45 protein-coding genes and 1 pseudogene (2 of these 46 running past the window's edge) are annotated in these 57,671 nt (G+C 51.6%); 8 read left to right on the forward strand and 38 right to left on the reverse strand.

Going from position 1 to position 57,671, the window contains the following annotated elements; translation table 11 throughout:
• The 3 genes from K7G70_RS10405 to K7G70_RS10415 all read left to right on the forward strand — a co-directional run.
• On the forward strand, window positions 1-982 hold the 3' portion of the coding sequence (locus tag K7G70_RS10405; protein ID WP_223788577.1) for an aminotransferase class III-fold pyridoxal phosphate-dependent enzyme. Its footprint begins 518 nt before the window's first position; only the last 982 of its 1,500 coding nucleotides appear in the window; its start codon lies off the left edge, out of view; it ends in the stop codon at window positions 980-982.
• A 62-nt stretch (window positions 983-1,044) separates the two neighbouring features.
• Window positions 1,045-2,454, forward strand: a complete 1,410-nt coding sequence (gene asnS, locus K7G70_RS10410) for an asparagine--tRNA ligase (RefSeq protein WP_223788578.1) — start codon at window positions 1,045-1,047, stop codon at window positions 2,452-2,454.
• A gap of 116 nt (window positions 2,455-2,570) precedes the next feature.
• Entirely contained in the window at window positions 2,571-3,371 is an 801-nt protein-coding gene (locus K7G70_RS10415) for a DUF1338 domain-containing protein (RefSeq protein WP_223788579.1), read from the forward strand.
• An 81-nt stretch (window positions 3,372-3,452) separates the two neighbouring features.
• Here the strand turns inward: K7G70_RS10415 and K7G70_RS10420 are convergent, their stop codons facing one another.
• Window positions 3,453-5,123 carry a glutamine--tRNA ligase/YqeY domain fusion protein gene (locus K7G70_RS10420; RefSeq protein WP_223788580.1) on the reverse strand — a complete coding sequence of 557 codons (1,671 nt, stop codon included), beginning with the start codon at window positions 5,121-5,123 and terminating at the stop codon, window positions 3,453-3,455.
• A gap of 153 nt (window positions 5,124-5,276) precedes the next feature.
• Here K7G70_RS10420 and K7G70_RS10425 point away from each other — a divergent pair, with 153 nt between their 5' ends.
• The gene (locus K7G70_RS10425; RefSeq protein WP_223788581.1) at window positions 5,277-8,048 is read left to right on the forward strand and encodes a proprotein convertase P-domain-containing protein; all 2,772 of its coding nucleotides are present in this window, start codon (window positions 5,277-5,279) and stop codon (window positions 8,046-8,048) included.
• A gap of 98 nt (window positions 8,049-8,146) precedes the next feature.
• Here the strand turns inward: K7G70_RS10425 and K7G70_RS10430 are convergent, their stop codons facing one another.
• Window positions 8,147-8,932, reverse strand: a complete 786-nt coding sequence (locus K7G70_RS10430) for a symmetrical bis(5'-nucleosyl)-tetraphosphatase (protein ID WP_223788582.1) — start codon at window positions 8,930-8,932, stop codon at window positions 8,147-8,149.
• A 6-nt stretch (window positions 8,933-8,938) separates the two neighbouring features.
• Entirely contained in the window at window positions 8,939-9,568 is a 630-nt protein-coding gene (gene pyrE, locus K7G70_RS10435) for an orotate phosphoribosyltransferase (protein ID WP_223788583.1), read from the reverse strand.
• A gap of 99 nt (window positions 9,569-9,667) precedes the next feature.
• Here pyrE and K7G70_RS10440 point away from each other — a divergent pair, with 99 nt between their 5' ends.
• Entirely contained in the window at window positions 9,668-10,435 is a 768-nt protein-coding gene (locus K7G70_RS10440) for an exodeoxyribonuclease III (protein WP_223788584.1), read from the forward strand.
• 44 nt (window positions 10,436-10,479) lie between these two features.
• Here the strand turns inward: K7G70_RS10440 and K7G70_RS10445 are convergent, their stop codons facing one another.
• Window positions 10,480-10,857 carry a hypothetical protein gene (locus K7G70_RS10445; RefSeq protein WP_223788585.1) on the reverse strand — a complete coding sequence of 126 codons (378 nt, stop codon included), beginning with the start codon at window positions 10,855-10,857 and terminating at the stop codon, window positions 10,480-10,482.
• 101 nt (window positions 10,858-10,958) lie between these two features.
• Between K7G70_RS10445 and K7G70_RS10450 the strand changes: the two genes are divergently transcribed.
• Window positions 10,959-11,828: an AraC family transcriptional regulator gene (locus K7G70_RS10450; RefSeq protein WP_223788586.1), complete on the forward strand. Its 870-nt coding sequence runs from the start codon at window positions 10,959-10,961 to the stop codon at window positions 11,826-11,828.
• A gap of 7 nt (window positions 11,829-11,835) precedes the next feature.
• Here the strand turns inward: K7G70_RS10450 and K7G70_RS10455 are convergent, their stop codons facing one another.
• From K7G70_RS10455 to K7G70_RS10510, 12 genes are all read right to left on the reverse strand, one after another.
• Window positions 11,836-13,755: a cation:proton antiporter domain-containing protein gene (locus K7G70_RS10455; protein ID WP_223788587.1), complete on the reverse strand. Its 1,920-nt coding sequence runs from the start codon at window positions 13,753-13,755 to the stop codon at window positions 11,836-11,838.
• Window positions 13,752-14,366, reverse strand: coding sequence for an NAD(P)H-dependent oxidoreductase (locus K7G70_RS10460; RefSeq protein ID WP_223788588.1), 615 nt, complete (start codon window positions 14,364-14,366; stop codon window positions 13,752-13,754). The genes K7G70_RS10455 and K7G70_RS10460 overlap by 4 nt, the downstream gene beginning before the upstream one ends.
• A 42-nt stretch (window positions 14,367-14,408) precedes the next feature.
• Window positions 14,409-15,584, reverse strand: coding sequence for a toxic anion resistance protein (locus tag K7G70_RS10465; protein ID WP_223788589.1), 1,176 nt, complete (start codon window positions 15,582-15,584; stop codon window positions 14,409-14,411).
• 9 nt (window positions 15,585-15,593) lie between these two features.
• On the reverse strand, window positions 15,594-16,427 hold the full coding sequence (locus K7G70_RS10470; protein WP_223788590.1) for a 5-bromo-4-chloroindolyl phosphate hydrolysis family protein: 834 nt from the start codon (window positions 16,425-16,427) through the stop codon (window positions 15,594-15,596).
• A gap of 82 nt (window positions 16,428-16,509) precedes the next feature.
• Entirely contained in the window at window positions 16,510-17,397 is an 888-nt protein-coding gene (locus K7G70_RS10475; RefSeq protein WP_223788591.1) for an adenylate/guanylate cyclase domain-containing protein, read from the reverse strand.
• Window positions 17,390-19,633, reverse strand: a complete 2,244-nt coding sequence (locus K7G70_RS10480; RefSeq protein WP_223788592.1) for a thiamine pyrophosphate-dependent enzyme — start codon at window positions 19,631-19,633, stop codon at window positions 17,390-17,392. The genes K7G70_RS10475 and K7G70_RS10480 overlap by 8 nt, the downstream gene beginning before the upstream one ends.
• Window positions 19,634-19,635: 2 nt before the next feature.
• Complete coding sequence (locus K7G70_RS10485; RefSeq protein WP_223788593.1) at window positions 19,636-20,802, reverse strand: acyl-CoA dehydrogenase family protein; 1,167 nt, start codon at window positions 20,800-20,802, stop codon at window positions 19,636-19,638.
• 157 nt (window positions 20,803-20,959) lie between these two features.
• On the reverse strand, window positions 20,960-21,586 hold the full coding sequence (locus tag K7G70_RS10490; RefSeq protein WP_223788594.1) for a DUF4124 domain-containing protein: 627 nt from the start codon (window positions 21,584-21,586) through the stop codon (window positions 20,960-20,962).
• A 5-nt stretch (window positions 21,587-21,591) separates the two neighbouring features.
• Window positions 21,592-22,383, reverse strand: coding sequence for a hypothetical protein (locus tag K7G70_RS10495; protein ID WP_223788595.1), 792 nt, complete (start codon window positions 22,381-22,383; stop codon window positions 21,592-21,594).
• A gap of 46 nt (window positions 22,384-22,429) precedes the next feature.
• The gene (rlmD, locus tag K7G70_RS10500) at window positions 22,430-23,758 is read right to left on the reverse strand and encodes a 23S rRNA (uracil(1939)-C(5))-methyltransferase RlmD (RefSeq protein ID WP_223788596.1); all 1,329 of its coding nucleotides are present in this window, start codon (window positions 23,756-23,758) and stop codon (window positions 22,430-22,432) included.
• A gap of 29 nt (window positions 23,759-23,787) precedes the next feature.
• Window positions 23,788-24,393, reverse strand: coding sequence for a YdbL family probable chaperone protein (locus K7G70_RS10505; RefSeq protein ID WP_223788597.1), 606 nt, complete (start codon window positions 24,391-24,393; stop codon window positions 23,788-23,790).
• 91 nt (window positions 24,394-24,484) lie between these two features.
• Entirely contained in the window at window positions 24,485-26,392 is a 1,908-nt protein-coding gene (locus K7G70_RS10510; RefSeq protein WP_223788598.1) for a hypothetical protein, read from the reverse strand.
• A gap of 69 nt (window positions 26,393-26,461) precedes the next feature.
• Here K7G70_RS10510 and K7G70_RS10515 point away from each other — a divergent pair, with 69 nt between their 5' ends.
• Complete coding sequence (locus K7G70_RS10515) at window positions 26,462-27,130, forward strand: response regulator (protein ID WP_223788599.1); 669 nt, start codon at window positions 26,462-26,464, stop codon at window positions 27,128-27,130.
• Here the strand turns inward: K7G70_RS10515 and K7G70_RS10520 are convergent.
• The 5 genes and pseudogenes from K7G70_RS10520 to hisC form a co-directional block, all read right to left on the reverse strand.
• Window positions 27,127-27,423, reverse strand: coding sequence for an integration host factor subunit beta (locus K7G70_RS10520; RefSeq protein ID WP_223788682.1), 297 nt, complete (start codon window positions 27,421-27,423; stop codon window positions 27,127-27,129). The two genes, K7G70_RS10515 and K7G70_RS10520, sit on opposite strands and share 4 nt — an antisense overlap.
• A 125-nt stretch (window positions 27,424-27,548) precedes the next feature.
• The gene (rpsA, locus tag K7G70_RS10525) at window positions 27,549-29,087 is read right to left on the reverse strand and encodes a 30S ribosomal protein S1 (protein WP_223788600.1); all 1,539 of its coding nucleotides are present in this window, start codon (window positions 29,085-29,087) and stop codon (window positions 27,549-27,551) included.
• Window positions 29,088-29,159: 72 nt separating this feature from the next.
• Window positions 29,160-29,879 (reverse strand): (d)CMP kinase, encoded by a 720-nt coding sequence (cmk, locus tag K7G70_RS18140; RefSeq protein WP_305067293.1) that lies wholly within the window; start codon window positions 29,877-29,879, stop codon window positions 29,160-29,162.
• Window positions 29,868-31,169 (reverse strand): annotated as a pseudogene (aroA, locus tag K7G70_RS18145) (3-phosphoshikimate 1-carboxyvinyltransferase); the annotation flags it as partial. The gene cmk and the pseudogene aroA, both read right to left, overlap by 12 nt.
• 24 nt (window positions 31,170-31,193) lie before the next feature.
• Window positions 31,194-32,309, reverse strand: a complete 1,116-nt coding sequence (gene hisC / locus K7G70_RS10540; RefSeq protein WP_223788601.1) for a histidinol-phosphate transaminase — start codon at window positions 32,307-32,309, stop codon at window positions 31,194-31,196.
• Window positions 32,310-32,528: 219 nt separating this feature from the next.
• Between hisC and hemN the strand changes: the two genes are divergently transcribed.
• Entirely contained in the window at window positions 32,529-33,917 is a 1,389-nt protein-coding gene (gene hemN, locus K7G70_RS10545) for an oxygen-independent coproporphyrinogen III oxidase (RefSeq protein WP_223788602.1), read from the forward strand.
• Between the two features lie 17 nt (window positions 33,918-33,934).
• On the opposite strand, the gene K7G70_RS10550 is transcribed toward hemN, so the two are convergent.
• From K7G70_RS10550 to nuoF, 17 genes are all read right to left on the reverse strand, one after another.
• On the reverse strand, window positions 33,935-35,395 hold the full coding sequence (locus K7G70_RS10550) for a glutamate synthase subunit beta (RefSeq protein WP_223788603.1): 1,461 nt from the start codon (window positions 35,393-35,395) through the stop codon (window positions 33,935-33,937).
• A complete protein-coding gene (gene gltB, locus K7G70_RS10555) occupies window positions 35,395-39,966 on the reverse strand; it encodes a glutamate synthase large subunit (protein ID WP_223788604.1) in 4,572 nt (1,523 codons plus the stop codon). Before gltB ends, K7G70_RS10550 begins: the two co-directional genes overlap by 1 nt.
• A gap of 234 nt (window positions 39,967-40,200) precedes the next feature.
• Window positions 40,201-41,628: a DUF4407 domain-containing protein gene (locus K7G70_RS10560; RefSeq protein WP_223788605.1), complete on the reverse strand. Its 1,428-nt coding sequence runs from the start codon at window positions 41,626-41,628 to the stop codon at window positions 40,201-40,203.
• 216 nt (window positions 41,629-41,844) lie between these two features.
• Complete coding sequence (locus K7G70_RS10565) at window positions 41,845-43,308, reverse strand: tetratricopeptide repeat protein (protein WP_223788606.1); 1,464 nt, start codon at window positions 43,306-43,308, stop codon at window positions 41,845-41,847.
• A 6-nt stretch (window positions 43,309-43,314) separates the two neighbouring features.
• The gene (gene prfA, locus K7G70_RS10570; RefSeq protein WP_255589971.1) at window positions 43,315-44,394 is read right to left on the reverse strand and encodes a peptide chain release factor 1; all 1,080 of its coding nucleotides are present in this window, start codon (window positions 44,392-44,394) and stop codon (window positions 43,315-43,317) included.
• Window positions 44,384-45,631, reverse strand: coding sequence for a glutamyl-tRNA reductase (gene hemA, locus K7G70_RS10575; protein ID WP_223788608.1), 1,248 nt, complete (start codon window positions 45,629-45,631; stop codon window positions 44,384-44,386). Before hemA ends, prfA begins: the two co-directional genes overlap by 11 nt.
• 48 nt (window positions 45,632-45,679) lie before the next feature.
• On the reverse strand, window positions 45,680-46,777 hold the full coding sequence (locus tag K7G70_RS10580) for a 5-(carboxyamino)imidazole ribonucleotide synthase (RefSeq protein ID WP_223788609.1): 1,098 nt from the start codon (window positions 46,775-46,777) through the stop codon (window positions 45,680-45,682).
• Window positions 46,774-47,280 (reverse strand): 5-(carboxyamino)imidazole ribonucleotide mutase, encoded by a 507-nt coding sequence (purE, locus tag K7G70_RS10585; protein WP_223788610.1) that lies wholly within the window; start codon window positions 47,278-47,280, stop codon window positions 46,774-46,776. Before purE ends, K7G70_RS10580 begins: the two co-directional genes overlap by 4 nt.
• Before the next feature lie 39 nt (window positions 47,281-47,319).
• Complete coding sequence (gene nuoN, locus K7G70_RS10590) at window positions 47,320-48,765, reverse strand: NADH-quinone oxidoreductase subunit NuoN (RefSeq protein WP_223788611.1); 1,446 nt, start codon at window positions 48,763-48,765, stop codon at window positions 47,320-47,322.
• Complete coding sequence (locus K7G70_RS10595; RefSeq protein ID WP_223788612.1) at window positions 48,766-50,271, reverse strand: NADH-quinone oxidoreductase subunit M; 1,506 nt, start codon at window positions 50,269-50,271, stop codon at window positions 48,766-48,768.
• Window positions 50,272-50,281: 10 nt separating this feature from the next.
• Window positions 50,282-52,240 carry an NADH-quinone oxidoreductase subunit L gene (nuoL, locus tag K7G70_RS10600; protein ID WP_488801379.1) on the reverse strand — a complete coding sequence of 653 codons (1,959 nt, stop codon included), beginning with the start codon at window positions 52,238-52,240 and terminating at the stop codon, window positions 50,282-50,284.
• 3 nt (window positions 52,241-52,243) lie between these two features.
• Window positions 52,244-52,546 (reverse strand): NADH-quinone oxidoreductase subunit NuoK, encoded by a 303-nt coding sequence (gene nuoK / locus K7G70_RS10605; protein WP_223788614.1) that lies wholly within the window; start codon window positions 52,544-52,546, stop codon window positions 52,244-52,246.
• Window positions 52,543-53,187 (reverse strand): NADH-quinone oxidoreductase subunit J, encoded by a 645-nt coding sequence (locus K7G70_RS10610; protein ID WP_223788615.1) that lies wholly within the window; start codon window positions 53,185-53,187, stop codon window positions 52,543-52,545. Before K7G70_RS10610 ends, nuoK begins: the two co-directional genes overlap by 4 nt.
• Window positions 53,184-53,672, reverse strand: a complete 489-nt coding sequence (gene nuoI, locus K7G70_RS10615) for an NADH-quinone oxidoreductase subunit NuoI (protein WP_223788616.1) — start codon at window positions 53,670-53,672, stop codon at window positions 53,184-53,186. Before nuoI ends, K7G70_RS10610 begins: the two co-directional genes overlap by 4 nt.
• 19 nt (window positions 53,673-53,691) lie before the next feature.
• Complete coding sequence (gene nuoH / locus K7G70_RS10620) at window positions 53,692-54,705, reverse strand: NADH-quinone oxidoreductase subunit NuoH (protein ID WP_223788617.1); 1,014 nt, start codon at window positions 54,703-54,705, stop codon at window positions 53,692-53,694.
• Window positions 54,702-57,035, reverse strand: a complete 2,334-nt coding sequence (nuoG, locus tag K7G70_RS10625) for an NADH-quinone oxidoreductase subunit NuoG (RefSeq protein WP_223788618.1) — start codon at window positions 57,033-57,035, stop codon at window positions 54,702-54,704. The genes nuoH and nuoG overlap by 4 nt, the downstream gene beginning before the upstream one ends.
• Window positions 57,032-57,671, reverse strand: partial view of an NADH-quinone oxidoreductase subunit NuoF gene (gene nuoF / locus K7G70_RS10630; protein WP_223788619.1) — the 3' portion only. The gene runs 638 nt beyond the window's last position; the window shows 640 of its 1,278 coding nt (coding positions 639-1,278); its start codon lies beyond the right edge, outside the window — the gene reads right to left on this strand; the stop codon is at window positions 57,032-57,034. Before nuoF ends, nuoG begins: the two co-directional genes overlap by 4 nt.

Consider the following 57,671-nt stretch of genomic DNA (forward strand, 5'->3'; position numbering starts at 1 on the left):
AGCCGTCACTGTGGCCTCCAGAATTTCTGATGTGAATGCCAAGAAACAAACCGGCATGAACGGCGACAACTATGGCAAAACCATCAAGATCATGGCCTTGGAAGGCGCCTTCCATGGTCGCACCGATCGCCCGGCTCAATATTCAGATTCTTCATTGAAGTCGTACAAAAAAAACCTGGCTTCATTCCAAGGACGCAACAACCTGATCACCGTCCCCATCAACGACATCGAAGCCCTGCAACAAGCCTTCGATGATGCCGCCAACAACAACGAGTTCATCGAATCATTCTTCATGGAACCGGTGATGGGCGAAGGCAATCCGGGTATGGCCATCACCCCTGAATTTTATGCCACGGCCCGGTCACTGACTGAAGCCCACGGCACCTTGTTCTTGGTGGATTCCATCCAAGCCGGTTTGCGGGCTCAGGGCTGCTTGTCCATTTGTGATTATCCCGGTTTTGAAAACCTGACAGCACCAGACATGGAAACCTATTCCAAAGCATTGAATGCTGGACACTACCCACTGTCGGTCTTGGCTTTGAACGAAAAAGCCGCCAACCTGTATGTCGTGGGCATTTACGGCAACACCATGACGGCCAACCCCAAAGCCCTGGATGTGGCGCACACGGTGTTGACCAACTTATCGGCTGAAACCCGCCAAAACATCCGCGACAAAGGCCAGCTGTTTGTGGACAAACTGAATGGTTTGAAAGAACGCATGAATGGCGAAATCACCAATGTACAAGGCACCGGCCTGTTGTTTTCTTGTGAGCTGGATCCCCAATACAAAGCCTATGGCAAAAACAGCATCGAGGAATACATGCGATACCATGGCCTGGGCGTGATTCATGGGGGTGAAAACTCCCTGCGATTCACCCCGCACTTCAACATCACAGCAGCCGAAGTGGATTTGATCGTGGATGGCGTGGAACAAGCCTTGTTGCATGGACCCAAAGCCAATTCATTGGACAAAGCCAGTTAACCCCCAATCCTTAAACACACAAGATAAAGCCACATTTTGTGGCTTTTTTCAGGAGTCTATTGATGCCAACGCATGCAATCAAAACTTTGCTCAACGCCAAAGATCATGGCCTCGAATTGGGCGCCCCAGTCACCATCAAGGGCTGGATCAGAACCACCCGTGATTCCAAAGGTGGCTTTTCGTTTCTGGTGGTCCACGATGGTTCATGTTTCGACGGCATACAGGTGGTGGCTGGCAATGAGCTGTCCAATTATGAAGCCGAAATTCTGAAATTGTTCACCGGCTGCTCAGTCATCGTCGAGGGCGTATTGGTTGAGTCTGGTGGCAAAGGCCAATCGGTGGAGATCAAAGCCACCGAGGTGACGGTGGTTGGCTGGGTAGAAAACCCCGACACTTACCCGGTGCAACCCAAACGCCACACCATGGAGTTTTTGCGGGATGTGGCCCATTTACGGCCCCGCACCAACACCTTCAGTGCCATGCTGCGGGTGCGCAACACCATGGCCCAGGCCGTCCATCAATACTTCAGTCAAAACGGATATTTTTGGCTGCACACCCCAATCATCACTGCCAGTGACTGTGAGGGCGCCGGCGACCTGTTTCGGGTGTCCACCCTGGACCTGATGAACCTGCCCAAGAATGATCAAGGCCAAGTGGATTTCAGCCAGGACTTCTTCGGCAAAGAAGCCTATCTGACCGTTTCTGGACAGCTCAATGCCGAGACCTATGCCTGCGCTTTGAGCAAGGTATACACCTTCGGCCCCACCTTTCGGGCAGAAAATTCTCACACCCAACGGCACTTGGCTGAATTTTGGATGATTGAGCCCGAAGTGGCCTTCGCCGACTTGAATGATGCGGCACAGCTGGCCGAAGATTTCCTCAAGTTTGTGGTCAAGCAGGTGCTGGATAACAACCGCGATGACATGCAGTTTTTCAACAGTTTTGTCGACAAGACAGCCATCCATAGGCTGGAAAACCTGTTGGATGACCGCTTCGAACGGGTCAACTATGCCGAGGCCTTGGACATCCTCAAGAACTCAGGTCAAACCTTTGAGTACCCGGTTGAATGGGGCCTGGATTTGCAAACCGAGCACGAACGCTATTTGACGGAACAACACTTCAAAAAGCCCATAGTGGTGATGAACTACCCCGAAGAAATCAAACCGTTTTACATGCGACTGAATGACGACGGCAAAACCGTCGCAGCGATGGACGTGTTGGTACCAGGGGTCGGTGAAATCATGGGGGGATCACAACGTGAGGAACGCTTGGATTACCTGCTCAATCGCATGAAACACCATGACTTGGATGAAGCTGAGTACAAATGGTACACCGATCTGCGTCGCTATGGCACGGTGCCCCATGCCGGTTTCGGTGCGGGCTTTGAGCGGTTGGTCAGTTACGTGACTGGCTTGTCCAATGTGCGGGATGTGATTCCTTTCCCCAGAACCCCAGGTTCAGCGAAATTCTGATGCCAATCAGTGACTCAGGGATGGCGCTGGCCATCCTTGGGTTTTTTCTGCAATCATAGGTTAATTACTCTAGGCAATCGGCCTATAATACAACGCTTTCAAGTCAGCCTGGTCACATGTCTACCGTCGAAAATTTCTTTGCCAACTTGTGGCAACAATACACCGCCATCAACCCCCAAGCCGAAGCGATTCACGAGCTGTTGGCAGCCCGCGGCGAATCGGTGGTCAATGACCACGTGGCCCTGCGCACTTTCAACACCGATAAACTGGGCATTGATCGTCTGGGTTACCTGTTTGAAACGATGGGCTATGAAAATCGGGGTCAGTATGATTTCACCGCCAAACAACTCAACGCCTACCATTTTGAACACCGGGAAAACCCCCATCACCCCAAAATTTTCATCAGTGAATTAATCACTGAATCCTTTTCAGATGAACTCCAAGCCCTGGTGCATCGCATGGATGGGCAAGTGATGTCGAAGGCAACCCAAGACCCGGCATTCTTGTATTCCGGTCGACCCTGGGACCTGACCTTTCAAGAATACATCCGCTTGTTACAGGAAAGTGAATATGCGGCCTGGACCGCCGCCTTTGGCTACCGGGCCAATCATTTCACCGTGTCGATCAACCATTTGACCACCTTTTTTGAGATTGAAGACTTGAACCAATTCATCATGGATCATGGTTTTGCCATGAATGAATCAGGCGGCTTGATCAAAGGCACGCCTGCACAACGGTTGGAACAATCATCCACCATGGCGCCATTGGTCAACCTGGAATTCAGTGACGTCAGCCATTTGGTGCCCAGTTGTTTTTATGAATTCGCCAAGCGCTACCCGCAGGCAGACGGACGTTTGTACCAAGGCTTCATCGCCGCTTCAGCCGACAAAATTTTTGAAAGCACCAACCGGCAATGACGCCATTTTCCTCTGGCACCAACAAAAAAGCCGACCCCAAGGTCGGCTTTTTTTTACCAATTTTCCTGATGCCTTAATTCATCACCCGGACTCTTGTTCGATTTTTGCCCAGGAATCGCGCATGGTCACCACCTGGTTGTAAATCGGTTTGTCGGTCTCGTGGGTTTTGTCTCGCTTGAAATAGGCGTTGCGCTCAAATTGGTAAACAACTTCATCGTCTTGGCCGGCGATGCCTGGTTCCAGCATGGCGTTGGGCAAGATTTCCAGCGAATCGGGGTTGATGGCATCCATGAAGTTTTCCAGTGAAGCCGGTTTGGGGTGGTTGAACAAGCGGTCGTACAAGCGCACTTCAATGGGTGCAGCATGGGCAGCAGAAATCCAATGGATGGTGCCTTTCACTTTGCGGCCATCGGCGGTGCCCCCACGGCTTTCAGGATCATAGGTACAACGCAATTCAACCACTTCACCCGCTTCGTTCTTGATCGCTTCTCGACAGGTGATGTAATAGGCATGACGCAACCGCACTTCCCGTCCTTCGGTCAGGCGGAAAAACTTGCGGTTGGCATTTTCCTGATAATCACTTTGTTCCACATAAAGTTCGCGGCTGAAGGGAATTTCACGGCTGCCAAAGGATTCATCTTGTGGGTGGTTGGCGCCGCTGAGCATTTCCACCTGACCTTCAGGGTAATTCTCGATCACCACTTTCAAGGGTCTGAGCACACCCATGACCCGTGGCGCGGTTTTGTTCAAATGGTTGCGGATGGCATCTTCCAACACCGTCATGGAAATCACCGATTCTTTTTTGCTGACCCCCACACTTTTGATGAACGATCGAATTGCTGCTGGTGGGTAGCCACGTCTGCGCAAGCCGGATAAGGTCGACATCCTGGGGTCATTCCAGCCATCCACTGTGCCCTGCTCCACCAATTGACTCAAACGCCTTTTGGAGGTCACAGTGAAGGACACGTTGAGTCGGGAGAATTCGATTTGTTGTGGGTGGCAATCAATGTCAATGTGTTCCAACACCCAATCGTACAAGGGGCGGTGGTCTTCAAATTCCAGGGTACACAGGGAATGGGTGATGCCTTCGATCGCATCCGAAATGCAATGGGTGAAGTCATACATGGGATAAATACACCACGCATCGCCGGTGTTGATGTGATGCATCCGTTTGATCCGGTAGATCACGGGATCACGCATGTTGATGTTGCCAGATTGCATGTCAATCTTGGCCCTGAGCACTTTGCTGCCATCGGCATATTCGCCGGCTTTCATGGCCCGGAACAACTGCAGATTTTCAGCCACGGTTCGATCCCGAAAGGGGCTGTCTGTGCCCGGCCGGTTGAAATCACCGCGATTTTCCCGCATCTCTTCAGGGCTTTGGTCATCCACATAGGCCAGCCCTTTTTCAATCAACTCTTCGGCAAAGGCATACAAGCGATCAAAATAATCCGAAGCATGGAATTGATTCTCATGCCAATCAAAGCCAAACCATTGGATGTCTTGTTTGATGGCTTCGGCATACTCACGACTTTCTTTTTCGGGATTGGTGTCATCAAACCTCAAATGGCAGGTACCCTGATAATCGGCCGCCACCCCAAAATTCAAACAAATGGATTTGGCATGGCCAATGTGCAAATAGCCATTGGGCTCGGGTGGGAAACGGGTCACCACGTGATTGTGCTTGTGATTGGCCAAATCTTCATCAATGATGTGCGTGATGAAGTTCTCGACCACATTTTTTTCAGTCATAAGTTGCCGATTTGTTAATTTGTTGTTGAAAGCCGTGTATTTTGACAGCAAAGACCCAAAAAATCGACCCTGAAATTCACCAATAAGCGATGATTTAATTCGCACCCTGAGGTAGAATGATTCGGCAGATTTTATTTTAAAAAGAGGAAACCAATGAAATTGAAAACCATGATCTGCATTGGTACCTGTCTGTCCTTCAGTTTGGCCACAGCCCAACAGAAGCCAGGGGACACCGATGCGCCTTATGTACCATTGACCCCGCAAACCAAGCAAGCTGTTAAGTTTGATGTGTCATTGCCGTTGTCCATGTACGCTCCCAAGCCCATCACCAATGTGAAAAACCGGGGTGGCCTCACCATTGACCCAGGTCCAGCCAACGACTCGGATGCTCCATTCCCCGGAGACCCGGTGTTGCAAAGCATGCTGGGCGGTTTACCTGGCCCCACCAAACAAACCGACTTTTTGGCCCTGGACAACATTTCTGGGGTGTCACCACCCGATCCGGCTGGTGACGTTGGCCCCAACCACTATGTGGCCATGACCAACTTGTCATTTGCCGTATTGGACAAGTCTGGCAACACCTTGTTTGGCCCGGCTGCCAACAACACCTTGTGGTCAGGCTTTGGTGGTGACTGTGAAAGCGACAACGCCGGTGACCCCATTGTGCTGTATGACCAAATCTCTGATCGTTGGTTGTTGTCTCAATTCACTTCATCGGCCGGTCCGCAGTTCTACAATTGTATTGCGATTTCACAAACCAGTGATCCCACTGGGGCTTATTACCGTTGGGCGATCTTGAACAACAACGGCAGCGCCGACTTGTTCCCTGACTACCCCAAATACGGTGTGTGGTCTGACGGCTTTTACATCTCGACCCGTGACTTCAACGGCGGCTCATACGCCGGTGTGGGTGTTTATGCTTTGAATCGCGATGATTTGATAGCCGGTGTGCCCAATCCGCGCATTGTGTATTTCTTCATTGATCGTTCAGTGGATCCATGGCAAGTGGGTGACGGCTTGTTACCCGCCGACATCGATGGCGACACCTTACCACCACCAGGCTCACCGCAATATTTTGTGGGCTCGATGGACAATGGTGGACCCTATAGTGCCGCTGCAGATGCCTTGTCATTCTGGGAGTTCGTCGCCGATTATGACACCCCAGCCAACTCCACCTTCACCCGCACGGCCCTGATTCCGATTGCTGAATACGACACCCAGTTCTCACTCTGTTCTGGCCGCAACTGTATTCCACAAGCCGGCACCAGCAACGGGGTGGACATCCAGTCATACCGCCAACGTCCTTTGCATCGTTTGGCTTACCGTAATTTCGGTACCCATGAATCACTGGTGACCAACCAATCGGTGGAAGCGTCAGCTGGCATCGGTGGCATCCGTTGGTGGGAAATCCGCGACCCCGACACCGGTCCAACCTTGTTCCAAGAAGGTACATACGGTCCAGGTACAACGGACAACATTCACCGTTGGATGGGGTCAATCGCCATGGACCGCGATGGCAACATGGGTCTGGCATACAGTGCTTCAGGCACCGCCATCAACCCCGCGATTCGCTTCACCGGTCGTTTACAAGGTGACGCTTTGGGCGCCATGGACCGCACCGAGGGTTCCATCATCGAGGGCACCGGCAGTCAAACCAGTGGTCAACGTTGGGGGGATTACACCTCAACCAACATCGACCCAGTTGATGACTGTACCTTCTGGCACGTCAATGAATACTACGACACCAATGGTGGCGATTGGCAAATCCGGGTCGGCTCCTTCAAGTTTGATGTGTGTGGTGATCCAGGCTTCTTCCTGGCTGCAACCGACCCATCGGTGGCCATCTGTCAAGGCGATGACGCCACCTACGACCTGACTGTGGGTTCTGTGGGTGGTTATGATGGTGTGGTCACCTTGTCGCAAACCGGCGAACCAGCCGGCTCGACAGTTGGCTACAGTGTCAACCCCGTGCCTTCATTACCGGGTGCCTCCACCGTGACCGTGTCCAACACCGGTGCCGTAGCAGCTGGCAACTACATGATCGATGTTTTGGGTACCTCACCCACGGTGTCTGACCAAAACGTGATGCTGAGCCTGGATGTGGCCGATGCCGTACCCACAGCCAACACCTTGATTGCACCGGCTGATGGCGCGGTTGATGTGGACAACCAACCCAGCTTGAGTTGGGATGACACTGGCGCGGTGGATTACTTGGTTGAAATCGCCACCGATGCCGGTTTCACCAACATCGTCTTCAGTGACACCACCGCCGGCACCACCTTGGTGCCCAGTGTGACTTTGGGTGCTCAAACCGAGTATTTTTGGCGTGTGACCGGCAACAACAGTTGTGGCGCCAGCACCCCATCAGCAACCTTCTCTTTCACCACCGTGAATCAACTGTGTTTTGCCATTGGTTTGCCAATCACCGACAACAACCCCCCTGGGGATGATTTTGTTGGCAGTGTCGTGGATACCGGCACCTTGGACAGCTTGACCGTGTCAGTTGACACCGCCCACACTTGGGTGGGTGACTTGATCCTAACCTTGTCCAAAGATGGCACCAGCGTGGTGTTGATGGATCGTCCAGGCTTCACGGGCACTGGCTTCGGCTGTGGTAACGACGACATTGACGCCTTGTTCGATGATGGCAGCGGCACCCCAGTTGAATCTGAATGTGAAGCCACCCCACCAGCCATTGGTGGTACGGTTCAACCTGAAGAGGCTTTGGCGGCCTTCAATGGAGTTGACTTGGCCGGTGATTGGACTTTGAACATCAGTGACAACGCCGGCTTTGATACCGGTACACTGAACGAGTTCTGTTTGTTGCCAGTCTTGGAGCAAGTCCTCTGTGATCCTGCGCCTCCAGTGGGCGATCCAGATGTGATTTGGTTCAACGGCTTCCAATGTGTGGAACCCGCACCCTAAAGGGACACAAAAAAAGCAAGTCATCAAACGGTGACTTGCTTTGATCCCAAATTGATAAGCCCCTGCCTGTCAGGGGCTTTTTCTTGTCAGCAACTGAGTCAGCAACTGAAAATCTGGCGGTCTGACAGTCGCATGGCGGTTAATTGACCACCCCACACTTTGCCACTGTCCAAACAGGTGACCTGCGCATCTTGATACAAACCCAAGGCCGACCAATGGCCAAAGACCAAATGCTGATTCAGGTTTTGAATGCCCTCATATTGGAACCAAGGTTGCAGTTTTTTGAGGGTGGTGACCCGTCCGTTTTGTGAAAAATTCAAGGCACCATCGGTTTTGACAAAGCGCATGCGGGTGCTGGCATTGATCACAAACCGGGTTTGTTCCACCAACGGCAAATCAAGAGACCATTTTTTCGGCGTGTTGCCATACATGGTCTGAAAGAAAGCCGCAGGATCTTGCTGCATGATGGCGGCGGTGCGATCTGCCAAGGTTTTGAAGTCTTCAATGCGCCACCAGGGATACAGGCCAGCATGGATGATCAAGTGATCACCGCAATCCAGGTACAGCGGTCGGCTGAGCAGCCAATCCAGCAGCAAACGGGCATCCGGGGCATTGAACAAAACTTTGAATTCTTTGTTGCTGATGCGTTTGTGGGGCTTGTGGTATTTACTGAGCATGCTCAGATCGTGGTTGCCCAAGACGGTGTCACAACAATGCTGGTGGGCATACACCCAACGCAGCACATCCAGGGACCGACCACCGCGGTTAACCAAATCGCCACAAAACAACAAACGATCAACCTGCGGATCAAATGCGATTCGATCCAGCAGTTGCATCAATGGCTCAAAACAACCTTGCACATCACCCACGGCATAGGTGGCCATGCTCAATCACACCCCATAAGATTGTCGATAAGCCGTGACTTTGGCCAAATTTTCCGCATCACCTTGAAGAAACTCAAACAAGGCTTGTAAGTTGGCGATGCTGATTTGCGCCAGGCCGAATTCTTGTTGCAACTCTTGCATGGCGGACAGGTCGCCTTGCCCCTTCTCTTGGCGATCCAAAGCCACCGCAATACCCACGGCTTCGGCCCCTTGTTGCTTGATCAGGGCGATGGATTCACGCACCGATGTGCCGGCCGAGACCACATCGTCCACAATCAACACCCGGCCTTGGACTGGAGCGCCAATCAGTTGTCCCCCTTCGCCATGGGCTTTGGCCTCTTTGCGGTTGAAAGCCACTGGCAGGTTTTCTTGGTACAGCTGATACCAGGCCACCGCTATGCATGTGGCCAAGGGGATGCCTTTGTAAGCCGGGCCGTAAAGCATGTCGAAGGCCAAACCCGATTGTTTGATGGTTTGGGCGTAATAAGTGCCCAACAGCGACAGAGAATGGCCATCATCGAACAAACCGGCATTAAAAAAATACGGGCTGATGCGCCCTGATTTCAAGGTGAAATCGCCAAATTTAAGGACGTTTTTGTCCACGGCCAAAGCCAAAAAGTCTTGTGCAGTGCTCATGCGGTCAGCGTTGTCAATTGGCTGTTATCTTGCGAGAACCGCGGTCAATTTTCAACCCCATCGGTGTTATAATTTGGGCTTTTTCAGGAAACCCACACCATGAAAATCATCTCCTTGAATGCCAATGGCATCCGCGCCGCCGAACGCAAAGGCCTGTTTGACTGGTTTGCCCAACAAAATGCCGACATCATGTGCATCCAGGAAACCAAAGCCCAGCTGCACCAACTGCCACCGGAAAAATTTATGCCAGATGGTTATCACCACTTTCAATCCGACGCCTGCAAGAAAGGTTATTCAGGGGTGTCCATTTACAGCAAGCACCAACCGGTGGACGTGGCCTATGGCATTGATTGGCCGGCATTTGATGACGAAGGCCGCTGGGTACAAATCGATTTGGGGCATTTGATTGTGGCTTCCTTGTACATGCCCTCAGGTTCATCCAAAGAGGAGCGGCAAGATTTCAAATACGTGTGTATGGAGCGCATGGAGCCGGTGCTGCAGAGCCTGATCGACGGCGACAAACCGTTCATCATTTGCGGTGACTGGAACATCGCCCACAAAAAAATCGACATCAAGAACTGGCGCGGCAACCAGAAGAATTCAGGCTTCCTGCCAGAAGAACGGCAGTGGATGACCAAATTGTTTGACGAGATGGGTCTGGTGGACGCCTTTCGGGTGGTGGAACCGGGTGAGCACCAATACACCTGGTGGTCAAACCGCGGTCAAGCCTGGGCCAACAACACCGGCTGGCGCATTGATTACCACATCACCTCAAAATGCCTGCAAGAAAAAATCAAAAGGGCTGAAATTTACAAGGATGAACGGTTCTCGGACCACGCCCCATTGATCCTAGAATACGATTTGTGAACAAAAGGGCTCGATTGAGCCCTTTTGTGGTTGCTGCGCGTTGCTTATTTGATGGTATCAATTTCATACCAAGGGGTTGGGTTGATGGGACAGCGAAATCGAAACCCATCGGTGGTGATTTCAACCCGAGATGTTTTCGATTGGTTGGGCTCCAATGGAAACATGTCCAATTGTGCCCTGGTTTTGTTGTTCTGTATCTGAAAACCCACCAACTTGTTGGTTTTATTGGTCACCACAAATTCATAAGTCCCTGGTTTCAAGCTGGCCAAAGTTTCTTTCGCTTCGAAATAGCCACCATATTGGTCCAGGTGGATGGTGGTCACCCCATCCACTTGTTTGGCCAGTTCTGCCTGACTGGGGTTGAAAGCGGTCAATGCGACCATCAGTGACAAAGCGGTGATCATCATATTGAGTTGTTTCATGTGTGTACTCCTGGTTGATTAATTTACATTGTGGGTGTATTTTATGGCCTGAAATGATACGATACATGTCAATTAATCCTACTTTATAGCTCATTCGTCCAATGAACGTCATTGATGAGATTTTTAAGTCAATTTCCTTTGATGCCTGCATATACCTGCATTCAGCATTTTGTTCCCCATGGGGCGTCACTTCCTCAAATCCAGGAAAAAGCAGTTTCCATGTCATTGCTTATGGCAATTGCCAATTGGAAATGGCTGGCCAGGATCCCCTGTTTCTCAGCGCCGGTGATCTGATCTTTTTTTCCCGCGATACCCCGCACAAAATCCTCAATCCAGATGAGCGCAATAACCTGTCGACCACTTTGATTTGTGGCCAACTGAGTTTTCAACAAGACAACAACCCCATTTTGCAAGCCTTACCCAGGGTGTTGCACATCACTGCCAACGAAATGGATCAAGCCATGTGGTTCAAATCGTTGTTTCAGCAAATCGTGGCCGAAGCCGAAAGTGACAATGCAGGCAGGCAATTGGTATTGGATAAATTGGCCGAAATTTTGTTCATTTATGTGGTTCGCTATTATGCTCAATCCACCCAATTGCGCGATTCTGAACAGGCCGGCTTGTTCATGGGCTTGGCTGACCCCAATATTGCCAAAGCATTGATCGCTTTTCACCGCCACATGGATCAACCATGGAACTTGCAATCATTGGCTGCCCAAGCAGCCATGTCTCGATCCAAGTTGGCCAGCCGCTTCAGTGAACTGTTGGGCGTGACCCCATTGAAATACATGACCCATTGGCGCATGCAACTGGCCGCTCAATTACTGAAAAACAGTCATCAATCAATTTATCAGATCGCCTTGTCATGTGGTTACCAATCAGAAGCGGCATTCATCAAAGTGTTCAAAAAACAATTCGGGATGACCCCAGGACAAAGCCGCAAAATGGCCCACTCAAACCAATTTGATTGAATGCGATTCAGTACTCGTTCTTATTACCCAAGTCTTGGACCAGCGATTGGTCGTCCCACCCTGAATCATTGTTGAACTGGTATTGTTTGATGTGCTGGTCATTCGCCAGCACTTTGGCCAGGTTATCCAGTTGTTGCTGTACCCTGAGTACATGGCCTTTTTCGTCGCTGTCAAAGTATGACGCCGCCAGTTCGCGCACCAAGGCTTCGTCTTCTTTTTGATAAATGAGTTTGGCCCGCTTGGCCTGATAGGCCCGCATGCCCAAGTGCTTCAGCACATCTTCACCCATGGTGGCCGAGGTCTCGAAGGTTTCTCGGTAAATGTGCTTGACCCCGATGTGGTGCAGTTCGTAGGCCATGGTGCGGTCTCTGGCCCGCACGAACAGCGTCAAATTGGGGTGGTTTTTTAACAAGTACTTCGACAACTCGATGACCTTGTCAGGGTCGTCCATGGCAATCACCATGGTGGTCGCCTCATCGATACCGGCGGCCTGCAACAAATCCATGCGGGTGGCATCGCCAAAAAAAACCTTCCAACCATATTTGCGCAAGGTGTCGATCATGTTGGGGTCATTGTCCAATGCGGTGATGCCGAAATTGTTGTATTGCAGCAAGCGGCCCACAATTTGACCAAAGCGCCCCACCCCAGCAATGATCACCTGATTGGCTTCATCGATGTCATCGGCAGCCCGCTCAGGGACATCATCGGCCAACATTTTTTTCAAGATGACTTTTTCATAAAACAAAAACAACAATGGCGTGATGGCCATCGACAAGGCCACCACAATGCGCAATGTGTCGGCAATTTCAGCCGGTACCACCTGTTGTCCCACCGCCAATGTCAGCAGCACAAAGGCAAATTCACCGCCTTGGGCCAAGGCCAAGAAAAACAAGGCGTGTTCAATTTTCTGCAGGCGAAGGATCTTGCCCACCACAAACAGCACCCCGGCTTTGAGCAAAATCAAGCCCACAGTCAGCCCCAGGATCACCCCATATTGAGCGGCAAACAGGGCAAAATTGAAGGCCGCACCCACGGTCATGAAAAACACGCCCAGCAACAACCCTTTGAACGGTTCGATGTCGGCTTCCAACTCATGGCGGTATTCACTCTCACTGAGAATCACCCCAGCAATGAACACCCCCAAAGCGGGTGACAAACCAATCAACGACATCAAGGCCGCAATCAAGGTCACCAGGCCCAGGGCTGCGGTGGTAAAAATTTCTTTTTGTCGGGCCCGGGCAATGTAGTCAAACAAGGGGTTGATCAAATGTCTGGACAAAACATAGATCAAGACAATGGCCCCGACCACCACCAAGGGTTTTAACCACCCGGGCAAGTGGGTGGTCAAATCAATGCCATGGGCGGCGTGACCAGCTCCATCAGGTGCTCCAACTGCCAACAGTGGGATCACCGCAATGATCGGGATGACGGCGATGTCCTGGAACAGCAAGGCCGAAAACGACGCTTTGCCGCCAATGGTGTTCTGCCAGCCCTTTTCCTTCAGGGTTGACATGATGATGGCGGTGGAAGACAAAGCGAGGGTCAAACCGATTGCCAAACCCACTTGCCAGCTCAAACCAAAGCCCCAAATGGCCACTGCCATGATCAACACCGCAGTCAAACTGACTTGCAAACCACCGGCTCCCAGGATGGCGGATTTCATGCGCCACAGGTGGCTGGGTTGGATTTCCAAGCCAATCACAAACAGCATCAACACCACCCCAAACTCGGTGGCATGGTTCAATTGTTCCAGCAGTTGACCTGAATCCATGTGCAACAAGGGAGCCAACACCGTCAAAATACCACCGACGATGCCACCTGCGATCAAATAACCCAACACCGAACCCAAATTCAGGCGATTGGCCAAGGGCACCAACAACACCGCCAAGCCCAAAAACAAACTGGCGATGATGAATGCTTCCGTCATGCCAAGGCTCCGGGGAAATGTTCATTGAGGGTGCGGTAGCTGGCACACGCTTGGGCCGACAGCCGTTGCTGCACCAAGTCATCCATCAATTGTTGGTAAATGGCGGCTTGTTCTGATAAATAGTTGGCGGATATGTGGTCGTTGTAATTCTGTGCCTTGATCTTCAAGGCGCCATAAACGATGAACGGTGGCAAATAGTCCATGTGACACAGCTTGGCGGTGTATTCAAACGGCTGCAACAAGTCACGGATGTTGCGCTCACCTTGGTAGTTACACAAATCACCACCGGAGGTGACCACCGATAAAAACTGTTTGCCGGCCAAGGCCGTGCCCTCAGTGCCGTAAGCAAAGCCGTGTTCCAACACCAAGTCCATCCATTCTTTCAAGATGGCCGGTGCCGAATACCAATACAGCGGGTGTTGAAACACGATCACGTCATGGGCTTGCAACAAGGCCTGCTCATGGGCCACATCAATCATGAAATTGGGGTAGTGCTCATACAAATCATGCACCGTGATCTCGGCCCGATCGGGCAATGCCTGGAGCAAAGCTTGGTTGAGCTGTGAAGTCTGAAACACTGGATGGGCAAACAGCACCAGAACTTTGTTCATGCCTGGCTCGCTGTTTGACTCATGCAGCGGTGTGCGCGCCGATCAATCGGTGTCACGGTCGATGTCTTTGTACTTGGCTTTGGCCGACAACAAAGCCTCGCGCAATTGGGCTTCGGTTTTTTGCAGTTCAACCACCGCCCCTTCGCGTTTGGCCTTGCCTTCTTCGGCAATGCGCAGGCTGTCATCAATGGTTTCGATCAATTTCTGGTTGGCCAGTTTCACCACTTCGATGTCAAACACCCCGCGTTCCATTTGTTCCCGCACTTTGCGGTTGGCAATTTGCAGGTTTTCGGCATTGGCGGCCAACATTTCATTGGTCAGGTCGGTGGCATCCTTGATGGTGTCAGCGGCTTGTTCAGAGCGCCAAATGGTCACCGTTTGGGCCAATTGTTGGCGCCACAGCGGCACCGTGTTGGCAATGGTGGAATTGATCTTGTTGATCAAACCTTTGTCATTTTCCTGCACCAGGCGAATGCTCGGCAGGCTTTGCAGGGTGACTTGGCGGGTCAAGCGCAAATCGTGTACCCGGCGTTCCAGATCAGCGGTTGACGAACGGATGTCACGCAGCTTTTGCGCCAACAACATGTCTTCACTGCCTTCGGCTTCTTTTTCCATGGCTGGGATGACCTGCTCATGCAATTGTTTGATTTTTTCTTCGCCGGCTTTGATGTAGTCTTCCAAGGTATGAAAATACTCCAAATTGGCCACGTATAAACGATCCAGACTGGTGATGTCTTTCAGCAACTGGGTTTTGTGCGACTCCAGTTTGTTGGTGATTTTGTCGATTTGTTTGCGCACTTCTTCATAGCGTTGCAAAAATTTCACCAACGGTTTGGCCTTGCCAAACAAACGGGCGAAAAAGCCGGGTTTCTTGTTGGGGTCCAGTTCGTCCACATCAAAACCACGGATGGTGGCCACCATCTCGTTCAAGGCTTCGCCTGATCGGCCGAGGTCTTTGTTTTTCACCCCTTCCAACATTTTGTCAGAAATTTCGGTCACTTTCTCTTGCGCCTTGGTGCCAAAGAAAATCACTGAATTGGCATCGGCCATGTCGATTTCTTCAATCAAGGCATCGATGCGTTGACGCTCCTCATCATCCACGTCCTTGTAGGCCACCATTTCATTCATCACACCCGGCACAATTTCTCCTTCGATGGTGCCTTTGATGGTGCCTGTTTCTGTGGCTGTGGTGGTTTTGTTTTGGTCTTCTTCAGTCATGATCTTCTCTCAATTAATGCCTTGTTTTTCTAAAAGCGTGTTCAACACCTCGATGTCCACATCCAGGTCAAACACTTTGTTTTCCAACAGTTTCTGATTTTGTTCGTTGAACACTTGATCGATGTTGTGCAGCACCTGCTTGAAATTGTGTTCCAAGTCGTTGTTGTCCACCAGTTGGTGGGTTTCTGCATAGCGTTTGATCACGTCTTCGGTGGCCCCTAGGTAGGAATGCAAGAAGCGCCTGGCTTGGGGAATTTTTTCCGGGTGATTGACCAGGGTGTTGATCACTTCCCGACTGGTTTTGACGATGCGGGTCAGATAATTCGACAGCTCCTGATTGGCAATGTGCTGATTGGACTGTTCAATGTTGACGATGGACTGCTCGCTCATAGCCAGAATTTGTTTTGAGTCTTCATCTTGCACCCCGGAAAATGTGGGGGTGTTCACTTCATCCAAGCCATACCACAAGATGGAGCCCACAGTCGCCCCAATGCCATAGGCCACCGATTCCAGCAAACCCATGCCTGCCACCATCCAAGAGCCCACAAAAGAACAGGCGCCCAAGGTCAGGGAAGCCAACATCATCAATGGAAAAGGTCTGCGGGTGATGAATTTGCGTTGTTTGAAGTGGAACTTATTGCGCAGCCCTTTGCTCATCCAGGCGGCCGACAACAGGCTGCCGAAAAAGACCCCGCCTGAGAGCAAAAAACCGAATAAGTTGCCTTGGGCCAACTGCGAAAACGTGGCTCCCAAATAAAACATTGAATAGACATACAACAACCACGCTGTGGATTGAATCTTAATGATTTTTAGCTGCGCCTTTTCACGGTATTTGACTGGCATCAAAACATCCTCACAGCGACATAGACCATGGACAGGGTTAACAATCCATAGCCGGCCAATTTTCTGATGAAATCCAACATGTCTATTTGATGATTTTGTACTGTAATAATTGATCTAAATTGGTGAAGTCAGGCTCTCCAAAGGTGATCTGACCTTCGCCTTGCAACACCATCGAATCACGGTGAATTCGGATCGGGTCGTTGTTGTTTTGTTTGACCCAGGAGCCGTTGGTACTTTCATCGGTGTATTTGAAATTGCCACTACCAAACTGGATGTCGCCATGCAAACGTGAGGCCATCAGCATGCTCACCTGGATGTCACAATCATCGCCCCGCCCGATGGTTTTGGTGGGAGACTGATCGGTCATGATTTGCTTTTTGCCGTTCAATTCCAGTTGCAGTTGAGATTTGCTGGTGGGCACCTTGATGTCCAGTGCCGAAGTCACCCGGGTCACCTGGCTGGTGTCCTGTTGCCACAACACTTCGATGATTTCCACCGGCATCAACTTGCCTTTGACTTTGGCTTTGCCCAGTGAGCGATGACTCAAAAACGGTGGCAACAAGCAGGTTTTGAAGGTGATGGAGTTGGTGATGATTTGGCCCTTCTTGGCATAGCCAGTCATCCTGGCTGCGACGTTAACGGCATCGCCAAACACATCGCCATCTTCTTCGATCACCACACCAAAATGAAAACCCACGCGGATTGATATGGGGTGGTTACCCAACACAAAATTACCACTGACGGCATTTTGCATGTCAACCGCGGCCAACAAGGCGTGGTTGGCTTTGGGAAACACACACATGATTTCGTCACCGATGGTTTTGACCAATTCACCTTGGTGCTTTTCGGCTTCCTTAAGCAGCACATCCAACACCGAGGCAATGGCGGTGCGGGCTTCTTCATCACCGTGTTTCTCAAACAACGTGGTGCTTTCGGCGATGTCGGCAAATAATATACAAAGTTCAGTCAACGAAACCCTCAGAATCAATCAATTGTTTTAATATCCTTGTTTCACTTGGCAACACCAAATTGGCGGCATCGGCCAACGGCGTGAAGGTGTCGGCTCCGGTGACCAATCTGACATAAGGACATTGAATGCCCTGTTCTGCCAAGATCGAGATGATGCCCTCGCCCACACATGCAGAACGTCGGCCTTCATCCACAATGATTATTCTAGCAAACTTTTCGCATTGTTTCTTGATTGCTTTTGCATTCAATGGCTGCAACCAGCGCAAATCCATCAAACGCACTTTGCTCGGGTGCTGTTGCTCAAAGCGTCGGATGGCCCGCAAACTCATCAACACCCCGTTGCCATAGGTGATGATCAGGATGTCTTCGGCCTTGGGTTGATAGATTCTGGGCGCGCCCAAAGCCGTGTATTCACCGGGTTTGGGGTATGGGAAGTTCCAAATACCATCACCTTCTTTGAACAGGTCTTTCTGCATGTACAAGGCAATGGGTTCAATGAACAGCGACACCCGTTGATTGACCTTTGACAGGGCCACCAAAGTGCGCATCATGTTCACCGCATCATCGCCGCGTGATGGACAGGCCACGATCACCCCGGGGATGTCGCGCAAGGCCGCAATGGAATTGTCGTTGTGGAAATGGCCACCAAAGCCTTTCTGGTAGCCCAGTCCGGCAATGCGCACCACCATGGGGTTGCTGAACTGGCCATCGGAAAAGAATTGCAAACTGGCGGCTTCACCGCGGATCTGATCGCAGGCGTTGTGAAAATAGGCCAAATATTGAATTTCTGGGATCGGTAACAAGCCCAAAGTGGCATAACCCTGGGCCAAACCCAAAATGGTTTGTTCATCGAGCAAGGTGTTGAATATGCGCTTGGGACCGAATTTCTGTAACAATTGTTTGGTCACCGTGTACACCCCACCCTTTTGTGCCACATCCTCACCGAACAGCAAAGTTTGCGGGTATTTGTGCAGCAAATCCTGCAAGCCTCGGTTGATCAAGATGGCCATGTGTTTGGGCGGTTGGTTTTCTGGCAGGGCTTGCTCACTGCCAAAAAATGCCTGACGGGCGGCTGGATCTGCGACCCGAGCCGCTTCTTGGTGAACCGCGTCTTGGTCACAGGGTGCCAGTGGCGCCATGACCTGTTGTAAGGTGGTTATTTTCTGCTCATGGTGCGCCCGATTGGCTTTTTCCATGCATTCGTCATAAATGGACCGGTACTGGGTCAGGATGTCAGCAGCTGACATCAAGTCATGGTCCATCACCAGCGCCGCTGTGCGCCACAATGGGTCCTGGGCTTCACAGGCTTCCAGTTCTTCCAGACGCCGGTAATCCACCTCAAAATCAGTACCGGCATGGCCCATCAAGCGGGTGGTTTTCAGGTGCAGAAACACCGGTTTGCGTTCCCGCCGACAATAATCCACCGCGGCTTTGACCTGGTGATAACCTTGTGCCAAATCCAGACCGTCGGCATAAAAATACCGCAAGCCGGGACGGTTTTTGAAATTTTCACTGATCCAGTTTTCTGGGGTTTTGACCGAAATGCCAATACCGTTGTCCTCACAAACGAACAAGATGGGGGTTTTTAAGCCCTGGAATGCCGACCAGCTGGCTGCATTGAATGCGCCTTGGGCGGTTGAGTGGTTGGTACTGGCATCGCCAAAATTACACAGCACAATGGCGTCGTTCGGGATGGCCATGTCGATGGCGCTGCGTTGGGCCAATTCAATGCCCAAAGCACAACCCACCGCTTTGGGTAAGTGGCTGGCAATGGTGCTGGTTTGTGGGATCACCCACAACGGCTTGGAACCCCACACTTTGTGGCGGCCACCAGATGCAGGATCGCTTTGGCTGGCCGCAAAGGACAAACAGGTGTCCCAGATCGGGTCAATCCCAGCCACTTGCCGAGACCGCTGCATCATCAAACCGCCACTGCGGTAGTGCAAAAAGGCCGGATCGGTGTGCCGCACCAAATCTCCCAGCATCACATTGCCCTCATGCCCAGAAGAACCAATGGTGTAAAACACCTTGTTTTCCAGTTTCAACTGCCGGGCCATCATGTCCAGTTGTCTGGACCTGATCTGTGATTCAAACAATTCCAGCAACTTCTCCGCGGTCAAACCGGCTGCGGCTAAATTCTGGGCCCTTGGTTTTGTGACGTGTTGTTGAACAAAAGCCACAAAGTTTTCATCAACCACGGCTGCGCGGTTGATGACTTTGCTTGCCGGTGCACCCATGATCAGAACGCGTTCTTGCCAGTCAGCTCACGACCCACCACCAGTTGGTGGATGGTTTCGGTGCCTTCATAGGTGATCACACTCTCTAAATTCAACATGTGTCTGATGGCCACGTGTTCGGTGGTGATGCCGGCACCGCCTAACATGTCGCGACATTCGCGGGCGATGTCCAGAGCCATGCGCACGTTGTTCCATTTGGCCAGCGAAATCTGCGTGGGTTGTAATTGGTCGGCGTCTTTCAGCTGCCCCAGTCTCACCGCCACCAATTGCGCGGTGGTGATGCGGCGTGACATGTCGGCCAGTTTTTGCTGGATGATTTGGTTGCTGTCCAAAGTGCGATCAAACAACACCCGCTCTGCGGTGTAATCCAAAGCTTCCTGCAAACAGGCTTGGGCAGAACCAATGGGGCCCCAAGAAATGCCGTAGCGGGCATTCGATAAACAACTCAAAGGCCCTTTCAAGCCTTTGACCTTGGGCAAACGATTGGCATCAGGCACCCGCACATCATCAAAAAACAACGCCGAAGTCACCGAGGCACGCAACGACATTTTGCGGTGGATGGTTTCGGTGGCAAAACCAGGCATGTCTTTTTCCACGATGAAACCTTGGATGCCGTCTTCGGTTTGTGCCCAGACAATGGCGATGTCGGCAATCGAACCGTTGGTGATCCACATTTTTGAGCCATTGATGATCCAATCATCACCGTCTTTCTTGGCCACGGTTTTCATCGAGGCCGGATCAGAACCGGCGTGTGACTCGGTCAAACCAAAACAGCCGATGATGTCACCTTGGGCCATGCCCGGCAACCACCGCTCTTTTTGTGCCTCACTGCCAAAGGCATCGATGGGAAACATGCACAATGAACTTTGCACCGAAGCAAAACTGCGCAAGCCGCTGTCTCCCCGCTCCAATTCTTGACAAATCAGACCGTAGGCCGTGTAATTCAAACCCGCACAGCCGTAGCCTTGGATGGTGCTGCCAAATAATCCCAGTTCAGCCATTTCCGGTATCAGATCCATCGGAAATTCATGGCGATCGAAGGCCGGACCGATGATCGGAATGACGCGCTCATCAACCCAACGGCCGATGGAATCCTGCACCATCAACTCTTCCTCAGACAACAGTGCTTTGACATCAAAAATATCTAATTTGTCGATTTGTGACGACATGTGTATCCCCATTTAAAAACATGAGGCAATATTCTACTCGACTGCTGACGGCAGGGGTAGGCCCGCGGATCAAATATTCACCACAGAATGGACTGGTTCAGTACGGTGAGGACGACGCGGTTGCCAAGGGACAACCGCGCCAGGTTGGGGACAGGATTCAGCTTTCGCTTTGGCCGGTGAACATCAAATATTTGGTCAATTCGCCATCGTACTTTTCAGCGGTGGCGGTGATTTCATTGGTTTTATCAATGATGTATTGTTTTTGGTACTCAATTTGGTTCTTGACCTGCTTGATCTGTTCCAAGAACACGTCTGACACCACTTCACCGCTGCGCTCTTTATCGGCTGCCCGACTCAGTAAGTCATTGTGGTTCTTTTCTTGAATCACCAGATTTTCTTTGGCCGTGGCGATGTTGCGCTCCAGAGCTGAAATGCGCTCCTGTTTCAAGCGCTTGATTTGGTCGGCACTGGAATAAGACATCAAAATCTTGTTCTTTTCAGCCGCCAAAGCAGCGGCTTCACGCTGTTGCTGTGCTTCCAATTCACGCTGTTTCTTGAATTCTTCCATGCGCGCTACTTTTTGTTCATCGGTCAGGTCTTTCTCAACGGTTTCCTTGACGACCCCGTGTTCACTGAGTTCTTTGTGCTCATTCCTGATTTGATCGGGTGGCACTTTGTCGCTGTAATGGACTTTCCCATCTTCATCAACCCATTTATACAGTTTGGCTGCACTGGCTGGCATGGTTACCAGCATCGTCATGGCCACAATCACAATAATTTTCATAATCATTAACCTTTGGTAAATAAAACCAACAAAGCCACCATCACCAACCACACCACCAGCATGCGTTTGAGTACCGCAAAGGTGGTGTGTTCAATGATGTGGTCTTTGTTTTCATCTTCAGTTTCAATTTCGCACTTTGCAACGGCGAAATCCATGGATTTATACAAGAATTGACAGTTCATTGTCTGCAATGTTTCACGAGTTAAATATTGTTTACAATGTCGCCAAATCCGATCAAAGTCACTGGCCAGCGCCAATGACGCGGTCATCAACACAGTGACCGGGAATTCCAACACCCGCAGGGCATGCGCCGCAAAAGGGCTGGCTGGTTTTATGTGGTGTACCAGATAACAGGCCACGCGGTAAGAAATGGCCCCGTAGATGCCCAGGACCACATACCAAAAGAACACCCCAAACCAGCGTTGCAAGGCGGCATCCGTCATGGCCGTGACCACCGCACTGGTAGGGGCATCGGTCGCGACATTCAACCGCTGTTTGATCTTTCGACTGGCCAGATCGCCGGCAATGGTGTCAGGACCCAGGCAGTAGTACAACACCGCCACGCTGGCCAACAACAGACCGATGCCATCATGATACAAGTCCAGCACGCCAGCAAACACAATCCACAACACCAGATTGGGGATCAGCATCAACCAGACCCATTGCAGCTGTGCCGATGCAGTCCAGCCGGATATTTCACGGTGCAGTGATTTGATCCAGGCAAACGACTTCAGCCAACCAGGCTTGTCTACGGAGTGGTACAAGGCAAAGGCAATGATGATGGCCAATAATTTCATGCAAACGTTGTCATTCTATATCATAAAGATTTTAACACACCACACATCATTCACGGGTAAAGATGGCCATGGACTCCACATGCGAGGTGTGGGGAAACATGTCCATCACCCCGGCGGTTTGCAAGGTGAACCCCAATTCATTGACCAAACGATCGGTGTCCCGTGCCAGACTGGCCGGGTGACAAGACACATAGACCAAAGTCTTGGCACTGGTTTGGGCAATCAGTGGCAAGATTTCCCAGGCCCCGCTGCGGGGAGGGTCAATCAACACCTTGGTGTAAGGCTGTTGCAGCCAGGCACTGTTGCTGTGATCTTGGGTCAAATCCGCTTGAAAGAACTCCACGTGATCCAATTGATTGAGTTGGGCGTTGTGGCGGGCCCGTTCAACGAGTTGGGCATCCCCTTCAACCCCCACCACAGTGGCAGCGGTTTGCCCCATGGGCAAAGTGAAATTACCCAGGCCACAAAACAAATCAAGCACTTGATCTTGTGGCTGCAAGTCCATGGCCTGCAAGGCTTGGTCAATCATTTTGGCATTCATGTGGCGATTGACCTGAATGAAGTCATTGGGTAAAAATTCATAGCGCAGGCCATAGTCGGTCAAAGCAAAGCCCAGTGGTTGCTCATAGGCCGCCAGTGGCATGACGGTGTCTGGACCTTTTGATTGCAAGAATATTTGTAAGTCATGTTGTTCACTGAAGCGTTTGAACAACATCAAATCGTCCGAGTTCAAGGGCTTCATGTGGCGGATGATGATGGACATAACGCCATCACCCAAAGAGCATTCCACTTGCGGGATGAAGGTTTTGATTGAAGTTTGGGCAAACATCTCGGCCAGCGGTTGGATCAACCGGGCCAGGGGTTTTTCCAACACCTGACAATCGGTCATCTCGGCCACAAAGCGGCCATTTTTTTCCCGAAAACCCACCAACATTTTGTCTTTGGCTGTGACCCATTTGACGCTCAAACGGGCCCGCCGGCGGTAATGCCAATGGGTGTCGGTCAAGGGTGGCAGCCATTGCTGCGGTTCCAGATGAGAAATCTTCTTAAAATTATTCCTTAAGGTATTGAATTTAAATTCAATTTGTTTCTCTTCTTTCAGGTGCATCATGGAACAGCCATTGCACACTGTATAAAACTCACAAGCCGGCTCGACCCGATCCGGCGAGGCACTGAGCACTTCGGTCGCAAGGGCTTCATTGTAGTTGCGGGTTTTGCGGTTCAGCTTGGCCATCACCACTTCACCTGGCAAGGCGTTTTGCACAAACACCACTTTGTCATTCCATTTGGCCACACCCCGGCCGTCGTGACTGAGGTCTTCTATCCGCATCTCGATGGGCTCTTGGGGCAATTTATGCCGTGATCTTCTGCTCATGTTTTACTGCTTTGATTCCCTTTTATGTGTTACTTCTTGACCCACTGACCATCGGCCGCTTGGTACAACCACCCGCTTTTGGCTTGATCAATCCATTGCTTCACAAACGCATCGCGAATTTGTGCTTCCCACTCAGGGTGGTTGTTGGCCACCGCCATTTCACGGTACAAGGCATCGCGATCCCGGTTTTCATCGGCCACCAGCTTTTTGATTGACTGGCGCTCTTTGAGACCCAATTGACTGACGTCCACGGCTTCCACCAATCCGTCGCGGGTAAAACCCACCACGCCACTGTCCAAATAGCCCCGCAAGCCAGCGTTCATGCGCTCGATCATTTTGTTTTTCAAGGCGGTGATGGCTGGCGAGGACAAATCGATGTTGGCTTGGTTCTGAGCTTGGGCCGTGCCGATGAACCAATTGATGGGGTTCATGTTGACGGCCAGTTGGCGCATGAAGGTTTCATCCAACAGGTTGGATTGATCGTCATCATTGGTCGGCTGTTCCTGCAACACGTCTTCGACGAATTCTTTGGCGGCATTTTCCACCTCAGCAGCGGGAAAATACACATTGATGGTGACACAGGCTGCCACCCAGACAAAAGAAAACAACAACATTGATTTGGACCATTTGTTCATAATTGGCTTCCACAATAAAATTGGCCTCATTATACATCTTTCGGATTAATGTAATCTGAATGTTTATGCTGCTGGAAGCGGTTGTTGGGTATCAGTTGTAATTGGCATTCAGTAGGCGACTGATGAACTCTTCCCAATTGATGGCGCGCACAAATCCGACGATGTTGATCTTGGGGATGCCACCGCCCTCCACGATGACAAATTGGTTGCCCTGGTTTTTCAACCCACCGATCAAACAAACCGAATTGTGTAAGCGACAGCTGAGTTTGATTTTGCGGTATCTGAAATCATCAAAAAAGCGCAGAAAAGTATTGGAAATGGCCCCTTTGATGCCGCCCAGCGAGGAGATGTTTTCAATCGCCCTTTGGCTGATGATTTGTTTCACCCCTTTGGTCTTTACGGTATAGACTTGCGCGTCCAAGCGATCGGTTTTCCAGTTAGTGACCCGCAAGCCCATCACCGACCCATGCAAGCGCCCGGTGATCAAACCAAAGCCAAAAGTTTCGGTCAATACCGACAAATCAAAACCGGCAAAGGTCACGTCGCCCGCAATCACCGGAGCCACCCCAAACAAGCGTTCCATGGCCAGATTGGCCACTTCCATCTCGCCACCAAAGACTTGCAACTGCAAAGCCCCCAAGAACTCGATCACGCTGTCCCGCTTGACCATACCCGGTATGTCGCCGCTGATGCTGCCAGACATCACCGGCCAACCCATTTTTTCGGTGATCAAACGCAATGAAATCGGCAACACTTTGGCTTGGATGTCCATGTCGATGAATTCGGAAAACAGCTTTTCTGCCCGCAGTTCCTGCAATTCAATGGCCCCATCAAACACCGGAAAGGCATGTGGGCCCAACAAGTGGATGCGGTCCGCTGAGAAGTTGAAGGTGGCCGCTGCCTCACCAATCGGTAAACCAGTCAACAACAACTCCTGCCATTGCAAGGTTGAATCGGCGGCCGTTCCTTGGGCCCGCCATTGGACTTCACCGGTCAAGGCATTGGCTGCCATTTTGCGCCGTTCATTGAGGAAATAATAGTCATCAAATACCATTTGCCAATGATCAAACTCGCCCTGCTCTGAGGTGGCGCTGATGTTGAATTGTCCAGACATCTCACTGCCACCAAAGCCATAAATGCCCAAAATGCTGCCGGTGATTTGTTGGTTGAAATGATGGCTGTCAAACACCTGCAGCTGCAGCTCGGGCTGTCGCCATGCCAAGGCTTGATTGAGCTCCACGGCCAGTGACAGGTGCATGGATTGTGGGTTTTCCAGGCTCAAATTCACAGCATACCAGCCCCGTGATACTGGTTTGATTTGGCCTTCGATGGTCACCGGAAAAGCATTGAAATCCACATACAGCTGATCAAACAGCATTTCACCGCCATCAAGCTGGATGGTAAAATTCAGATCGGATGTTGGCCAGTCCAAAGCCGCCGACAATTGGCCAGACAATTCGGCCAAAACCACGTCATCAGAATGCTCATAACTCAACCCCTGGAATACTACTGGACTGGCAGTGGTCACGTGTTGTTGCTGCCAATCCAACAGCAACCCACCGGTCAATTGGGCGTCTGGCTGTGGCCCCGCCGCCGGCAACACCGCCGCCATTTCCAGTAAGGTCGACAAGGGCAGCTGTTGCAAAACCACCTGTGCCTGGGTTGATCCTGAATCCAATGATATGGTGACGGTTTTGGCGAAGTCTGACAGCGCCACTGACCAGGTGTTGCGCAACCAATCGGCCATGGCGTCGAGCTTGAAGTGGTGGGTGTTGGCGCCAAAGACAAACGCCACCTCGCCCCCTGCACATTCATGACTGGGATACAGCCCCAGCGGTTGTGGGCAGTGGAAAGTCACCTCGCTGAGCTGCCATTGTTGCCGCCAACTGAGTCGCTCCAGTTGCCAGCTGGTACCCGTTTCGGTGCTGGTCATTGACAGCCCAGTTAACTCCCACGCATCGGCTGACTCATTGGCATGGACGGCACAACTGGCACTCAAGCAACAAAGCGCTTGCAAAAAGGCAGCAATGTATTTATTCTTATTAGCGAAGGACACAGAGCGTGGTTAATGGACAAAAATTTCATTTTAGTGGTTGACGACAACCACATCAATCGACTTTTTTTCGAATCTTCTTTTAAAAAGTATGGCCATGCTGTGGCCTTGGCAGAAAGTGGCTATCAGGCCGTCGAAATGTGTCATCACCAAACCCCCAAGCTGATCTTGATGGACATTCGCATGGATGGCATGGACGGCATTGAAACAGCCCAGTCCATCAAACGCTTGGCCAACCATTCGAACACACCGATCATTGCGGTGTCTGCAGAACGCTTTGACTGGCAACAACATCCGGCATTTTGTGACAGCTTGTTGAAACCCGTGAGCCAGGAAAACATCCAAAAACTGATCCATGAACACCTCCTTCAGGAACCGGTGTTTGACCAACAACAGGCCTTGAACATTTCTCACCAGGACCCTGACATTGTGCACAAGCTGCGCCACATGCTGGTGCAACAGTTGCCACAAGATCAAGCAGAGATCAACCGCTTATTCAAAGCCCAACAATGGTCTGAATTGGATGCTTTGTTACATAAAATGGCGGGATCCGCACGGGTGTGTGCGGCCAGTTTGTTGCTGCAGTCGATAGATGCCTTGAAACAGGGATTGTCAGATCAGACAACCAGAACCGATTTGCTCGAGCAGCTGAATGATGCCATTCAGCAGACCATCAGTCATTAAGAACCGACTTTGTCTTTGACCTGTTCTTTGAGGTCTTTACCGGGTTTGAAGTGTGGTGCGTATTTGGCGCCCAATGGCACGGGTTCACCAGTCTTGGGGTTGCGTCCCATGCGCGGATTGCGTTGTCTCAGGGTGAAGCTGCCAAAGCCTCTGATTTCAATGCGATCACCATTGGCTATGGTGGTGCTCATGTGGTTGATGATTTCGCGGACAGACAAGCTGATGTCAGATTTTGATAATTCACTGCCTTCGAATTGTTCAGCGAGTAAATTAATGAGTTCTGAGCGTGTGATTGAATCTTTCATTGTGCTTAATTATAACTAAACCATTGAAAATGAAAAGATAATTATGCCATAAAAATGAAAAAAGGAATCGAGCATGAACTGCCCGATTCCTTTTGATCTGAAGTTAAAATGGATCAGTCGTCCATTTGTTCTTTCAGGATGTCGCCCAAACTGGTGGTACCTGAACTGCCTTTTTTGTACTCATTCAAGACATCATTCAGTTCATCAGTCTCTTTGGCCACATCAAACGCTTTGATCAAGCCATGTACACCTTCGTCCAATTCCACAATGGCTTCTTTCTCGTTGACTTCAATCACTTTACCAGTCACCAAAGAACCTTTGGGGTTGTTCGCCACGTATGAACCAAATGGGTCTTGGGCCAATTGCTTGATGCCCAGAGAAACCCGCTCGCGTTCGGCGTCAATGATCAACACCACAGCTTTCACCAAGTCGCCTTTTTTGTAGTTGCGAATGGCGGTTTCACCCGGCTCATTCCAAGAAATGTCAGACAAGTGAACCAAACCGTCGATGCCACCTTCCAAACCAATGAAGATACCAAAGTCGGTGATGGACTTGATCTTGCCTTCAATGACATCGCCTTTCTGCGCGTTATCAGAGAAGATCACCCACGGATTCGGCTTACATTGTTTCATGCCCAAAGAAATGCGTCGTTTGTTCTCTTCGATTTCCAAGATACACACTTCAACTTCATCGCCAGGTTGGACCACTTTGGCTGGGTTGATGTTTTTATTGGTCCAATCGATTTCTGACACGTGCACCAAACCTTCGATGCCGTCTTCGATTTCCACAAAGCAACCATAATCAGTGATGTTGGTGACATTACCGAAGTGACGTGAACCCACTGGGTGACGACGCGACAAGTCTTTCCAAGGATCTTCGCCCAATTGTTTCAGACCCAGAGAAACGCGTTGTTGCTCTTTGTCGAATTTCAACACACGAACTTCCAGTTCCTGGCCGATTTCAACCACTTCAGATGGGTGGTTAACGCGTTTCCAAGACATGTCGGTGATGTGCAACAAGCCGTCGATGCCACCCAAATCCAGGAACGCACCGTAATCGGTCAAGTTCTTCACAATGCCTTTGACAATGGCGCCATCTTCCAATGAATCCAACAATTTTTCGCGGTCCTCTGAGTAATCAGATTCAACCACGGCACGGCGAGAAACCACCACGTTGTTGCGTTTTTGGTCCAATTTAATGACTTTGAATTCCAAGTCTTTGCCTTCCAAGTAACCGGGGTCACGGACGGGTCTGACGTCAACCAAAGAACCTGGCAAGAACGCTCGAATGTCTTTCAATTCAACGGTGAAACCACCGCGTACTTTGGAGGTGATCTGTCCAATCACAATTTGATCGGTGTCCATGGCGATTTGCAGTTGATCCCAAACCAGCATGCGCTTGGCTTTCTCACGAGACAACACGGTTTCGCCGAAACCATTTTCATATTTTTCCAGAGCCACTTCGACTTCATCGCCGATTTCGACTTCGCCACCAAATTCTTGGATGTCAATCACACCCTCAGATTTCAGACCGGCATCAACGACCACGTAGTTGTTTTCAATATCAACCACGGTGCCTTTAACGATGGTGCCTGGGATGATGTTTTTACTGGACAGCTCGGTTTCGAGCATTGTTTCAAAATTTTCACTCATTATGTTTTCCGGTAAACCAAAGGTCGGTTTACCCAAGTCTTCTGCACCAGCTTGCCTGATGCTCGTTAAAATTCAGCAGTCCAAACCACTGGGGTTTGCTTGCCAACGTTCGAGGTGTGGGGTCAGGTGCTGCATGACCTGGGCCAAAACCTCATCAATGCTCAAATCACTGGTATCAATCACCCAAGCATCTTCGGCCGGCACCAATGGTGCCACTTTGCGGGTCGAATCCCGATGGTCTCGGGCTTCGATGTCCACTAAAAGGTCGCGGATTTTAACATCAACCCCTTGTTCTTGCAATTGTTTGTGGCGCCTTTTTGCCCGTTCTGCGGCATCGGCGGTTAAAAACAGTTTAACCGGCGCCGATTTGAACACCACCGTGCCCATGTCCCGGCCATCGGCGACCAAGCCAGGCGCTCGACGAAAGGCCTTCTGACGCCGCAACAAAGCGGCCCTGACTGCGGCGATGGGCGCCACCTTCGAAGCCATCAACCCACAGGCTTCTGAGCGCAATTGATCATTGACCACCACCCCATTCAAGCAGGCTTGGGTGCCCATTTCATCGCTGACCTCGAAGGTCAGTTCCAGGGACTCGGCCAACTGCACCAAAGCCGCTTCGTCGGTGGCCGCAATGGCTTGTTGCATGGCTGCCAGGGCCAAGGATCGGTATATGGCCCCTGAATCGAGCAAATGCCAACCCAACTCCTCAGCCAGCAAAGCACTGATGGTGCCTTTACCCACCCCAGACGGTCCATCCACAGTGATCACCGGTACGGGTTGCTCAACCACCATGCCCATGGACTCGAGTAAACCGAAAAACTCAGGGAATGAAGTGCCGATATTGTGACAGCCCTTGACCGCGATCTCCAACCCTGGGTGCAAAGCACCGGCCAACAAAAAACTCATGGCACAGCGGTGATCACCGTGCCCATCAACCAAACCACTGCTCAACTGACCGCCATGGATCACCGCCCCATCTGGCAATTCTTGACAGTCAATGCCCAACAGCTTCAAACCATCCAGCATCACTTGGATGCGGTCACTTTCCTTATGACGCAATTCTTCGGCACCGGTTAATGTGGTTTGGCCGCTGGCCATGGCCGCGGCAATGAAGACAATGGGAAACTCGTCTATGGCACTGGGGATCCAGGCATGGGGGATGTCTATACCACGCAATTGCGATGAGCGCACCTGGATGTCAGCCACGGGTTCACCGGCTTGTTCTCGCACATCGTGCAATTCCAGGTTGCCACCCATGGCCTGTAAAATTTTGATGACCCCATCACGGGTTGGATTGATGCTGACATTTTGAATGGTGAAATCGGCATCGGGATGGCACAAGCCCAACACCATCAGAAAGGCCGCCGATGAGATGTCGGCCGGCACCTGGATGTTTTGGGCCAGAAGTATAGGCCGCCCGGTGACGCCCACGGTCAAGCCATCCACCTGCACCTCACAACCCATGCCACGCAGCATGGTTTCGGTGTGGTCGCGGGATTTTTGGGGTTCAGTCACGGTGGTTTTGCCATCGGCATACAAGCCGGCAATCAACACCGCTGACTTGACTTGGGCACTGGCCACTGGGCTGGTGTAATCAATGGCTTGGATACCGGCGGTTGGGGGGCGAAAGCGCAATGGCGCGGTGCCCGCATCGGCATCTATATTGGCACCCATTGCCGTCAATGGTTTGATCACCCGATTCATTGGCCTATTGGATAAGGATTCATCACCAACCAAAGTACTGTCGAATGTTTGGGCCGACAACAACCCGGCCAACAGCCGCATGGCGGTGCCGGCATTGCCACAATCCAAGTCCTGTTTGGGCTTTTGTAAGCCATCCAAGCCCACCCCATCAATCATCAATTCATCGCCCGCATCGGTGATCGACACCCCCATGGCCTGCAGAATTCTTAAGGTGGCCAGACAATCCGCAGAACGCAAGAAACCACTGACACGGGTTTGGCCCTGGGCCAAGGCGCCGAAAATGATGGAACGGTGCGAAATGGATTTGTCACCTGGCACGGTGAACTGGCCGCGCAGTTGATCGCAGTGATTGACCGCAAAAACGTCCAGCGGTTGGATGCGTTGATTGGGCAGGGTCATGGCTCAGCCACACACCTGCTGCATGACCTGAACCAGGCGTTGCATTTCGGCTTCGGTGCCGATGGTGATGCGCAAACAATTGGGCAGACCATAATTGGCCACGGGCCGGGTGATGACCCCCAGTTCCAACATATGCTGGTAAATGGGCATGGCATCACGGGCAAAATCCACCAACAAAAAGTTGCCTCTGGATGGCACATAACGCAACCCCAACTGCTCGCAGGCGGCTTCCAGCATGCGCATGCCCGCGGCATTGACGGCCATGGACCGTTGTAAAAACGCTTCATCGTTCAAGGCCGCGGTGGCGGCAGCCAAAGCCAATGAATTGACGTTGAAAGGCTGTCTGATGCGGTTCAGGACATTGGCGATGTCTGGGTTGCTCAAGCAATACCCCACCCTGAAACCGGCCAAGCCATAGGCTTTGGAAAAGGTTCGGGTGATTACCAGGTTGTCAAACTCTTTGAGCCATTCGGTGCCATCCACCCGCTCTTCCAGCGGCGAATATTCCAGATAGGCTTCGTCCAGCACCACAATCACATCTGCCGGCACCTGTTTGATGAAATCATGCAATTGGGTTTTGCTTAAAAAGGATCCGGTTGGGTTGTTCGGATTGGCCACAAAAATCAGGCGGGTCTGGTCATTGATCGCGGCCAACATCGCAGGTAGATCACAACCCAAAGGTTGTTCGGCATCCCACGGAGTGGCAGGTATCATTTGATGCTGGGCCCCCACCGCTTGAATGGCGATGGGATAGACCGCAAAACTGTATTGTGAATAGATGGCGTTGTGCTCAGGCGTCAAATAGGCTTCAGCCAACAACACCAGCACATCATTGGATCCATTGCCCAAGGTGATGCAGTCCATCGACACCCCATGTTTTTTGGCCAAGGCTTTTTTCAAGGCAAAACCATTGCCATCTGGATACAAAGCCAATTCACTCATTTCTTGTTCGATGGCTTGCATCGCCAATGGACTGGGCCCCAATGGGTTTTCATTGGAAGCCAGCTTGATGATGTTGTCGATGCCCAATTCCCGTTCCAACTCAGAAATGGGCTTGCCTGGAATGTATGGACTCAGTTTTTGCACGCCTGGAACGGCCATTTTTTTGAAATCAGTCATGTGGTTGTGGTCAAGGAACAAAGCCGATATTGTGCCCATTCACCCCCGATAAAGCAAGCCAAGCCAAGCCTTTATGCCGATAAATTAGGCCCACTGCAGTCACCAACTGAAAGCGAACTGCACCCGCACCCAAACGACCGCTAGTTTGACCCAAGTCAAGGCCTGCTTAAGGCAAATCCATACAATGGGACCTGAGCCCAACGACCACCAACAAAGCACATGGAACAAGTCAATTTCGATCTGGCATTGATCAAGAAACACAACCTGAGCGGCCCACGTTACACCTCATACCCAACGGCAGTGGTGTTCAATGACGATTACCGCGAGGCCAATCACCGCAAAAACTTGCTGAACCACTGGGCCGCAGCCACCGATCAACCCCTGTCCTTGTATTTTCACATCCCGTTTTGTGACACCTTATGTTTCTTTTGTGCGTGCAACAAAATCGCCACCAAAAAACGCGACAAAGCGGATGTTTACCTGGATTATTTGGAGCGCGAAATCATTTTGCAAGCGGCCTTGATCCCGCCAACCCGGGTGGTGGAACAAATGCATTTTGGCGGTGGCACACCGACCTTTTTAACCCACCCGCAATTGCGTCGATTGATGCGGATGATCGAACAACATTTCAACTTGTTGCAAGACGACCGCCGTGATTATTCGATCGAAATTGATCCTCGCGAGGCCGCCCCTGAAACCATCCAATTACTGGCAGACTTGGGTTTCAATCGATTTTCCATGGGGGTCCAGGACGTGCAACTGAAGGTGCAGCAAGCCGTCAATCGCATTCAACCCATAGAATTAACCGCCCAAGCCATTGAGCGTTGTCGTCAAAATGGCGCCAAATCGATCAATGTCGACCTGATTTATGGCCTGCCTCACCAAACCCATGATTCATTCAAGGACACCCTGGCTCAGGTGATCGCCTTGTCACCTGACCGCTTGTCGGTATTCAACTACGCCCATTTGCCACATTTGTTCATGCCGCAAAAACGCATCCGGGAACAAGACCTGCCCTCACCGAATGAGAAATTGCGCATCTTGCAAATGACCATCGAAGACCTGACTGCAGCTGGTTACGTGTACATCGGCATGGATCACTTTGCCAAACCGGATGATGAGTTGACGCGAGCCCAACAAAACGGCACCTTACAACGCAATTTTCAAGGCTACACCACCCATGCCGAGTGCGACTTGTTGGCCATGGGGGTCAGCGCCATCAGTTTGGTCAATGACAGTTTCAGTCAAAACAACAAAACCTTGGAAGCCTACTACCAACAGATCGAATTGGGTCAAATTCCCATCATGAAAGGCTACCAGCTGAACCAGGATGACCGCATCCGCAAGCAGGTGATTCAGGATTTGTCATGTCATTTCAAAGTCAATCGGCAGGCCATTGCCCAACAATTCAACATCGATTTTGAGACTTACTTTGCCACCGAGTTGCAGCAGTTACAGGGTTTGGTTGATGACGGTCTGGTGCAGCTGGATGAGGCCAGCATCCAAGTTACCGCCAAAGGCCGCCTGTTGATCAGGAACATTTGTATGGTGTTTGATTTTCATTTGCGTCAACAGCAGCAACAACAGCAATTTTCCAAAGTGATTTGAACCCAGACCACCCGCCTTCAGGGTGGGGGTAAATCACCGGGTCCTTTGCTGGGTAAGCGGGTTGATCCCATCAGATCGAGATCGATCTGGCGCGCCAGTTCCCGGCCTTCGGCAATGGCCCAAACGATCAGTGATTGCCCCCGACGACAATCGCCAGCGGCATAAAAATGGTCATCCAAGGCATGGCTGTTGGCATTCACCGCCAACAAATCCCGCGCATTGCGTGACAGACCCAAGGCCGTTGCCAAGGCCGCTTGGGTGCCGGTGAAACCCATGGCCAACAACACCATGTCACAAGGCCACTCTTGTTCGGTGCCGGGCACTTCCTCACAGGTCATTTGACCCTGCTTGTTCTGCCATTTCACCGCCACCGTCCGCAGCGCTCGCAGGTGGCCCTGTTCATCACCCAAAAAAGCCTGGGTGGTGATCGCCCAATTGGGTTCACCGGCCTCTTGATGCGAACTGCTGGGACGCAAACGCATGGGCCAGTATGGCCAAGGCTGATGCGCAGGGCGTTGTGCTGGTGGCTGTGGCATGATTTCCAAATTCACCACCGAGGCGGCCTGTTGTCGGACCGCGGTGCCCAGACAGTCAGAACCGGTGTCGCCGCCACCAATGACAATCACGCACTTATCTGTGGCCATCAAGGCTGGATCGGCCTCTCTTTCACCCGACACCAGCCGGTTGTTGTGCGATAAAAAGCACATGGCTTGGTGGACTCCTTGCAGTTCACAACCTGGAATGGGTAACTCACGGGGCTGATTGGCACCCACACAAAGGGCGGTGGCGGCAAATTGTGACCTGAGTTGTGCCGCGCTGAGGTCGCGTCCCACTTGGGTTTGTGGGCGAAATTCAATTCCTGCTGCTTGCATCAGGTGCAGGCGCCGATCAATGACCGACTTGTCCAGTTTGAAATCGGGTATCCCATAACGCAGCAAACCACCGATGCGGGCGTCTTGCTCAAACACCGTAACGTGGTGGCCGGCTAGGTTCAATTGTTCAGCAGCCGCCAAACCGGCTGGGCCAGAGCCGATCACCGCCACCCGGTGCCCACTGCGCACTGCTGGCTTTTGGGGCTTGATCCACTGCTGTGCAAAAGCCCGTTCAGCGATGTTCTTTTCGATGTGTTCAATGCTCACGGGCGCGTCCTGGATGTTCAGCACACAGGCTTCTTCACAGGGGGCCGGACACAAGCGCCCGGTGAACTCGGGAAAATTATTGGTTTGGTGCAAGATCTGACTGGCTTTGTGCCACTGTCCTTGATACACAGCCTCGTTGAAGTCGGGGATCAAATTACCCAATGGACAGCCACTGTGACAAAAGGGGATGCCACAATTCATACAACGCGCCCCTTGTTGTTGCCACTCAGGCAAGGACAGGGGCTGGGTGAATTCCTGGAAATGACGGATGCGCTCAGCCACCTTTTGCTGGGGTTCGGTGATCCGGCTGTATTCCATGAATCCGGTGACTTTACCCATCAGCCCACCTCCTGCCAGGGGCGTTCTTGTGCCCTGTGATCTTGTGCCATGTCTGCTTGTTCTTGGCGTTCTTGTTCCAGGCGCCGCATGGCCTGGCGGTATTCTTCTGGCAACACCAAAACGAACTGACTTTTGACGTCAGCCCATTGGTGCAGCAGCCGATGGGCCAATTCACTGCCGGTGTATTGGGCATGGCGCTTGACCAATGTCTTCAGTGTGGCCTCATGCTCGCCGCTCACTGGTAGCAGATTCAGCCCAGCCGCATCACAGTTGGCCGCCAGTTGTTGCGCTGGATCATAGACATAAGCCAATCCGCCGGACATGCCGGCGGCAAAATTCCGCCCCACTTTGCCCAAAATCACCACCTGGCCACCGGTCATGTACTCGCATCCATGATCGCCAATGCCTTCAACCACGGCCGACGCCCCAGAATTGCGCACCGCGAAGCGTTCACCGGCTTGGCCATTGATGTAAACCTCACCCGCCGTGGCCCCATATAAAGTGACGTTGCCGGTGATGACATTGTCTTCGGCTTTGATGGAACAAGCCGGCGGGACTTTGATGATGATTTTGGCCCCACACAAACCTTTGGCCAAATAGTCGTTGGTGGTGCCTTGCACTTCCATGGTCAAGCCATGGGTGGCGAAGGCCCCAAAGCTTTGCCCGGCTGAGCCAGTGAATTGCAACCTCAGGGTGTCCTCTGGCAAGCCCTGGGAGCCGTGAATTTTGGCAATTTCATGGCTCAGTATGGCCCCTACCGCGCGATCGGTGTTGTTGATCGGGTGGATTAATGTGGTGGCCTCTTTGCGGAACAAGGCCATGTGGGCTTCGGCTTTCAACACAAAATCCAATTTATCTGCCAACTGGTGGTCTTGGGCACCGCTGCCGTACAACTGACTCGGGTGGTGATGTGGGGCCTGATACAAGATCGGTGACAAATCCAGGTTCCACTCGCGACTGGCCGTGCGCAATGCCTGACGGTCCAGTTTTTGCACCTGGCCCACCATTTCATCCACCGTGCGAAAACCCAAATCAGCCATGATGCCGCGCAGCTCCTCGGCCACAAAGTACATGTAGTTGATCACGTGCTCCGGTTTGCCCTTGAATTGTTGGCGCAGTTGTGGATCTTGGGTGGCAATGCCCACTGGGCAGGTGTTGAGGTGACAAGCCCGCATCATCACGCAGCCTGATGCCACCAGGGGGGCGGTGGCAAAACCAAACTCTTCGGCCCCCAACAAACACGCAATCGCCACATCCCGACCGGTTTTTAACTGACCATCACATTCCAATTTGACTCGCGATCTCAGGTCATTGGCCACCAGCGTCTGCTGCGCTTCTGCCAAGCCCAACTCCCAAGGCAGACCAGCATGTTTCAAAGAGGTCAGTGGTGCCGCCCCAGTGCCGCCATCGAAGCCGGAAATCAAGATCACATCGGCTTTGGCTTTGGCTACGCCGGCAGCCACTGTACCCACCCCCACCTGAGACACCAATTTGACATTGATGCGGGCCTCGCGGTTGGCCGACTTCAAATCATGGATCAATTGCGACAAGTCTTCAATGGAATAGATGTCATGGTGCGGTGGTGGTGAAATCAGGCCGACATAGGGTGTTGAATTGCGGGTGGCCGCGATCTCTGGATTGACTTTGGACCCAGGCAATTGCCCGCCCTCACCCGGCTTGGCACCTTGGGCCATTTTGATTTGGATTTCGTTGGCATGGGCCAGGTAATGGGCGGTGACCCCAAAACGGCCTGAGGCCACTTGCTTGATCGCTGAGTTTTTCCAGTCACCGCTGGCATTGGGATAAAACCGTTGTTCATTTTCACCACCCTCGCCTGAGTTGCTTTGACCACCGATGCGGTTCATGGCGATGGCCAAGTTTTCATGGGCTTCGGCGGAAATGGAACCGTAGGACATGGCGCCGGTTTTGAAGCGTTTGACAATCGCTGTCCAAGGCTCAACCTCGGCCACCGGGATGGGGTCCAAATCAGTGAACTTCAACATGCCGCGCAGGGTCATGAAAGACTCATTTTGCTGATTGATCAGTGCGGCATATTCGCGGTAATGATCGGCACTGTTGAGCCTCACCGCTTGTTGTAATTTGGCCACGGTGGCTGGGTTGAATTGATGCTTTTCACCCAACCGTCGCCAACGGTAATCACCGCCGGCAGGCAAGCTGTCAGCTGGTCCAGCCGTTGATTCGAAGGTGTTGTGATGGGCCGTCCTGATCACCTGCTCCAATTCATACAAGCCAATGCCTTCCACCCGCGTCACGGTGCCGGGAAAATAACGGTCAATGGTGTTTTGGTTGATGCCCAAACATTCAAAAATTTGCGCCCCCCGGTATGAGTTCAAGGTTGAAATGCCGATTTTGTTCATCACCTTTAACAGGCCTTTTCCGACCGCGGTGTTGTAGTTTTCCACCGCCTGTCGTTCATCGATGTCGGTCAATTCGCCATCTTGGATCATCGCGGCTATGATGTCGTTGACGATGTACGGGTTGATGGCGCTGGCGCCATAGGCAAACAACATGGCAAAATGGTGTACTTCCCGGGGTTCCGCCGATTCAATGATGACGCTGCATTGGGAACGCAGCTGGTTGTCATGCAGACCATTGTTGAGGTAAGAGCATGCCAGCAAAGCCGGAATCGGGGCCATTTGTTCATCGGCCCGACGATCGGATAGGATCAGGATGTTGTGGCCGGTTTTGATGGCTGCAACCCCGGCTGTAATCAGCCCATCCAGCGCCTGTTCCAAGCCATTCAAGCCCTGGGCGACAGGATACAGCATGGGGATGGTGTGGGCGCACAAACCGGCCTGCTCATGGGTGCGGATTTTGTGCAGATCGCGCTGGGATATCACGGGGTTGGCGATTTTCAGTTTACGGCAATGCCCAGGATCGCGGCTGAGTAAGTTGCGATCGGCACCCAAGGTCAAGCTGATGTCGGTGACCAGGGCTTCGCGGATGCCATCCAGTGGTGGGTTGGTGACCTGTGCAAACAATTGGGTGAAGTGGTTGTACAGCAATTGCGGTTGTTGCGACAACACCGCCACCGGGGTGTCAGAACCCATGGAACCAATGGGCTCTTTGGCCTGGGCCGACATCGGCTTGATGATCAATTCGAGGTCTTCCTGGGTGTATTGAAACAGTTGTTTCCTGTGGGCGAGTGACAATTCGCCAGCGCGGTTGGGTATGCGGGTGTAGGGAATGTCTTTCAAATGCACCAGCCCCGATGCCAACCAGTCGGCATATGGGGCCTGTTGACTGATGTGTTGTTTGATCTCGTCGTCATGCACAATGCGGCCCTCACCCATGTGCACCAAAAACATCTTGCCCGGCTCCAGTCGCCCATGCAGCGCCACGTTGTCATCGGCGATGTCCACCACCCCCGTCTCCGAGGCCATCACCACATAACCATCGCGGGTCACGGTGTATCGTGAAGGCCGCAAACCATTGCGGTCCAGCACAGCACCGATGTAATTGCCGTCGGTGAACGGGATGGAAGCCGGACCGTCCCAGGGTTCCATCAGACAAGCGTTGAATTCATAAAATGCCCGCTTGGCCGGATCCATGTGCGGATTCTTTTCCCAGGCTTCTGGCACCAGCATCATCATCACTTCTGGCAACGAGCGACCGGTCATCAACAACAACTCCACCACCATATCCAATGAAGCCGAGTCTGACTTACCTGGCAACACCACCGGCAGCATGGCCGATAAATCATCGGCAAAAAAGTCATCCTGCAGCAATTCCTCACGTGACATCATGCGGCGGATATTGCCTTTGATGGTGTTGATTTCGCCGTTGTGACAGATGTGCCGGAACGGCTGGGCCAAATCCCAGGTGGGAAAGGTGTTGGTGGAAAAGCGTTGGTGGACCAGGGCCAGGCGGGTGACCACCCGTTGGTCTTGCAGGTCAGTATAGTAGCGTTTGATGTCTTGGGGCAACAACAAGCCTTTGAAAATCACCGTGCGGGTGTCCAAACTGGGCACATAGAAATGATCCCGCAGCGACAACTCAGAGCGGCGGATGGCGTGTTCAGTGGCTTTGCGGGCGGCATACAACTGCCTGCTGAAGTCAAGCGCCGGCATGGAGGTCTCAGGCTGCACAAACAACTGCACAATGTGGGGTTCACTCAAAGCCGCCATTTCGCCCACCACCGTGTGATTGACCGGGGCTTCTCGCCAACCCAAAATCTGCAAACCACGGCGTTGCAGGTGCTGCTCGAAGATTTGTTGACAATACTGGCGTTGATTGCTCTTTGTTGGCATGAACACATGCCCCATGGCGTATTCGCCAGGCGCTGGCAGCGCAAAGTCACACACCGCCTGAAAAAAATCGTGTGGGATGTCGATCAACACCCCGGCCCCATCGCCGGTTTTGCCATCGGCACTGACGGCCCCTCGGTGTTCCAGGCGTTGCAAAATTTCCAAGGCTTTGTGAATGATGTCGTGAGATTTTTTGCCTTGCAAACTGCAAATGAACCCCGCACCACAGGCGTCGTGTTCAAATTCTGGCCGATACAAGCCTTGGCGTGCTAAGTCCGGATCGATTTGGTGGTTTTTCTTCATGTCATTGGCAGTCCGGTTGATTGGGTTCAGGCAATCGGGTCCGGAAGCATCCGGCCCATACCCATTGAAACTATCACAATCAAGTAGAGTAAAGACTCTAAACCAGCGGGCCAATGAAGTGGTGCGAACTCAGACCAAAGCACCATAAATGGGTCAATGGCTTGGGTAACAGGCGCAAAAAAACCCGCCACAGAATCCCATGGCGGGTGGTTAATTGCAGTGGTTGGCTCTGCCCTAGATGGTTTGTTTGACTGTCGGCAGCTCAGGTAATGGACCCGGCTTGTCCCGCTGTTGCTCATAATGGGCATTGGCGGCATCGAGCTTGGCCTGTTCTTCCAACAGGGCCACGTGCATTTTGCGGTACATTTTCAATGAATAGAAAGAAAATGGACTGAAAAACAATTTGATGATCACCGGCATCAATTCAATGGCGATGAAAAAAATCTTCAGCATGTAACTGAACAAGATGGCCGCTTCACCCAGTTCCGGATCGGCATGGATTTTGTTGAGGGCCAAATAGCGTACCAACAACCCGGTTTTTTGCTCATAGAACAAGCCGTCATTGATCAGCTTGGTGCGGTACGCCGCCAGCTTGTCTTGTTTGTCTTCTATTTGTTCAGTCAACAGCAGCTGCTCTTTTTGCAGGCTGTCATTCAACTGCGCCAAGCGCTCTTCATTGATCGTCAAAGTGGCCGTTTTTTCACTCAAGGTGTTGCTTTTGAGCTGGTAGTCATTGAGGGTGTTGGTGGTGGCCAGGATGTTTTCTTCGATGGTCTGCAAGCGCGCCTTGGTGTCATTGATTTCGGCTTCAATGACCGGTATCAACTCAGCCAACTGTGTGTAGGTTTTGACCGCCCGATCGTATTTCGGTCCTTCGGTCGGTGGTCGGCCATCTTGTCCGGTGCGCTCCAAAATCGACTCGTTGAACCAGTACTGGTAGTCACTGCGGGTTTGGGTCAACCGTTCATTCAAAACACCAATGGTGTTGATGGCATTTTTTTGATCACGCTGCAACTCTTCCAAGGTCACTTGGTAATTGTCAATGCTGTTGGCCACGGTGTCCTGATCGTAAGACTCATCGGTGTTTTTGATTTGTTCTTGGGTGGTGCGCAGATTCAGGATTTCTTGCTGCAATTGGCCTATCTTGTTTTCAGTGGCATTGACGGTGGTGTCCAACTCCAATTCATATTCACCCATGCGGGCAAAGTATTCCTGGTTGTTTTGCACCACATCTTTTTGAATTTGTTCATCAATGGCATTGGCCTGCAAACTGATTTCGGCCAGGGTGGCCAAGCCGATGGCAATGATCAGCGAATAAATCAACCGCGGAATCAATCCAAACAACTGCCTGATCGGTAAGCCGCGTTTGAACGGGTTGCGCAAGGCCCAGTCCGAGCCGATGATCGCCTGATCCAAGAAAAACAAAGTCAGGGCGAACACAAAACCGATGGTGTACGCAGCCACCGGACTGAGGAACATCGAGACGCCGTAAGAAAACAGCAAAAAGGTGAACGCAAACGTGACCAATTGCCGAAACACCATGGCATAAGCCAACATGCGGTCATAACGACCACTTTCAGCCAGCACATCGGTATCGGTTAAGGACAGGAAAGCACAGAGTTTGAACCAAAGTGATTCTTTGGGTGCGTCGGGTTGTTTCATTGGTGACCTCTTTTTATGTTTGAAGCCCAATTTGACTTCACAAAAATCCTTTGCCATGGATTTGATGGCACGTCTGCAGCCGTGTCAAAGCAACAATCATCACCATTTGTGACTGGTTATTTTGGATTAAGTTCAGCCCGAATGCCAACTTTTTAGCGGCTTTATCCAACCAACGCCGCCATCAGAGGATGCGCACGAACCCAAAAACTGTAGCGGTCAGTGGGGTAATTTTTCGGCCGATGGAAAGTATTCCGCTATTTTGGCTTCAACCGCGGCCGCTTCGGCTTGCTTGCCCAAGGCCTGCAACACGATCACCAGATGCTGGTATGACTCCAAGTCCGACAAGTTGTTGGCGGTGGCCAGCCGCAGGTATTTTTCGGCTTGGTCCAAGTCGCCTTTCTTGTAATAAATCCATCCCACCGAATCCAAAATGGCTTTGTCGGTGGGTCTGATCTCGTGGGCTTGCAAAATCAACTCATAGGCTTGGTCCAAGTTCATGTCGCGATCGGCCCAGGTGTAACCCAAGGCATTCAAGGCGTCGGCATTGTCTGGTTCCAAAGTCAAGATGCGTTGCAGGTCCACCTCCAGAGACGCGATGTCGTCCATCGACTCAAACAACATGGCCCGTGAATACAACAAGTCTTTGTGGTCTTTAAACATCGACAATCCGGTGTTCGCCACGGCCAGGGCCTCATCGGTGTTGCCCTGCTTTTTGTGCAGTTCAATTTCATACTGATAGGCCGGTATGGCGTGTTCTTCTGGTCCATTTTGCACTTGATGAAACACCACAGCTGCTCGAGCAAAGTCCTCTTGGGCCACCAGCAGGTTACCAATCAACAACTTGGCGGCATTCAACTGGTCCCCAGATTTGATCGAGGTCAACAAGGACATGCTGTAGTCGTGGTCATCCAGCCAAAAGGCCAGTTCGCCGATTTCCAGCTTTTGGGCGGCACTGAGGTCTGCGTTGGCCGCCAAAGGTTTCAACTGCACCAACTTGTCTTCGGCCGTGCCACGATCGCCTTGCTGCAGCAGCAAGATGATCTGGCGGAACAACAAATCAACCTGATTTTCGTGTTGCTGCAACAAGGCCAAGGCATCTTCATCCCGTTGCAAGTAATTCAACAAAGTGGCATATTGACCAATGTAATCCGGGTTGCCCGAATCCCTTTTCAACAACCACTGGTAATCCTTATCCGCTTTGGCCTCTTCGTCCAACAACAAATACAAGCGGGCCCGCCAATACACATAGGGCACTTGTTTGTCGTCTTTGATCACACCATTGATCAAGGCCAGGGCTGCTGCCTCTTGTTTGAGTTGAGTCAGTAAGCGACTGAAGGCAAACCGCTCTTCAGGTTGTTGTTGAATGAACGGCTTGGCCAATGCCTGATCGATCAATTCAGTGGCCATTTCGGGTGGCATCGACACCATGGCTTTGCGGATGTATTCCCATTTTTCAGGGTCGCTGCCGGCAAAAGCCATCATTTGTTTGATGTTGATGTTGGCTTCGCCAAAGCTTTGTTCACGCAAATGATTCAAGGTGCTCTGTTGCAATTGGGTCCAACCAAATGCCAAGGTGGCGTCATCTTGGACAGGTTCTGGCTGTTTGGGTGGGGTTTGGCAAGCAGTCAGGCTGAGCGCCAGCAACAGTGGCATCACAGTCTTGTTGAGGATTCTGTTCATGGGTATTTATGTTTGATTCAATTGGGTCAAAAGTTCAGCCTGCGACTCGGCGGTGAGTGGATCGATCAGCCAATCCAGTTCACCATCTATGATTTCATTCAATTTATACATTGTCAAGTTGATCCGATGATCAGATATTCGACCTTGTGGGTAGTTATAAGTTCGGATTCTTTGTGAACGATCGCCGCTGCCCACTTGCAGTTTTCGGGCAGCCGATTGCTCTGCTTTGACTTGGGCTTGTTGGGCATCCAAAATGCGGGCGGTCAATAGCGACATGGCCTTGGCCTTGTTTTTGTGTTGTGACCGTTCATCCTGGCATTCCACCACCGTGTTGGTGGGCAAATGGGTGATTCTGACGGCTGAGTCGGTGGTGTTGACGTGCTGCCCGCCGGCGCCGGAAGATCGAAAGGTGTCGATGCGCAAATCTGCGGGGTTCAAATCCACTTGATGCACCTGGTCGACTTCAGGCAGCACCGCCACCGTACATGCCGAGGTGTGGACCCGACCCTGGGATTCGGTTTCTGGCACCCGTTGCACCCGATGTGTGCCTGATTCAAACTTAAAGCGGGAATATGCCCCGGTACCTGCAACCAAAGCAATGATTTCTTTGTAGCCGCCATGCTCGCCCTCATTGACGCTCATGACGGTCACCCGCCAGCCCTTCTTTTCGGCATAGCGGCTGTACATGCGAAACAAATCTCCGGCAAAAATGGCGGCTTCATCACCACCGGTTCCGGCCCGCACTTCCAGATAGATGTTGTTGTTGTCATTGGGGTCTTTGGGAATCAATAACTTTTTCAATGCCAGTTCCAATTGCCCCAAAGTGGCTTCACATTCAGCCACCGTTTCAAGTGCCAAGTCAGCCATTTCAGGATCCCCCAACAGTTCTTGGGCTTCGGCCAATTCAGCGCTGGCTTGCTTGAACGAGCGGTAGTTTTGCACCAAGGGCTCAATTTGGGCGTATTCAATCGAATAATTTTTGAACTGGTTTTGATCGGCCATGACCTCAGGATCAGACATCAACAAACCCAATTCTTCATAACGGTCTTCGGCGTGGGCCAATTTCTGGGTGATTTCAGGTGTCATCATTCATTTCCAAAGCCAGCAAATCTGCCACCAGTTTGATGTGTTCCTCGTTGCCAGATTCGATGATTTTACGCAAGGCACTGATGTGGTCATGCGACAACTTTTTGCTGACCTGATGCGCCACGGTGTTCAATTTATTGGCCTGCTCTTCACTGAGGTCCTGAGTCATTTGCCGATCCAACACTGCTTGTTTGATGCGTTCCACTTTTGCTTGGTATTGTTTGAGCAAGTCATGGTGGCGATGGCGTTTGATCCATTGACCCAACAACTCCGCTTCGGCATCAATGATGCGGGTGGCTTCGTCAATGGTGCTGGCCCGCCGTTTGATGTTTTCTGTGATGACCTTTTGCAAGTCATCCACTGCATACAGGAACACATCTTCCAATTGCGCGATGTTTTCATCGATGTCTCTGGGTACCGACAAATCAATCATCACCATGGGTTTGTATTTGCGGCGCTTCAAAGCCTGCAAGGCATCTGCCTGCTGGATCAGTGTGCTGGGACTGGCAGTGGCGGTGAACACCAAATCAAATTCATGCAAGTGATTGGCCACCGCATCAAAACCCAAGGTTGAGGCGTTGAACAGGCCGGCCAATTTGGCTGCATTGGCGGCGGTGCGGTTGGCCACTGTCAGGTTTTGTGCACCGTGGTTGATCAGGTATCGGATCAACAATTCTGCGGTTTCACCGGCCCCCACCACCAAGGCATTTTGCTGTTCCAAGGCGCCAAATATCTGTCGACCCAATTGCACCGCACAATGGGCCACAGACACCGGATTGCGCCCAATTTCGGTGTCGGAGCGGACCAGCTTGGCGGTTTTGAAAGCCATTTGAAACAGCTTGTTCATTTCGCCGTTTTGTTTGAATTGGCTGGCTTCATCAAAAGCCCGCTTCACCTGCCCTTGAATCTGGGTTTCCCCCAACACCAAAGAATCCACCCCAGCGGTCACCGCAAACAAGTGAGCGGCACACTCTTGACCGGTTTTTAAATACACGTGATTGGCGGCACTGTCAAACCCCAACACCTCATCGGCTTGTTCCTTGAACGCTTTGATGGATGGCACCGACAGGTAGTATTCCGTGCGGTTGCAGGTGCTGATGACCACGGCTGACTGCACCACGGGAAATTGGTACAGGCGGGTCAAGTGTGATGGGTAATCATGTTCAGCCACCGCGAAGCGTTCTCTGACTTCAAGGGTGGCGGTTTTGTGATTAATTCCAAGTACGCAAATGGGCATGATAGATCGTGGGGAACTTAACAGGATGCAGCGGTCGGCGGTGGTTCGCTAAAGCTGCACACCCAACTTTTTCACCAGGTCCACAATTTTATCATGCAATTCTTGTGGCGTGGCTGCCAACAGGGTTGAATGGCCTATTTTTCGACCCGGACGGGGTTCCTTGCCGTACACATGCCAAAACAGGTCTTGTTCCGTGATTGACAAGATGTTATCCGGAAAAGCACCAATCCAGTTCAACATCGCCGCCATGCCTTTCATCTGGGTCGAGCCCAAAGGCAAATTCAAACCCGCGCGCAGGTGATTTTCAAACTGTGAGGTGGCGGCCCCTTCGATGGTCCAATGGCCTGAGTTGTGTACCCGAGGGGCCATCTCATTGACATACACCCCGGTCTCGGTCTGAAAGAATTCGATGACCAATACCCCGACATAATTCAAGGCCACGGCCAATTGTTTGGCGTATTCCGCCGTGATTTCATCCAATTCAGAATGCTTAGCCGGCACAATCGTGGTGGTGAGGATCCCTTCCTTGTGTTTGTTTTCACACAAGGGCCAATGGGTGATCTCACCCAAGCCATTTCTGGCCACCATCACCGACACTTCGCGATTGAATGGAACCCGTTGCTCCAAAATCAAATCTTGTTGCAGCAATGACTCGGGGATTTGGTTGATGTCCGCGGCTTGAGTAATGCGGTATTGCCCTTTGCCGTCGTAACCCATTCTGCGGGTTTTGAGGATCGCATCGTGCTTGAATTTTTTGGCCGCAAATTTGAGCTCAGATAAGCTGTTGATGGTGGCGAATTCAGTGGTCGGGATGCCGCAAGTGTGGCAAAATTCCTTTTCCAACAAGCGGTCCTGAGCGATTTCCAACACTTCAGGACTGGGAAACACCGGCTTTTTCTTTTGCACATAGCGCAAGGTATCCACCGGCACGTTTTCAAAATCAATGGTCACAATATCGACTTTTTGACAAAACTCTTCCAGCGCCAATTCATTGTGGTATTCAGCCGCCATCAACTCGCCCACCTGACCGGCACAGGAGTCTGCTGCGGGATCAAAAAACACAAATTCAAAACCCAGCGGATAACCCGCCAATGCCATCATGCGGGCCAATTGTCCGCCTCCGAGTATGCCAATTCTTGGGTTCATTGTGGTTGCGCAGGATTGGGGTTTTGCAACACCCGTTCGGTTTGTTGCTGGCGGTATGCGGCCAGCTGCTGAGCCACGTCTTCATTGTGCAGCGCCAGTATGGAAGCGGCTGACAAAGCCGCATTCTTGGCCCCGGCTTCGCCAATACTCATGGTCATGACCGGCACGCCTGCTGGCATTTGGACGATGGACAACAAGGAGTCGACTCCATTGAGCACCCTGGATTGAATGGGCACACCCAGCACAGGTAAGGCGGTTTTTGCGGCCACCATCCCCGGCAAATGCGCGGCACCGCCGGCGGCGGCGATGATCAATTGGATGCCACGGGATTGGGCTGTTGCAGCGTATTGAAACATTTTATCTGGCGTGCGATGAGCCGACACCACTTCCGTTTCAAAGGGAATCTGCAGTTGCTTCAGTAACTCTGCACAATGGCTCATGGTTGCCCAATCAGACTGTGAACCCATGATGACAGCCACAGATGGCTTGTTCGTTGTTGTCATGACGCAATGATCACCAAGCTAAAGGGGCTAATTTTAACGTTAAAGTGACTGAGTTACAAAGATGCAGTTTTCAAACAACACCGGCAACACCACCAACAAGCCCAATTGCGCCAGCGCATTGATGCTCAGAATGGTTTTCACATCAAAACTGGCATCGATCGATTGATCGGTTTCTGGTTCCTCAAAATACATCACTTTGATGATTTTCAGGTAATAAAACGCCCCGATGACCGAAAACAGCACCGCCACCACGGCCAACAACACGAAGCCTTGGTCAACCACAGCCTTGAGCACGTACAGTTTGGAGAAGAAGCCAATCAACGGCGGAAATCCGGCCATGGACGCGACCAACAACAACATCAAAAAGGCGTACCACGAATTGCGTTGGTTGAGGCCCTTGAAATCGACGATCTGATCCGCTTCAAAACCTTTGTTTGAGAGCAGCACAATCATGCCAAATCCGCCGACTGCCATGATGGTATAAACAATGATGTAAAACATGGAAGCCGCGATGCCTTCGGCACCACCGACCAAGCCCAACAGCATGAAGCCGATGTGCGAGATGGTTGAGTAAGCAAACAGGCGTTTCAAATTGGTCTGTTGCAGGGCAAACAAATTACCAATCACAATGGAGGCGATGGCCAACACCGCCAGCATGGATTGCCAGTGCTCCATCAACACATCCAGGCTTTGCCCCAAGATGCGCACAGCCAAGGCAAACGCAGCGATTTTGGGCGCCGATGCAATGAACAATGTGGTCGCCGTAGGTGCCCCCTCATACACATCAGGAACCCACATGTGGAAGGGTGCAGCACCCAGTTTGAAGCCGATGCCAACAATCACAAAAATCAGTCCCAAAATCAGGAACATGTCGTTGTTTTGTCCGGCTATGGCCTGGGACACTTCATTCAATTGCAAGGTGCCGACGGCCCCATAAATCAAGGACATGCCATACAGCAGCATGCCGGAAGCCAAGGCCCCCAGAATAAAGTACTTCATGGCCGCTTCATTGCTGTTGATGTCCTTGCGGTTGTACGCCACCAGCGCATATGAACTCAACGCCAGCAACTCCAGGCCGAGGTACAGGGCGATGAAATTGTGTCCTGAAATCATCACCATGATGCCCAAGGTACCAAACAACAGTAAGGCAAAGTATTCACCTTGGACATTGTCTCTTTGGCGCAGGTATTGTTTGGTGTAGAAAAACACCGCGATCATCAATAAGTACACCACCACTTTCAACAAATCCCCGAAACCATCGCGAATGAAGGTGCCATTAAACAGCAGTTCTCTGCCGAAGTTGGCCCCTGCCACGTGATCTTTGACCGTTAATATGGCCGCAAACACCATGGTGATGACCGACAGGAAGATGATGAAACCACCTTTGTTTTTCTCGGTGAACAAGCCGGTGATCAACACCACACAGCCCATGCTGAGAACCAGGATTTCCGGCAACGCCGGGATCAATTCAGACCAACCAAACATTTATATCACCTTACTGACAGATACGTATTCAATGACTTGTCGAACCGAAGCACTCATCACTTCAATCAACGGCTCAGGCCACACACCCAACAACAACACCATGATGGCCAACACCGCCAAAATGAAGAATTCTCTGGCATTCATGTCTTTGAGCGAGGCCACCGAATCATTGGTGATGTCACCAAAAATCACCCGCTTGACCATCCACAGGGAGTACGCCGCGCCGACAATCAAGGTCATGGCAGCGAGGAATGCAATCCAGAAGTTGGCTTGGAAACTGGCCAGGATCACCATGAACTCGCCGACAAACCCAGAGGTGCCAGGCAGGCCTGAGTTGGCCATGGCAAAAAACACGAAAAAAGCGCCAAACCAAGGCATGGTGTTGATCACCCCACCGTAATCCTTGATCATGCGCGAGTGCAGGCGGTCATACAGCACCCCCACACAGAGGAACATGGCCGCCGAAATGAAGCCATGGGAAATCATTTGCACCATGGCACCTTCTACCGCCATTTGGCTGTTGCCGCCATTCTTGATCAACATGAACACCAGGAACAAGCCCAGGGTGACAAAGCCCATGTGTGAGATGGATGAATAGGCAATCAATTTCTTCATGTCTTTTTGCACCATCGCCACCAAACCGATGTAGACCACGGCGATCAAAGACAAGGTGATCAGCAGCCAGGTGAATTCAGAACTGGCGTCCGGGGTGATCGGCAAGGAAAACCGCAGGAAACCGTAACCACCGATTTTCAACATGATGGCAGCCAGCACCACCGAGCCGCCGGTGGGCGCCTCAACGTGGGCATCGGGCAACCAGGTGTGCACCGGGAACATGGGAATCTTCACCGCAAAAGCAGCCAAAAAGGCAAAGAACAAATAACTTTGTTCGCTCATGCTCAGGGGATGCAACGCCAAATCGGTCAAATTCCAACTGCCGGCTTGCATGTACAGATAGATCAAACCGATCAGCATGAACACCGAACCCAAAAAGGTGTACAAGAAGAATTTGATGGTGGCATACACCCGGTTGGGGCCACCCCAGATGCCGATGATCACGAACATGGGGATCAGCATCGCTTCAAAGAAGATGTAAAACAGCAAGGCGTCTTGGGCGGTGAACACGCCAATCATCATGCCCTCCATGATCAAGAACGCCGCCATGTATTGATGGACATTGACTTTGATGACCCGCCAGGCCGACAACACAATCAACACCGTGATGAAGGTGGTCAAGATCACCAACGGCAAGGCGATGCCATCAATGCCCAGGTGATAGAAAATGTTGAAGGCATCCACCCACACCACTTTCTCTTCAAATTGCAAATTGGCGGTGGTCACATCGAACTGGGCCCACAGTGGCAAGCTCAACAACAACGTCACCACAGTGACCAGCAGCGCCACCAGTTTAACCATCCCCGCGCGGCCCGGACCCATTGGCAACAAGGCCAATCCGCCCAAGATAGGCAGCCAAATCAGAACACTTAATATTGAGCCTTCAAACATAACAATCTGCCTACTTAAACACGTAAAAACCGATGAACACGATGACACTGACCACCATGACCAAGGCATAGTGGAACACATAACCGGACTGTAACGAGCGGATGAAACGAGAAATGGCGTTGACCACTTTGGCGCTGCCATTGACGATCCAACCATCGATCAATTTCGAATCTGACCATTTCCACAAAGCTTGTCCCAATTTGACGCTGCCACCAGCAAACACTTTTTGATTGAAGGCGTCAAAGCCATATTTGTTGTCCAAGATGCGGTGAATTGGGGCCAGTTGTTTCTTGATTTGGGTGGCCAGCGCTGGCTTTTTCAGATATATGTAGGTGGCCAAGCCGAAGCCTGCCAGCATCAAATAGAACGGTAAAGTGATGAAGCCATGCAAGGCAAATGCCCCAGAGCCGGTAAAATCGTTGCTCATTTCGGCCATCACATCATTCAAGCGATTGACCTGGATGGCGTCAGACATGAAGCCACCGAACAACAAGGGCTCAATGGTCATCCAACCAATCACCACCGAAGGAATGGCCAGCAGAATCAAAGGCAAGGTCACCACCCAGGGTGATTCATGCAAATGATCGCGGGTGTGCACATCCATCCGTTCTTTGCCGTGGAAGGTCAAGTACAACAGTCGGAAGCTGTACAAAGCGGTGACAAAAACGCCCAACAGCACCGCCAGATAAGCCACCCCAGAACCCCAACGGTCTGACAGGCCAGTGGCGACGATGATGGCATCTTTGGAAAAGTAGCCGGACAGACCGGGGAAGCCGGTCAAGGCCAGGGTCCCAATCCAGGCCGTGATGAACGTGATGGGCATGTATTTTTTCAAACCACCCATTTCTTGCATGTCTTGTTTGTGGTGCATGGCAATGATCACCGAACCGGCACCCAAGAACAACAAGGCCTTGAAAAAGGCATGGGTCATCAAGTGGAAAATGGCGGCGGAATAAGCCGACACACCCAAGGCCACAGTCATGTAACCCAGCTGTGACAAGGTGGAATAGGCAATGACCCGTTTGATGTCATTTTGCACGATGCCAATCAAGCCCATGAAAAAGGCCGTGAAGGCACCGACCAGCATGACAAAACTCAAGGCCGCATCGGACATCTCAAACAAGGGTGACATGCGGGTCACCATGAAAATACCAGCGGTCACCATGGTGGCGGCGTGGATCAAGGCAGAGATGGGTGTGGGGCCTTCCATGGAATCCGGCAACCACACGTGTAATGGGGCCTGTGCTGACTTGCCCATGGCGCCGATGAACAAGGCAACACAAATGAACGTCATCAATGACCACTGTGAATCACCAAAAATGCTGATGGTCTCATTGGCCATTTGCGGTGCCATGTTGAACACTTCCACATAATCCAAGGTGCCAAAAGACATCAACACCGCTGCGATGCCGATCAAAAACCCAAAATCACCAACCCGGTTCACCAAAAAGGCTTTCATGTTGGCAAAAATGGCGGTTTCTTTTTTGTACCAAAAGCCAATCAGCAGGTACGACACCAATCCCACGGCTTCCCAACCAAAAAACAGTTGCAGGAAGTTGTTCGACATCACCAACATCAACATGGCAAAGGTGAACAAGGAGATGTAACTGAAAAAGCGTTGATAGCCCGGATCATCACTCATGTAGCCAATGGTGTAAATGTGCACCATCAGTGACACAAAGGTCACCACCGCCATCATGATCGCCGTCAAGGAGTCGACCATGAATCCCACGTGCATGGACAAATCACCGGTCACCATCCAGGTGTAGAGGTTTTCATTGAATGGGCTGGCTTCGCCGTTGATGAATTGCAACAACACCTTGATCGACAGCACACAAGACAGACCCACCGCCCCGATGGTGATCGTGTGGGATCCCACTCGACCAATTTTTCGCCCAAACAAGCCGGCCACTGCAGCGGCCACCAAGGGCGCAAAAGCGATGAGCATCAATGTCGTTTTCATTTCCATGGCCTACCCTTCTAATTCGTTGATTTCTTTGGTTTCGAGTGTTTTCTTGTTGCGGAATAACACCACCAAAATGGCCAGACCAATGGCCGCTTCGGCCGCCGCCACGGTCAAGATAAAGAACACAAACACCTGGCCTTCCACATTGTCCAGGTATTTGGAAAAGGCGATCAGGTTGGTGTTGACGGCCAACAACATCAATTCAATCGACATCAGCACCACCAACACATTGCGTCGATTGACGAAAATACCGGCCATGCTGATGACAAACAAGATGGCAGAGACGATCAGGTAATGTTGTAGACTCATGACTCTTCTCCTGAGTGACGCTTCTCCGGTTTTTCGGCTTTCATGGATACCACACGGATGCGTTCGGCCGGATTGATGTTGATTTGTTTGGCCGCATCCATTTGTTTGTTGCCCTGGCGTTTGCGCATGGTCAACATGATGGCAGCCACGATGGCCACCAACAGGATCACCGCGGCAATCTCAAACGGATAGACATAGGTGGTGAACAATGCCATGCCCACCTCTGATACGTTGCTGTAGCCTTGTTCTTGCCTGATCAATTCATTGGTTGGCAGCTGGCCGCTCAATTTGTAGGCAAACAACACCATCAACTCAACCAACATGGCAGCCGCAATCAACAAAGCCGCCTTGGTGTATGACTGTTTCAGTTGTGATGCCTTGGCTTGCTTGACATCCAGCATCATCACCACGAATAAAAACAGCACCATCACCGCACCGACATAGACCAACACCAGGGTGATGGCCAAAAACTCGGCTTCAATCAACAACCACAACACCGCGGTGTTGAAAAAGCACAAAACCAAAAACAAGGCCGAATAAATGGTGTTCTTCACCGTGACCACGGCCATGGCCGAGCCCACTGTGAAAGTGGCAAACAGATAAAAAATGAATTGTTGGAACAGCTCAGGAGAAATGATCATCGGTATTTGGCATCCATATGTTTGGTTTTGGCAATGTGCTCTTCGTACATGTCGCCCACGGCCAACAATTGCTCTTTGGTCATGACATTTTTGCCCATCGACTCGAAGTGGTATTCATGGATATCGGTTTCCACGATGGAATCAACGGGACAGGATTCTTCACAGAACCCACAATAAATGCACTTGAACAAATCGATTTCATACTTGGTAGTGCGTCGCGAGCCATCTTCCCGCACGTCCGAATCGATGGTGATGGCCGCAGCGGGACAGACCGCTTCGCACAGTTTGCAAGCGATGCAACGCTCTTCCCCATTGGGGTATCGTCGCAAGGCATGCAGGCCCCTGAAGCGTGGCGATTTGGGGGTTTTTTCCTCAGGGTATCTGACGGTGAATTTTCTTTTGAAGAAATATTTTTGAGTCAGCATCAAGCCCTTGCGAATCTCATTCAGGGTTAAGCTTTTGAGGTATTTAACAAATTTAGTCATGACTCATCTCGAAATGGGTTCAATTCCACCAGGGGCCCACATGGTAGACCTTCATCACCGCCACCACCATGATCCACACGATGGTGATGGGGATGAACACTTTCCAGCCCAAGCGCATGATTTGATCGTATCGGTACCTGGGTAGAGAAGCGCGCAACCAAAAGTAGGCGTACAAGAAAAATGAAGTTTTGGCCAAGAACCAGAAAATACTGGGCTGGGCCAGCCAACTGTCACCGGTGAACGGTGAATACCAGCCACCCAAGAACATCAAGGCGGTCAAGGCCGAAATAATAATCATGTTGGCATACTCACCCAGGAAAAACAGCGCGAAAGCCGCCCCTGAGTATTCCACATGAAAACCGGCCACAATTTCAGATTCGCCTTCAGCCACATCAAAAGGCGCCCGGTTGGTTTCGGCCACCCCGGAAATGTAGTAAATCATGAACAATGGCAACAAGGGCCAGATATACCAATGCACGATGCCGCCTTCCTGGGCCCGCACAATGTCTGACAGGTTCAAAGTCCCGGCCGCCACCAACACGCCCACCAGGGCAAAGCCCATGGCAATCTCATACGACACGATTTGGGCCGCTGAGCGCAAGGCCCCCAACAGAGCGTATTTGGAGTTGGATGCCCAACCGGCAATGATCACCCCATACACCCCCAATGAAGTCATGGCCAACACATACACCAAACCGGCGTTGATGTCAGCCAGCACCATGCCTTCGGCAAAAGGCACCACGGCCCAGGCGGCAAAGGCGGTGGCCAAGGTGATGATCGGCGCGATCAGAAACAAAAACTTGTTGGCATTCTGTGGAAAAATGATTTCTTTGGTCAACAACTTAAGCACGTCGGCAAAAGGTTGTAACAAGCCGCGCGGTCCCACACGGTTGGGACCCATCCTGACATGCATGAAAGCAATGACTTTGCGTTCAAAGTAAGTCAAGTAAGCCACCGTCAAAATCACCCCCAGCACAATCATCAGGATGTAGATCAGGTTGTCGAGAATCAAGAATTCCAGCAGTTCTCTCATGATTGCACTCCAATGATGGCGACATTCAATTCGGTGGCATTCAACATGGCCGTCGAGTGACGACCCAAATTCACCACAGCAGAACCCTCAGGCACCTCATCGGTCACTGCCAAGGTCAACTCGGCATAACGACCATTTTGTTCCACGGAGACCAAATCGCCGGCGGCAAAGCCGATCGACAACAAATCTTTGGGGTTCACATAGACCGCATCGGACGTGGCCAAGGGGCTGTCTTGTAACGGTTGTGAGCGGCGACACAATGGATCACCGTCGTAAATGCCTTGACGGGCAAACAGGGCCAAGCCTTTGACCACCAGTTCATGCACTTCACAGTCTTGCTTGATCACGGGTTGGTGACCTTGAAACTTTTCAGTGATGGCCATCACCTCATTGATGTCTTGGTAATCAAAATGGTCCAGCTCCAACAGATTGCCCAAGACCCTGAGCACCCGCCAACCGGGTTTGGTGTCGCCGGGCGACTTGTGCGCCACTGTTGAGGTTTGTCGGTGGCCGTAGTTATTGACCATCGAGCCGGTGCACTCAGGCAACAAGGCAATGGGCAAGATCAAATCGGCTCTGGACTTCATATTTACATCACAAAATGCATTAAAAACAACCGTGAAGTCACTGTTAGTTAAGGTGTTTTTGATGGCTGCTTGGTCGGCAAAGTCTGACAATTCCGCTTGGTATACCAGATTCAGTCGGTGCTCGTTTTGCTTGATGTCGCCGGTGGCATGCAGGCCAGCCAAATGCGCGCCTGAGGCATTGGCTCCGGCACTCAACTCATTGACCTGGCCACCGGTGGCTTGCGCCAACCAAGCAGTGATGGCTTTGATCATATTGGCTTGGGGGTGTGCCTGACTGATTTGTCCGACCACGAACAAGCCTTGCACCCCGTCTTTCAGCAGTTGCTTGGCCAAATGATTGATGTCTTCGTCGGTTTTTTGTGCTTTCACCCATTCACCCAAAGCCCCTTCCGGATAACGTTGTTTGATGTCAGCCACGCATTTGGCCAGTGAAGCCAACTGTTTGACCCAATTAACCTGGGTGCCGGTGAAATCATGCAACAAATCATAATTCTGATCAAAGGCTTGGGGACCGAACGATGACACTTCGGCGCCAGCCAACCAGGCTTGCCTGATTTTGTGATTCAAAATGGGTTGTTCATGGCGAATGTAACCACCCACCAACACGATCTTTTGGGCTTGATTGACCCGTTCCAGAGGCACATCCACGCGGGGCAATCGATCGGCGTCAGAAAAATCGGTGATGTTGATGCGGTGCTCATGTTGCTTGCTGCCCAATTGATCAAACAGCTGTTTCAGCAAAAGGTATTCTTCGGTGGTGGCATAATTGGAGGTGTACAAGGCAATGTCATCGCCATCATACTTCTTGATTTGGTTGACCAATTTGCCCAACGCTTCTTCCCAGCTGATCTCATGCCATTGGCCATTTTCTTTGACCATGGGTTGTGTGATCCGGTCTGCTTCATGGTTCAAACCATGGATGGCATAGCGATCCCGATCTGACAACCAAGCTTCATTCAAGGCATCATTGTCCTGGGGTACAGTGCGCAGGATGCGACCGTTGCGGGTGTGGTAATACAAGTTAGAGCCCACACCGTCGTGCATGGAAATCGCGGCTGTGGCCATCAATTCCCAAGCCCGGGCCTTGTACCTGAAGGGTTTGTTAGTCAAAGCCCCCACCGGACACAAGTCAATGACATTGCCCGACATTTCAGAAGCCACGGCTTTGCCCACCGCGGTGCTGATGTTGGTGCGGTCGCCTCGACCAATCCCACCCAGTTCATCGGTACCGGCGATCTCATTCAAAAAACGGACACAGCGGGTACACAAAATGCAGCGGGTCATGTCGGTGGCAATCAAAGAGCCCAAATTTTCGTCTTCGACCACCCGTTTGGAATCCACATATCGCGACACATCTCGGCCATAGCCCATGGACACGTCTTGCAGCTCACACTCACCACCCTGGTCACAAATGGGGCAATCCAAGGGGTGGTTGATGAGCAGAAATTCCATCACATTGCGTTGCGCATCAATGGCCCGTTTGGACTGGGTATAGACCTTCATACCATCCATCACCGGGGTGGCACAAGCCGGCAACGGTTTGGGCGCTTTCTCGACATCCACCATGCACATCCGGCAATTGGCCGCAATGGATAATTTTTTGTGGTAACAGAACCGTGGAATTTTGATCCCTTCCCGGTCAGCAGCGGCAATGATCATGCTGCCCTTTTCCACTTTGATTTCACGACCATCGATCTCAATGACAACGGTGTTGTCGCTCACATGATTGCTGGTGTCGGTCATGAGGTGAACCTCTCGTTCATTGATTTTTTGTGTTTGACGTAATACTCAAACTCATCCCAATAGTATTTCAGGATGCCCTGTACTGGCCACGCGGCGGCCTCACCGAAGGCACAAATGGTGTGCCCTTCAATTTGACCCGCGGCTTGGCGCAGCATGTCGATGTCTTCGTCTTTGCCTTGGCCATTCAAGATGCGCGTCAACACCCGATACATCCACCCCGTGCCCTCACGGCATGGCGTGCACTGACCGCAAGACTCCATGTAATAGAATCGCGACAAGCGCTGACACACCTCAACCATGCAGGTGCCTTCGGCCATCACGATCACCGCACCCGAGCCAAGACCTGAGCCGGCTTGGCCGATGGCATCAAAATCCATGGTCAAGCCCATCATCACTTCGGCGGGTAAGACCTTCATGGAAGAGCCTCCGGGGATGACGGCTTTGAGTTTTTTTCCATCCAATACGCCGCCGGCCATTTCCAACAAGTCACTGAATGGCGTGCCCAAAGGCACTTCATAGTTGCCGGGTTTGTTCACATGCCCGGAAACCGAAAATATTTTCACCCCACCGTTGTTGGGCTTGCCCAACTCCAAAAACCAGTCGGCCCCGTTGCGCATGATGGCCGGGACGGAAGCG

The sequence above is a fragment of the Marinicella meishanensis genome (genome assembly GCF_019931145.1).
GTDB classification, from domain to species: Bacteria; Pseudomonadota; Gammaproteobacteria; order Xanthomonadales; family Marinicellaceae; genus Marinicella; species Marinicella meishanensis.

What these genes read in the sequence shown, in the direction of transcription:
- purE (WP_223788610.1), bottom strand. Translation starts at nt 47,280, where the DNA reads ATGACAACAACGAACAAGCCATCTGTGGCTGTCATCATGGGTTCACAG.
- nuoK (WP_223788614.1), bottom strand. Translation starts at nt 52,546, where the DNA reads ATGAGTCTACAACATTACCTGATCGTCTCTGCCATCTTGTTTGTCATC.
- nuoH (WP_223788617.1), bottom strand. Translation starts at nt 54,705, where the DNA reads ATGAGAGAACTGCTGGAATTCTTGATTCTCGACAACCTGATCTACATC.
- K7G70_RS10465 (WP_223788589.1), bottom strand. Translation starts at nt 15,584, where the DNA reads ATGACTGAAGAAGACCAAAACAAAACCACCACAGCCACAGAAACAGGC.
- K7G70_RS10580 (WP_223788609.1), bottom strand. Translation starts at nt 46,777, where the DNA reads ATGAACCCAAGAATTGGCATACTCGGAGGCGGACAATTGGCCCGCATG.
- K7G70_RS10505 (WP_223788597.1), bottom strand. Translation starts at nt 24,393, where the DNA reads ATGAACAAATGGTCCAAATCAATGTTGTTGTTTTCTTTTGTCTGGGTG.
- K7G70_RS10515 (WP_223788599.1), top strand. Translation starts at nt 26,462, where the DNA reads ATGGACAAAAATTTCATTTTAGTGGTTGACGACAACCACATCAATCGA.
- K7G70_RS10485 (WP_223788593.1), bottom strand. Translation starts at nt 20,802, where the DNA reads ATGTCGTCACAAATCGACAAATTAGATATTTTTGATGTCAAAGCACTG.
- K7G70_RS10560 (WP_223788605.1), bottom strand. Translation starts at nt 41,628, where the DNA reads ATGAAACAACCCGACGCACCCAAAGAATCACTTTGGTTCAAACTCTGT.
- hemA (WP_223788608.1), bottom strand. Translation starts at nt 45,631, where the DNA reads ATGCCCATTTGCGTACTTGGAATTAATCACAAAACCGCCACCCTTGAA.
- rlmD (WP_223788596.1), bottom strand. Translation starts at nt 23,758, where the DNA reads ATGAGCAGAAGATCACGGCATAAATTGCCCCAAGAGCCCATCGAGATG.
- nuoG (WP_223788618.1), bottom strand. Translation starts at nt 57,035, where the DNA reads ATGACCGACACCAGCAATCATGTGAGCGACAACACCGTTGTCATTGAG.
- K7G70_RS10460 (WP_223788588.1), bottom strand. Translation starts at nt 14,366, where the DNA reads ATGAACAAAGTTCTGGTGCTGTTTGCCCATCCAGTGTTTCAGACTTCA.
- nuoI (WP_223788616.1), bottom strand. Translation starts at nt 53,672, where the DNA reads ATGACTAAATTTGTTAAATACCTCAAAAGCTTAACCCTGAATGAGATT.
- K7G70_RS10610 (WP_223788615.1), bottom strand. Translation starts at nt 53,187, where the DNA reads ATGATCATTTCTCCTGAGCTGTTCCAACAATTCATTTTTTATCTGTTT.
- K7G70_RS10470 (WP_223788590.1), bottom strand. Translation starts at nt 16,427, where the DNA reads ATGCCAGTCAAATACCGTGAAAAGGCGCAGCTAAAAATCATTAAGATT.
- K7G70_RS10455 (WP_223788587.1), bottom strand. Translation starts at nt 13,755, where the DNA reads ATGACGGAAGCATTCATCATCGCCAGTTTGTTTTTGGGCTTGGCGGTG.
- nuoL (WP_488801379.1), bottom strand. Translation starts at nt 52,240, where the DNA reads ATGGAAATGAAAACGACATTGATGCTCATCGCTTTTGCGCCCTTGGTG.
- K7G70_RS10595 (WP_223788612.1), bottom strand. Translation starts at nt 50,271, where the DNA reads ATGTTTGAAGGCTCAATATTAAGTGTTCTGATTTGGCTGCCTATCTTG.
- cmk (WP_305067293.1), bottom strand. Translation starts at nt 29,879, where the DNA reads ATGGTGGTTGAGCAACCCGTACCGGTGATCACTGTGGATGGACCGTCT.
- K7G70_RS10550 (WP_223788603.1), bottom strand. Translation starts at nt 35,395, where the DNA reads ATGGGTAAAGTCACCGGATTCATGGAATACAGCCGGATCACCGAACCC.
- asnS (WP_223788578.1), top strand. Translation starts at nt 1,045, where the DNA reads ATGCCAACGCATGCAATCAAAACTTTGCTCAACGCCAAAGATCATGGC.
- K7G70_RS10415 (WP_223788579.1), top strand. Translation starts at nt 2,571, where the DNA reads ATGTCTACCGTCGAAAATTTCTTTGCCAACTTGTGGCAACAATACACC.
- hisC (WP_223788601.1), bottom strand. Translation starts at nt 32,309, where the DNA reads ATGACTGATTTCAAAAAAATGGCCGTTCCAGGCGTGCAAAAACTGAGT.
- K7G70_RS10425 (WP_223788581.1), top strand. Translation starts at nt 5,277, where the DNA reads ATGAAATTGAAAACCATGATCTGCATTGGTACCTGTCTGTCCTTCAGT.
- K7G70_RS10445 (WP_223788585.1), bottom strand. Translation starts at nt 10,857, where the DNA reads ATGAAACAACTCAATATGATGATCACCGCTTTGTCACTGATGGTCGCA.
- rpsA (WP_223788600.1), bottom strand. Translation starts at nt 29,087, where the DNA reads ATGAGTGAAAATTTTGAAACAATGCTCGAAACCGAGCTGTCCAGTAAA.
- hemN (WP_223788602.1), top strand. Translation starts at nt 32,529, where the DNA reads ATGGAACAAGTCAATTTCGATCTGGCATTGATCAAGAAACACAACCTG.
- pyrE (WP_223788583.1), bottom strand. Translation starts at nt 9,568, where the DNA reads ATGAGCACTGCACAAGACTTTTTGGCTTTGGCCGTGGACAAAAACGTC.
- nuoN (WP_223788611.1), bottom strand. Translation starts at nt 48,765, where the DNA reads ATGTTTGGTTGGTCTGAATTGATCCCGGCGTTGCCGGAAATCCTGGTT.
- K7G70_RS10420 (WP_223788580.1), bottom strand. Translation starts at nt 5,123, where the DNA reads ATGACTGAAAAAAATGTGGTCGAGAACTTCATCACGCACATCATTGAT.
- K7G70_RS10565 (WP_223788606.1), bottom strand. Translation starts at nt 43,308, where the DNA reads ATGAACAGAATCCTCAACAAGACTGTGATGCCACTGTTGCTGGCGCTC.
- K7G70_RS10440 (WP_223788584.1), top strand. Translation starts at nt 9,668, where the DNA reads ATGAAAATCATCTCCTTGAATGCCAATGGCATCCGCGCCGCCGAACGC.
- K7G70_RS10480 (WP_223788592.1), bottom strand. Translation starts at nt 19,633, where the DNA reads ATGGGTGCACCGGCAAGCAAAGTCATCAACCGCGCAGCCGTGGTTGAT.
- K7G70_RS10450 (WP_223788586.1), top strand. Translation starts at nt 10,959, where the DNA reads ATGAACGTCATTGATGAGATTTTTAAGTCAATTTCCTTTGATGCCTGC.
- K7G70_RS10430 (WP_223788582.1), bottom strand. Translation starts at nt 8,932, where the DNA reads ATGGCCACCTATGCCGTGGGTGATGTGCAAGGTTGTTTTGAGCCATTG.
- K7G70_RS10490 (WP_223788594.1), bottom strand. Translation starts at nt 21,586, where the DNA reads ATGAAAATTATTGTGATTGTGGCCATGACGATGCTGGTAACCATGCCA.
- prfA (WP_255589971.1), bottom strand. Translation starts at nt 44,394, where the DNA reads ATGACACCTGAAATCACCCAGAAATTGGCCCACGCCGAAGACCGTTAT.
- K7G70_RS10495 (WP_223788595.1), bottom strand. Translation starts at nt 22,383, where the DNA reads ATGAAATTATTGGCCATCATCATTGCCTTTGCCTTGTACCACTCCGTA.
- gltB (WP_223788604.1), bottom strand. Translation starts at nt 39,966, where the DNA reads ATGAAGAAAAACCACCAAATCGATCCGGACTTAGCACGCCAAGGCTTG.